This window comes from Actinomycetota bacterium (assembly GCA_018333515.1).
GTDB lineage: Bacteria > Actinomycetota > Aquicultoria > Aquicultorales > Aquicultoraceae > Aquicultor.
The window spans coordinates 1-43,073 of the sequence record JAGXSZ010000017.1 but is presented as its reverse complement, the minus strand read 5'-3'; the positions used below and the strand labels follow the sequence as shown (position 1 = coordinate 43,073).

At 55.7% G+C, this 43,073-nt stretch carries 40 protein-coding genes; 6 read left to right on the top strand and 34 right to left on the bottom strand.

Features of this window, described 5'->3' with window-relative positions; translation table 11 throughout:
• Nucleotides 1–182: hypothetical protein (locus KGZ93_04195; protein ID MBS3908808.1), on the bottom strand; the 182-nt coding region annotated here is incomplete at its 3' end.
• Between the two features lie 30 nt (nt 183–212).
• Between KGZ93_04195 and KGZ93_04190 the strand changes: the two genes are divergently transcribed.
• Nucleotides 213–425, top strand: coding sequence for a hypothetical protein (locus KGZ93_04190; protein ID MBS3908807.1), 213 nt, complete (start codon nt 213–215; stop codon nt 423–425).
• A gap of 98 nt (nt 426–523) precedes the next feature.
• Here the strand turns inward: KGZ93_04190 and KGZ93_04185 are convergent, their stop codons facing one another.
• From KGZ93_04185 to KGZ93_04095, 19 genes are all read right to left on the bottom strand, one after another.
• The gene (locus tag KGZ93_04185) at nt 524–1,477 is read right to left on the bottom strand and encodes a transposase (protein MBS3908806.1); all 954 of its coding nucleotides are present in this window, start codon (nt 1,475–1,477) and stop codon (nt 524–526) included.
• 195 nt (nt 1,478–1,672) lie between these two features.
• Nucleotides 1,673–3,676 (bottom strand): excinuclease ABC subunit UvrB, encoded by a 2,004-nt coding sequence (gene uvrB, locus KGZ93_04180; GenBank protein ID MBS3908805.1) that lies wholly within the window; start codon nt 3,674–3,676, stop codon nt 1,673–1,675.
• A 56-nt stretch (nt 3,677–3,732) separates the two neighbouring features.
• Nucleotides 3,733–4,299, bottom strand: a complete 567-nt coding sequence (locus KGZ93_04175) for a lytic transglycosylase domain-containing protein (GenBank protein ID MBS3908804.1) — start codon at nt 4,297–4,299, stop codon at nt 3,733–3,735.
• A gap of 31 nt (nt 4,300–4,330) precedes the next feature.
• Complete coding sequence (gene coaE, locus KGZ93_04170; GenBank protein MBS3908803.1) at nt 4,331–4,933, bottom strand: dephospho-CoA kinase; 603 nt, start codon at nt 4,931–4,933, stop codon at nt 4,331–4,333.
• A 207-nt stretch (nt 4,934–5,140) separates the two neighbouring features.
• The gene (gene rpsA / locus KGZ93_04165; protein ID MBS3908802.1) at nt 5,141–6,676 is read right to left on the bottom strand and encodes a 30S ribosomal protein S1; all 1,536 of its coding nucleotides are present in this window, start codon (nt 6,674–6,676) and stop codon (nt 5,141–5,143) included.
• A gap of 273 nt (nt 6,677–6,949) precedes the next feature.
• The gene (polA, locus tag KGZ93_04160; GenBank protein ID MBS3908801.1) at nt 6,950–9,643 is read right to left on the bottom strand and encodes a DNA polymerase I; all 2,694 of its coding nucleotides are present in this window, start codon (nt 9,641–9,643) and stop codon (nt 6,950–6,952) included.
• Nucleotides 9,644–9,815: 172 nt separating this feature from the next.
• Complete coding sequence (locus KGZ93_04155; protein ID MBS3908800.1) at nt 9,816–10,481, bottom strand: ATP-binding cassette domain-containing protein; 666 nt, start codon at nt 10,479–10,481, stop codon at nt 9,816–9,818.
• Between the two features lie 111 nt (nt 10,482–10,592).
• Nucleotides 10,593–11,249, bottom strand: coding sequence for a molybdate ABC transporter permease subunit (gene modB, locus KGZ93_04150; protein ID MBS3908799.1), 657 nt, complete (start codon nt 11,247–11,249; stop codon nt 10,593–10,595).
• A gap of 28 nt (nt 11,250–11,277) precedes the next feature.
• Nucleotides 11,278–12,165: a molybdate ABC transporter substrate-binding protein gene (gene modA / locus KGZ93_04145; GenBank protein ID MBS3908798.1), complete on the bottom strand. Its 888-nt coding sequence runs from the start codon at nt 12,163–12,165 to the stop codon at nt 11,278–11,280.
• A gap of 111 nt (nt 12,166–12,276) precedes the next feature.
• Nucleotides 12,277–13,212 carry a radical SAM protein gene (locus KGZ93_04140; protein MBS3908797.1) on the bottom strand — a complete coding sequence of 312 codons (936 nt, stop codon included), beginning with the start codon at nt 13,210–13,212 and terminating at the stop codon, nt 12,277–12,279.
• Between the two features lie 86 nt (nt 13,213–13,298).
• Nucleotides 13,299–13,589 (bottom strand): ferredoxin III, nif-specific, encoded by a 291-nt coding sequence (fdxB, locus tag KGZ93_04135; protein MBS3908796.1) that lies wholly within the window; start codon nt 13,587–13,589, stop codon nt 13,299–13,301.
• A gap of 67 nt (nt 13,590–13,656) precedes the next feature.
• Complete coding sequence (locus KGZ93_04130; protein MBS3908795.1) at nt 13,657–14,073, bottom strand: P-II family nitrogen regulator; 417 nt, start codon at nt 14,071–14,073, stop codon at nt 13,657–13,659.
• Entirely contained in the window at nt 14,070–14,387 is a 318-nt protein-coding gene (locus tag KGZ93_04125) for a P-II family nitrogen regulator (GenBank protein MBS3908794.1), read from the bottom strand. Before KGZ93_04125 ends, KGZ93_04130 begins: the two co-directional genes overlap by 4 nt.
• A 47-nt stretch (nt 14,388–14,434) precedes the next feature.
• On the bottom strand, nt 14,435–14,833 hold the full coding sequence (gene nifX / locus KGZ93_04120) for a nitrogen fixation protein NifX (GenBank protein MBS3908793.1): 399 nt from the start codon (nt 14,831–14,833) through the stop codon (nt 14,435–14,437).
• A 122-nt stretch (nt 14,834–14,955) separates the two neighbouring features.
• Complete coding sequence (gene nifN, locus KGZ93_04115) at nt 14,956–17,733, bottom strand: nitrogenase iron-molybdenum cofactor biosynthesis protein NifN (GenBank protein ID MBS3908792.1); 2,778 nt, start codon at nt 17,731–17,733, stop codon at nt 14,956–14,958.
• A 146-nt stretch (nt 17,734–17,879) separates the two neighbouring features.
• Complete coding sequence (nifK, locus tag KGZ93_04110; protein ID MBS3908791.1) at nt 17,880–19,385, bottom strand: nitrogenase molybdenum-iron protein subunit beta; 1,506 nt, start codon at nt 19,383–19,385, stop codon at nt 17,880–17,882.
• Nucleotides 19,386–19,471: 86 nt separating this feature from the next.
• Nucleotides 19,472–20,923 carry a nitrogenase molybdenum-iron protein alpha chain gene (gene nifD / locus KGZ93_04105; protein ID MBS3908790.1) on the bottom strand — a complete coding sequence of 484 codons (1,452 nt, stop codon included), beginning with the start codon at nt 20,921–20,923 and terminating at the stop codon, nt 19,472–19,474.
• A gap of 54 nt (nt 20,924–20,977) precedes the next feature.
• Nucleotides 20,978–21,826, bottom strand: a complete 849-nt coding sequence (nifH, locus tag KGZ93_04100) for a nitrogenase iron protein (protein MBS3908789.1) — start codon at nt 21,824–21,826, stop codon at nt 20,978–20,980.
• Between the two features lie 244 nt (nt 21,827–22,070).
• Nucleotides 22,071–22,322: a hypothetical protein gene (locus KGZ93_04095; protein MBS3908788.1), complete on the bottom strand. Its 252-nt coding sequence runs from the start codon at nt 22,320–22,322 to the stop codon at nt 22,071–22,073.
• 298 nt (nt 22,323–22,620) lie between these two features.
• Between KGZ93_04095 and KGZ93_04090 the strand changes: the two genes are divergently transcribed.
• Together KGZ93_04090 and KGZ93_04085 are read left to right on the top strand one after the other, a co-directional pair.
• Complete coding sequence (locus KGZ93_04090; GenBank protein ID MBS3908787.1) at nt 22,621–23,943, top strand: HlyC/CorC family transporter; 1,323 nt, start codon at nt 22,621–22,623, stop codon at nt 23,941–23,943.
• Nucleotides 23,936–25,249: an HlyC/CorC family transporter gene (locus tag KGZ93_04085; GenBank protein MBS3908786.1), complete on the top strand. Its 1,314-nt coding sequence runs from the start codon at nt 23,936–23,938 to the stop codon at nt 25,247–25,249. Before KGZ93_04090 ends, KGZ93_04085 begins: the two co-directional genes overlap by 8 nt.
• A gap of 68 nt (nt 25,250–25,317) precedes the next feature.
• Here the strand turns inward: KGZ93_04085 and KGZ93_04080 are convergent, their stop codons facing one another.
• Together KGZ93_04080 and KGZ93_04075 are read right to left on the bottom strand one after the other, a co-directional pair.
• Nucleotides 25,318–26,373: an acyltransferase gene (locus KGZ93_04080; protein MBS3908785.1), complete on the bottom strand. Its 1,056-nt coding sequence runs from the start codon at nt 26,371–26,373 to the stop codon at nt 25,318–25,320.
• An 84-nt stretch (nt 26,374–26,457) separates the two neighbouring features.
• The gene (locus KGZ93_04075; protein MBS3908784.1) at nt 26,458–28,167 is read right to left on the bottom strand and encodes a PucR family transcriptional regulator ligand-binding domain-containing protein; all 1,710 of its coding nucleotides are present in this window, start codon (nt 28,165–28,167) and stop codon (nt 26,458–26,460) included.
• Nucleotides 28,168–28,385: 218 nt separating this feature from the next.
• Here KGZ93_04075 and KGZ93_04070 point away from each other — a divergent pair, with 218 nt between their 5' ends.
• Entirely contained in the window at nt 28,386–29,366 is a 981-nt protein-coding gene (locus KGZ93_04070; GenBank protein ID MBS3908783.1) for a DUF128 domain-containing protein, read from the top strand.
• Nucleotides 29,367–29,487: 121 nt separating this feature from the next.
• Complete coding sequence (locus KGZ93_04065; GenBank protein ID MBS3908782.1) at nt 29,488–31,086, top strand: FMN-binding glutamate synthase family protein; 1,599 nt, start codon at nt 29,488–29,490, stop codon at nt 31,084–31,086.
• 118 nt (nt 31,087–31,204) lie between these two features.
• On the opposite strand, the gene nadE is transcribed toward KGZ93_04065, so the two are convergent.
• The 10 genes from nadE to KGZ93_04015 form a co-directional block, all read right to left on the bottom strand.
• Nucleotides 31,205–31,942 (bottom strand): NAD(+) synthase, encoded by a 738-nt coding sequence (nadE, locus tag KGZ93_04060; protein MBS3908781.1) that lies wholly within the window; start codon nt 31,940–31,942, stop codon nt 31,205–31,207.
• Between the two features lie 114 nt (nt 31,943–32,056).
• Nucleotides 32,057–33,397 (bottom strand): glutamine synthetase, encoded by a 1,341-nt coding sequence (locus KGZ93_04055; protein MBS3908780.1) that lies wholly within the window; start codon nt 33,395–33,397, stop codon nt 32,057–32,059.
• Nucleotides 33,398–33,582: 185 nt separating this feature from the next.
• Nucleotides 33,583–34,215 (bottom strand): response regulator transcription factor, encoded by a 633-nt coding sequence (locus KGZ93_04050; protein MBS3908779.1) that lies wholly within the window; start codon nt 34,213–34,215, stop codon nt 33,583–33,585.
• Between the two features lie 203 nt (nt 34,216–34,418).
• Entirely contained in the window at nt 34,419–35,159 is a 741-nt protein-coding gene (locus KGZ93_04045; GenBank protein ID MBS3908778.1) for a hypothetical protein, read from the bottom strand.
• Nucleotides 35,156–36,415: an NAD(P)/FAD-dependent oxidoreductase gene (locus KGZ93_04040; protein ID MBS3908777.1), complete on the bottom strand. Its 1,260-nt coding sequence runs from the start codon at nt 36,413–36,415 to the stop codon at nt 35,156–35,158. Before KGZ93_04040 ends, KGZ93_04045 begins: the two co-directional genes overlap by 4 nt.
• A gap of 6 nt (nt 36,416–36,421) precedes the next feature.
• Nucleotides 36,422–36,856 carry a 4Fe-4S dicluster domain-containing protein gene (locus tag KGZ93_04035; GenBank protein ID MBS3908776.1) on the bottom strand — a complete coding sequence of 145 codons (435 nt, stop codon included), beginning with the start codon at nt 36,854–36,856 and terminating at the stop codon, nt 36,422–36,424.
• Between the two features lie 118 nt (nt 36,857–36,974).
• Nucleotides 36,975–38,492, bottom strand: a complete 1,518-nt coding sequence (locus KGZ93_04030) for an IMP dehydrogenase (protein MBS3908775.1) — start codon at nt 38,490–38,492, stop codon at nt 36,975–36,977.
• On the bottom strand, nt 38,493–39,578 hold the full coding sequence (locus KGZ93_04025; GenBank protein ID MBS3908774.1) for a glutamine amidotransferase family protein: 1,086 nt from the start codon (nt 39,576–39,578) through the stop codon (nt 38,493–38,495). It abuts the gene before it with no gap.
• Nucleotides 39,579–39,958: 380 nt separating this feature from the next.
• The gene (locus KGZ93_04020) at nt 39,959–40,186 is read right to left on the bottom strand and encodes a CopG family transcriptional regulator (GenBank protein MBS3908773.1); all 228 of its coding nucleotides are present in this window, start codon (nt 40,184–40,186) and stop codon (nt 39,959–39,961) included.
• On the bottom strand, nt 40,173–40,439 hold the full coding sequence (locus KGZ93_04015) for a BrnT family toxin (protein ID MBS3908772.1): 267 nt from the start codon (nt 40,437–40,439) through the stop codon (nt 40,173–40,175). Before KGZ93_04015 ends, KGZ93_04020 begins: the two co-directional genes overlap by 14 nt.
• Nucleotides 40,440–40,499: 60 nt before the next feature.
• On the opposite strand from KGZ93_04015, the gene KGZ93_04010 reads away from it, so the two are divergent.
• Nucleotides 40,500–40,859: a tetratricopeptide repeat protein gene (locus tag KGZ93_04010; protein ID MBS3908771.1), complete on the top strand. Its 360-nt coding sequence runs from the start codon at nt 40,500–40,502 to the stop codon at nt 40,857–40,859.
• A 174-nt stretch (nt 40,860–41,033) separates the two neighbouring features.
• Here the strand turns inward: KGZ93_04010 and KGZ93_04005 are convergent, their stop codons facing one another.
• Nucleotides 41,034–41,252, bottom strand: a complete 219-nt coding sequence (locus KGZ93_04005; protein MBS3908770.1) for a type II toxin-antitoxin system HicB family antitoxin — start codon at nt 41,250–41,252, stop codon at nt 41,034–41,036.
• Between the two features lie 115 nt (nt 41,253–41,367).
• Nucleotides 41,368–42,723 (bottom strand): SEC-C domain-containing protein, encoded by a 1,356-nt coding sequence (locus tag KGZ93_04000; GenBank protein ID MBS3908769.1) that lies wholly within the window; start codon nt 42,721–42,723, stop codon nt 41,368–41,370.
• Nucleotides 42,724–43,073 lie beyond the last annotated feature (350 nt).

Sequence of the window (43,073 nt, the reverse complement as noted above, 5' to 3'; positions counted from 1 at the left end):
GCGGGGTAGGTGTCGTCCGGCGCTTTCCACTTGCCGGTGCTTATGCCGAAGCCCATGGTGTGGCCGACGTTGTACTCGGTGGTAAAGGCGTCGTCGTTGTCCATCTGGATGTTGTATCCGCTTCCCGCGCCGGTGCCGTGGCACCAATCGCACGCCTCGAACCTGGTGTCCGAGCGGAGCAACTTGAACTTGCCCGCCGCGCGGTGGACCGCGTGGCACTCACGACACCGGTGGGTGGACGTGAGGTAGCCGCCGTGCGGGCCGGACTGGAACCGGTATGCGTTCGCTTGATTCTGATCGCCGGCCGCAACATAATCTTGCGGGTCGTTGTAGTTGTAGCCATCGATACCGGCTGTATACGGGCTGTTCCATGTGCCCTGGACGTGCGTGCTGGTATTAAACGCATCGCCGTATACTGTCGCTAGCGCCTCACCTTGAATAATCAGGGGTCAGGTCTTTATTTTTTAATTTCCCAGCCAAGCAACGTACATCCCAAGCACACAATAGCTGCCTTGCTACCTTGCTACCTTGAGCCATCCGCCTCCAGCGACCTCAACAGCTCCTTAATATCCGTGTCCGATTCTGCGCCCGCATTAACCTTACCGACAATCTGGCTTACTCGCGGGTAGCTCATTTTAAATCGCCCTGCGATTGTCTTAAGGTCATACCCACCAAGCTGCCGGCACAGGTAGATGGCTGTATCTCTGGCCGCTCCCTTAGCGCGAGGCGTTTTTGTGTCCACCGGATCTACTCCATAGAATTTAGCCACCAGCTCTAAGATTTTATCCATTGTCGGTCGCACCGGATATCTCTGTGAAACAGGTACCTCTTCGCAGATATCTTTCTCTCTAAGGCTCTTTTCAAGCTCGCTTAAAAAATTCTCGCTTCCCATGTATATTTGACCGACCAGAGACGACCAGGGAGAAGGCTTGCCAATCCCTTCGGCCACAAAATCCCGGTAGGCTAATTGAGCTTTCTTTTTCGTGCGACCAAATCGGCTTAAAGTATAGTCGGTATGGAGAAAAGAGCTTGAATTAAGGCCCGCGTATGTGCAGTAGCTGCCATAAGGCCACTTTTCAGGTTTATCGACAATCTTTGCCCTAACCGGATTAAGCGCGACATACCGGCAAAGCTTGAGAAGATATGCCTCTTTTTCTACGAGAATCGCTCTGTAGCGACCCTGGAAAAGGTGCCCGCTTCGTTTATATTTACGGTTAAAGCGCTGGGTGTAGATTCCATTTAGTTGCCGCATGCCCTTCGATAGATTTGCCTCTCGCGTCTCCAGCAGCAAGTGATAATGGTTGGGCATAAGACAATAAGCATGCAGAAGCCATCCCGTCTCTCCTACCACCTGAGATAGCGTTTTCAAAAAAAGAATATAGTCTTCTTGCTCGCGATAAATTTCCTTTCGCTCGTTACCGCGTGCCGTTATGTGGTAAAGAGCGCCTGGAAATTCCAGTCGTAGCGGTCGGGCCATAATAGCTAATGATAGTAGAGACTAAGCTGATAGTAAAGACCGGTTTTGTACTTGTGTCGCTATATACCTTTGGTCTGTTGGTTCTTTGTCCCTTTGTTGTCCGCTAAATTAACAATTAAAGACCTGACCCCAGGCTCTTTGTTGTCCGCTAAATTAAAAATTAAAGACCTGACCCCAGGCTTTGAAGGCTAAAAATTAAAGACCTGACCCCCTTTTTTGCTCTTTTGCTTTGCGGAGTTCGAACATCTCGTCGCGGAGGAGGGCGGCTTTTTCGAAGTCGAGGCTCTCGGCGGCGGTTCGCATCTCTTCTTCGAGGGCGCGGATGATATTCTCCAGCTCCTGGCGGGGTATCTTCTCTATCTCGTCGCTGTCTTTGCGGGCCTTGTAGAGCTTGCCCGATTCGGCGACAACGCTTTGGATGATATCGGTTACGGCCTTGCGGATGCTCTCGGGCTCGATACCGTGCGCCTCATTGTAATCTTTCTGGAGCTTACGGCGGCGGTTCGTCTCGTTTATCGCGCGGCTCATCGAATCGGTCACCGAGTCGGCGTACATCACGACCTGCCCGCTGACGTTCCGGGCGGCACGCCCTATAGTCTGGATTAGCGAGCGCTCGGAACGGAGGAAGCCCTCTTTGTCGGCGTCGAGGATGGCGACGAGCGAGACTTCGGGCAGGTCGAGTCCTTCGCGGAGCAGATTTATGCCGACGAGGACGTCGAAATCGCCGCGCCGCAGGTCGGTCAATATCTTCACACGTTCAAGCGTGTCGATGTCGGAGTGGAGGTAGCGTACCCTGACCCCCAACTCGAAATAATAGTCGGTTAGGTCTTCGGCCATCTTCTTGGTTAGCGTGGTCACCAGTACGCGCTCGTTCTTGTCGATGCGCGTCTTAATCAAGTCGAAGAGGTCGTCGACTTGACCTCCGGTCGGTTTTACTATGACTTCGGGGTCGACCAGCCCGGTCGGGCGGATGATTTGCTCGGCGACTTGCTCGGAGACCCGCGCCTCAAAAGGCCCCGGCGTGGCGCTTACAAAGACGATTTGCGGCACTTTCTCTATGAACTCCTCGAAGCGCAAGGGGCGGTTGTCGACCGCCGAGGGCAGCCGGAAGCCGTGCTCGACGAGGGTTAGTTTGCGCGAGCGGTCGCCGTTGTACATCCCGTTTAGCTGCGGGACGGTGATATGCGACTCGTCGATAAGGACGAGCAAATCCTTCGGGAAGTAGTCGATGAGCGTATCGGGCGGCTCGCCCGGCGCTTTGCCGCTAAAGTGCCGCGAATAATTCTCGACGCCGTTACAATAGCCGACTTCACGCAACATCTCCAGGTCGAAGTTGGTGCGCTGCTCGAGCCTCTGCGCCTCCAAAAGCTTCCCCTGCTCCTTTAGCTCTATTACGCGGTCTACCATCTCGTTCTGGATGGAGCTGAGCGCCCGCTCTATCTTATCTTCGACGGTGACGAAGTGCGTCGCCGGATAGATGGCCGTCCGCCCGTGCTCGCGCATTATCTCGCCGGTGAGCGGGTCGATGCCGGCGATTCGCTCAACCGTATCGCCGAAGAACTCGACGCGGATACCTATCTCATCGTAAGCCGGAAATATCTCGAGCACATCTCCGCGTACCCTGAAGGTGCCCCGAGTAAAACTGTAATCGTTCCGCTGGTACTTTATTTTGACCAGTTTCTTTAAGATGTGGTCGAGGTTGTAGTCTTCGCCCTTATTCAAAAACACGACGGTCGCCCGGTAGTCCTCGGGCGAGCCGAGGCCGTAGATGCAGGAGACCGAAGCGACTATGATGACGTCGCGTCGGGTAAAGAGCGCGCTGGTCGCGGCGTGCCGCAGCTTGTCTATCTCGTCGTTTATCGATGAGTCCTTCTCGATGTAGGTGTCGGTATGCGGGATATAGGCCTCGGGTTGGTAATAGTCGTAGTAGCTCACGAAATATTCTACCGCGCTCGTCGGGAAGAAGTACTTGAACTCGTTGCAGAGCTGCGCCGCCAAGGTCTTATTGGGCGCGATTATGAGGGTGGGTCGCCCGATATTATCGATGACCTTAGCCATGGTATAGGTCTTACCCGAGCCGGTCACGCCGAGGAGCGTCTGGTAGTTGCATCCGCCCCTGACGCCCGCGATCAATTTCTCTATAGCTTGCGGTTGGTCCCCTTTCGGCTCGTAAGGGGCCTCGATTCTAAAGTCGTTCATATCACTCATAGTACTTCTATTCTACGGAATTCGAGAGGTTTTGACACTCATCGCGCCTATCGGAACTCACCCGCATAGATGTCGGCGTAACGCTGTCTCGTGTTCATTACCTTCTCAACATATTCTCGGGTTTCTTTGAAAGGAATCGTCTTTATCAGGTCGTCGACATTATTATGAAGGCCCTTGTTAAGCCAATGGTCGACGTTTTTGTGGCCGGAGTTGTACGCGGCCAGCGCCAGGCGCTCGTCATCGTATCTATCGCGCAGGTAGTCGAAGTACCAGCAACCCATATCGATGTTGACCCTGTAGTCCAGTAAGTCGCCGACATGAAAGTTGCGCTTCTGCTTGCCCGCGACCCACCGTCCGGTATCGGGCATGATTTGCATCAAGCCGACGGCACCCGCCCGGGATTCGGAAGACGGATTGAACTTGCTCTCCTCGTAGATCATCGCCGCTATCAAGTAGGGGTCTATCGAATATTTCTCGCTCGCTTGACCTATTTCCTCTTTGTATTCAAGGGGGTAAAATACCTGGTCGAACCTGTCGGTAAAAGACCATTGATACCACATGATGACAAAAAAGGGCAGTATTACTACGATTATTGCGATTTTGGATAATCTCATTGCTTCGTCCTAATACGTTAACCGACAGTGATTAATCATCGAGACTGTCGGCTTGAATTACCTTCCATAGTGCTTCCGTTTGTTCTTTGAGTTCGTCTAAGGTTCCGTTATTTGCAACGACCACATCCGCGAACTTCTCAAGGGCGTCTTTCCCTCGCTGTGCGCCGACGCGACTTTCGGCCTCTTCTCTGGAAAGGCCTTTTTTGAGAAGGCGCTCCAGCCGGATATCTTCATCCGCCGTCACGACAACCGTGTGTGCGCAACGCTTGTCCATGCCGACCTCAATCAAGAGCGGCGCGTCGATAACTACGACGGCGTCGGGTCTATTTATCGCCTCCAACTCGCGAAGGCGGCTATCTACCTCATCGATAACGCGGGGGTGAACGATCTCGTTCAAGGCCTCGCGTTGTTCGGCATCCCCGAAGACGATTCTGCCCAACTCGGGCCGGTCTATGCTTTGGTCGGGCCGGAGCACGCTCTCGCCGAAATGCTCGACTATATCCGTCCACGCCGGCCTGCCCGGTTCGACGACCTCGCGCGCGATTTCATCCGCGTCGATAACGTCCGCCCCTTTTTCCTTAAGAAGCGCGGTCACTGCCGACTTGCCCGACGCTATTGGCCCGGTTACACCGATAATCTTCATGACAATCCCCGGCCCGGAACGGGCCTAAACCCGCTCTTCCATCTGTTCATATTGAACACTATACCAGATACCCATACCGGAGACACCGGCGAACCACCGTCCCACCGTCGTCGCGAACCGATTAACGCCCTGATGTCCGTGGAAAGTCCAACTTAAAAAGGGCCCCGCAACGCAAGGCCCTTAAGATATTGCGTCTTACTACGCGCCCGACCCTTTCTTGGGGTGCTCTTTCTTCATTTGGCTGAGCACGTCCTCGAGCGAACCCGGCGTGACCGGAACCGTCGCTTCTTCTTCGGCGGCTGCTTCGATTACCTCTTCAACAGCTTCGGTTGCGCCTTCTTCGACAGCGACTTCTTCGACAACCGTTTCTTCTACGGTTTCCTCGGCTGTCTCGTCTGCTGTCTCCTCGGCTTCCGCGGGCGCCGCGGCTTCTTCGGGGGCTGCCCCGGCTATAACTTCCTCGGCTACAGCTTCCCCTACTATAACTTCTTCAGCTACAACCTCGACGACTACTGCCTCTTCTTCGGCGGTCTCGATTACGGGAATCTTTACCTCTTCGACGACTACCGCGTCAGCGGCTGCTTGGACATCTTCTGTCTCCGCCGCGGCCTCTACTTTAGTCTCGTCCGGTGCGGGCAGCGTCTGTTTGACGCTCAGGCTTACCCTTCTTTTGTCGACATCGATACCGACGATTTTAACATCGACGTTCTCGCCCACCTTGACGATTTCTTCCGGCATCTCGACATGCTTATGCGCAAGTTCCGAGATGTGGATGAGACCTTCGAGGCCCTCTTCTACTTCGACGAACGCGCCGAACGGCACGAGCTTTGTTACCTTGCCTGTTATGAGCTGGTCCACCTTGTAGCCGCTTACCTTTTGTCTCCAGGGGTCTTCCTGTGTCTGACGAAGCCCGAGAGAGATTCTCTCGCGGTCGAAGTCGACATCCAAGACCTGGACTTTGACATCGTCACCGACCGCCACGACTTCTGACGGGTGGTCGATATGGTTCCAGCAGAGTTCCGAGATGTGGATAAGTCCGTCTATTCCGCCAAGGTCGACGAATGCTCCAAAGTCGACGATACTCGAGATTTTGCCTTCGAGCACCGCTCCCTTGACTATCTTCTCGAGGAGTTTGCCCTTCTCGTGTTTCTTCTCCTCCTCAAGAACCGCGCGTCTCGAAAGAACCACGTTGTTTCTGTTGCGATCCATTTCGATAATCCGGCATTCCATGGTCTGACCGATGAATTGATGGAGGTCTTTTGTTCGTCTCAAGTCGACTAGCGACGCCGGCAAGAAACCTCTTAAACCGATGTTGACTATCAGCCCACCTTTTACGACTTCGATGACGCTTCCCTCGATAGTCTCGCTGGTATTGGCGAGCGCCTGGATTCTAATCCATGCTTGCTCATACTCGGCGCGCTTCTTCGAGAGAATGAGTCTTCCTTCTTTATCCTCTTTTTGGAGAACGAGCGCTTCGATGCGATCGCCCACCTTGACGATTTCGAAGGGATCGGCATCGGGTTTAATCGACAGTTCCCTGGCGGGAATCGCGCCTTCCGACTTGTAGCCGATGTCTACGAGGACCTCATCGCGGTCGACTTTTACAACTTCGCCGACGACAATGTCGCCGTCATCGAAGACCTTAATGGTTTGATCGTAGTCGGGGACGAGCACTCCGTCCTCGCCCATGATCATGTAGCTTTCCGGGTTATCAACTGGTTCTTTTTCGGACATTAATCTAAAACCTCCCAAATTTTTAGCAATAGGCGATTAAAAACAAAAATGCCACCAGGGGTGGCTGCGGGCTATCCGTCCTAACGGTAATTAAAGTGCGACATGGACCCTGTGTTATCTCGGGAAAAGACGAACTTGATCAGTCTGCCCTCAACTCCACTTTTCCTTTCTATCCACGCGGCATCGCCGCTTACCCGCAAGAATCCCTCTAGTTGAACTGCTTTTTCACCTTGCTGGTATATAGCTTAAGCTAAATAAAGCGGTTTGGCAATTCTATTTCGCTTCTTTCCAATTAAAACCTGAAGAAACATCGACTTTTAGGCGTACTCTGAGCGGAAACGCGTGCTCCATGATATCCCTGACCATCGAGGTCAACGCATCCAACTCGTCCTCGGATGTCTCGAAAATCAACTCATCGTGGACCTGCAGGACCATTCTCGCCTGAAATGCTTGGCTCTTAAGCTCTTTGTCGACCCGCACCATCGCCAGCTTTATGATGTCGGCGGCACTACCCTGTAGCGGCGCGTTGACCGCAAACCGCTCGCCGAGGCTTCGAATCCTGCCGTTGCCGCTTTTGAGTTCGGGGATATAGCGCCTTCGGCCCAGGAGCGTTTCGACGTAGCCCTTCTCTTTCGCTTCGGCTATCGTTTTGTCGATGAATTCCTCGACTTTGGGGAGACTCTTGAAGTATTTGTCGATGAAGGCGCGGGCGTCGCCCACCGGGATACCGAGCCGGTCGGACAACCCGTACGCGCTCATGCCGTAGAGAACGCCGAAATTGACCATCTTAGCGATGCGCCGCATCTGCGATGTCACCTGCTCGGGCAAGACACCGAAGACCTCTATCGCCGTCACTTCATGAATATCTTCGTCGGCTTCGAACGCCCGCAATAGCACCGCTTCACCCGAGTAATGCGCGAGCAGCCGCAGCTCTATCTGGGAATAGTCGGCGGATAGAAAGAGTTCTCCGGGGCGCGACGGGATAAACGCGGCGCGCATGCGCCGGCCCAGCTCGGTGCGGATCGGGATATTTTGCAGGTTCGGGTTGCTGCTGCTAAGACGCCCCGTTGTCGTTACGGTCTGGTTGAACGAGGTGTGAATCTTACCGGTCTTGCCGTTGACAAGCCTCGGGAGCGCGTCTATATAGGTAGACTTCAATTTGGCCAACTCGCGGAAACTTACTATCTTCTCGACTATAGGGTGGACGGTGAGCAGCTTTGCCAGGACGTTCGCGTCGGTCGAATAGCCGGTCTTGGTCTTCTTCGATTTCGGCAAACCGAGCTTCTCGAAGAGGATGACGCCGAGCTGCCGCGGGGAGTTGATGTTAAACTCTTGTTCCGCCAGGGAGTAGATATCGTTTTCCAGCGATTCGAGGAGCAGCTCCGTCTCTTTAGAGAGGTCGCTCAGATAGTCGGCATCTATGCCGACCCCTTCGTGCTCCATCTTGGCGAGAACGGGTATGAGCGGCATCTCTATCTCGTCGAAGAGCTTGAACAGGTTTTGTTCTTCGAGGGTCTCCTCGAACTTCTGCTTGAGGCGCAGGTTCGCGACCGCCTCCAGCGCGAGGCGCTCGTCGCCGGTCGTGCCCGAGAGAGCCATGCCGAGATAGATAGCGGCCGACTCCTCTATCGGGTACGAGGATCGGTCGGGGTTGATGAGGTATGCGGCGATTTCGGTGTCGAAAGCTATGCCGCCGAGGTCGATATCCTCGTTCCAGAGTGCGAGCATGACCTGCTTGAGGTCGTGGCCGATTTTGGCGATACTGGCGTTCTCGAGTTGCGTTTTGAGCAGCCGCGGCAGCTCTTGCGCGCCGATTATCCGCTCGGTCTCATCGAAGAGTGTCGTCGCCTCTTTGGCTATATAGACCTTGTCCTCACCGTATGCGATGGCCAGCGCTTCGATAGCTCGGTCGATGCTGTTCTCGCCGCCCGCGCGAACCACGATGGCGAACCGCCCCGCTTCGTCGAGTTCGGCGGCGAGTCGCTCCGCGTCTTCTTCGGTTGTGAGATATACGATGTCGGGTCCGGCTGTCGCGGTTGTAGGCGCGCCGGCGTCGGACGGCTCGGCGGGCTGGGTTGGCCGGGACGGCCGCTCTTTGCTCCGCGCGAAAAACCGGTCGAGGAGCGTAAAAAACTCTAAGTCGGCGAAGACGCGGCGGACCTCTTGCTCGTCGAAGCCGCCGACGCGGCACTCGCTGAAATCGACCTCAATCGGCACATTGCGGTCGAGAATAGCCAGCTTTTTAGAGAGTTCGGCCTCGGCGGCGTTTTCCTCAAGCATCGCCCGCCAGCGCTTGTTCTCGATTTTATCGAGGCCGGCAAGAATTTCCTCGACGCTTCCGTATTGCCTGATAAGCTTGGCCGCTGTCTTCTCGCCGATGCCGGGCACGCCGGGTATGTTGTCTGAGGCGTCGCCTTTGAGCGCGAGGTAATCCGGCACCCGCTCGGGCGTGACCCCGTAGCGCTCGATGACCTTGGCGCGGTCGTATATGACGATATCCGAGATTCCCTTGCGGGTGGTCATGATTTTTATGTGGTCATCGACGAGCTGGAACGCGTCGCGGTCGCCGGTGACTACCAGCACATCGTCGTCTTCGGCCTCGGCTCGGGACGCGAGCGTCGCCAGTATGTCGTCGGCCTCGAAACCGTCGAGTTCATATATCGGGATATTTAGCGCGCCTAACACATCTTTGACAAGCGGGAACTGGCTGATAAGGTCGTCCGGCGTCGGCTCGCGATGCGCTTTGTAGTCTTCGAACTGCTCGTGGCGAAAGGTCGGCGCGGCGCGGTCGAAGGCGACGATGACCACATCGGGCTTCTCGTCTTTGAGCAGCTTCATGAGCATGCTTGTAAAGCCGTAGACCGCGTTTGTCACCTGCCCTTTCGAGTTCGCAAGCGTCGTCGGCAGCGCGAAAAACGCCCTATACACCAAGCTGTTGCCGTCGATTAGGATGATTTTATTCTTCAAACGAGATTCTGTCCTTTTCTTGGAGATTTTGTTCGTGTCGCGCGTGGTTCTAACGACAATTGTACCGTTAGCGCTGGGGAATAACAAACTCTAGACCGTTCTTGTCCCGGTGATTTTACAACCCGAAATAGCAACTTTGCAGCCGGGGCTTTTGTCGCAAAGCCCCCTGTGTCTAGATGGTTTTGATGTGTTTGAACTCGTGCAGCCGACGATCAACGCGCACTTCGGCGCTCGAATCACCCAATCGCTCGGCCTCTTCGCGATCGTGTGTCACCAGGATAAACGGGATATCCCAGTGTCGTTGCAGCTCCTTGAGTTCGGATTGTAACTCTACGCGGGTGTCGGTATCGAGCGCGGAGAGCGGTTCGTCGAGCAGAAGCAATTCCGGGCGCATAATTAGCGTTCTAGCGAGTGCTACACGCTGTTTTTCGCCTCCAGAAAGCTGTTTTGGGTAACGACGCTTGAGCTGAGATATTTTCAGCATCTCGAAGATTTCCCCGGTTTCCACAGCTCGCCCGGCTTGCGATGGACAATTTGCCGGCCCGTACCTCACATTTTGCTCAACAGTCATATGCGGAAACAGAGCGTAGTCTTGAAAGACAAGCCCTATGTTTCTCGCCCTCGGTTTCAGGTCTGTTGAATCGAGTGACGAATATAGCGTGCGCTCGTTGAGCCTAATGAATCCTTCGTCCGGCCTCATTAGGCCTGCTATGCTCCGCAGAATCGAAGTCTTGCCGCAACCGGAAGGACCCAGCAACACAATGATCTCGTTACCGACGGAAATATCCGCCGCGAGCGTAAAGTATTCGAGTTTAAGGGTAAACTTCATTGCCAACACCGGCCGTCACCTACTCTGTTTTCATTCTCAGACACTTGTATTACATGCATTCGCTGACGTCTTTTTCAGATATAACTCAGCTCACGATCGATGGTTACGCTTTGGCCTGCATCACAGCCACAACACCGAGCGTCTTTTCCAGAGATTTAAACTGAACACCATCGAGAAACTAGCTACCAGCAAGACGGCTACCAGAATTCCCGAGTACTTGAGGTCGCCGCTTTGCGATGCCGTATAGATAGCCAGGGGGATGGTCTGCGTTTCTCCCGGGATGTTGCCGCTTATCATCAGAGTAGCGCCGAACTCACCGAGCGACCTCGCGAACGCGAGTACGGTTCCCGAGACGAAGCCGGGCCACGCAAGCGGCAGCGTTACCGTCCGCAACACGGTCGGCTCGCTCGCGCCTAGTGTCCGAGCCGCCTGTTCGAGTTCGGGTTGAACCTGCTCTAACGCCGCTTTGACCGATTGATAGATAAGCGGCAACGCGACCACGGCCGACGCGATGACCGCCGCGTGCCACGAAAAGATAACCTCTATGCCCATCATGTCGAGGACCTTGCCGACCGGGCCGTACTTGCCGAGAAGGATCAGGAGTAAAAAACCCGCGACCGACGGCGGCAGCACCAACGGCACCAGGATGAGCGAATCCACGACGCTCTTGCCGCGAAAATCGAGGCGCGCCATGAGCACGGCAAGGAGCGTTCCGATTACAAATACGATACTCACCGCGACCGACGATACTTTTATCGACAACCAGATAGGGCTCATGTCCACCGTGTTACCCCCGTTCAACTAATCATTCGGAAAGGACCGTAAAACCGGACTTCTCGAACTCACTCGCCGCCCGCGCGGCCCTCAAATATTCGATGAATTTCGCGGCGAGCACCGGCTCGCTCGTCTCCGCGAGCACCGCGACCGGATAGACGATCGGCGAATGAAGCTCGCCCGAGACGACGTGGACGACACGCGATGCCTTGGAATTTTTCACGTCTGAGCGGTAGACGAAACCGGCGTCGACATTGCCCGTTTCGACGTAGGTCACCACTTGGCGCACGTCTTTCGCCATGACGAGCTTGGGCCGCGGCCCGTCCCGGATACCCGCTTTCATCAGCGCTTCCTGCGCGTACTTTCCGGCGGGGACGCTCTCCGGAATACCTATCGCGAGTCTTTTGATATCCCGGCTCCGTAGGACGTCGTCGATGCCGGCGATAGTAGTGCCCGCTTGCTCCGGCACGATGAGGACGAGTTCGTTGCCGAGTATGTTTAAACGTGTCTCCGGCAGTATCAAGTTTTTCGCCCCGAGCGCATCCATCTGCTCTTTGCCGGCCGAGATGAAGAGGTCGGCGGGAGCGCCCTGCTCGATTTGGACCCGCAAGTCACCGGATGAGGCGAAGTTGAAGATGATTTTCGCGTTCTCTTTCGACTCGAATTCAGGCGCGAGCGTCCGCAACACGTCTTTCAGGCTTGTCGCGGCCATAACGCGGAGTGTGGCCCGCTCTTCTCCGGCTAACGGTTGTCCTGTTCCGGCTTCGGTCGCCGGTCTTGGGCTAGAGCAACCGGAAAGCGCCGAGGCGGCGATAGATAGTAGCGCTATGATAGGCAACACGACGAGGATGCGACGGTCGCGCCGGTGCGCTTCGTCGACGCGACCGTCGCCGACCGCGTGCGCAATCTCTCTTTTCATGCTATTTCCGCCTTTCGTTTTAGGGCGCCTGTTTTCAGAGATATATTTTGCGAACAAGCGGCACCCGTCGTCGCTCGTCTCTTGCGTCTCCCGTTGTCTTCACGCGACCGCCTAATGATACAGCGGAACGCCGGTGAAGATGTCGGTTAGCGTCCGCCTCTCACCCGCCCCTTTCGCCCCTTTGGCTCCATTGTCGCGGCTCGTACGCGTACCCGCGGCGTGGTCGTGGCCGGGATGGGTCGCCGACCCCGGGATACCGACCGCGTCCGCGCGGCATTGTTTGCATGCCCTGAACTGCTCTACGTGCTTCTCGGCATAATATCTCGCCTCTTCGAGTTCGAGACAGGTCGGCGCCCGGTAGCCGCTCATATCGCCGAGGGGCTTAAGCGGCATGATATTCATTAGCGACACGCCGAGCGCCTTCAGGGTGCGGGCGATATCCTCGATGTGAGCCCCGTTGACTTCGGGAACGAGCACCGTGTTGACCTTGACGACAAGCCCCTCACTTACCGCGGCTTCGATGCCTGCGAGTTGGCGGACGCCGAGGACATCGAAGGCGTTCTCGAAGTAATTGCGGCCGTCAAGCCTGACCTTGCGGTAGAATTCCCTGCCGACGGACGGCTTGACCGCGTTGACCGTCACCGATATCGTCGACACGCCCGCGCGCGCCAGGTCGTCGACGCACTCGGCCAGGCGAAGGCCGTTAGTGCTGATACATTTCTTGAGGTGGGGAAACTCCTTATGTATACGCGCGAGCGAATCGAATGTCGCGTCGTTCGCGAGAGCGTCACCCGGTCCGGCCACACCAATGACCTTAATGGTCTCATCCGTGGCGACGACGGAGCGAACCGCCTCAAGCGCTTCGGCCGGCTTGAGTATCTTATAAGCGACGCCGGGGCGGTTGTCGCCGCCGCCGATCTCGCGATAGCAGTAGCGGCATTTGATATTACACGCCGGCGCTACCGGAATATGCATCCTTCCGACCCGGTGGTGCGCCGACTCGTCGAAACACGGATGGCCTTGTGCTTTTGTCGGAATCATCGTCATAACCTCCTCGGTTAGAAGCCGAGCCTTAAGAACGGTGCGAACCGCGCCGACCCGCTTTTACTTGTATATAAAGAGCGCCGCCCCACTTACGATTCGACATGTAGATGGGCGCGCTTTGTGCATGTGCGACTGCACGCTTCGCAACCGGTGCAGTCATCCGAATTAGCGACCGACATGACCTTATTGCCCATGTCGTCGCCGTACTCGTCATCACCCTCGAACGGTTTTTCGATGAGTTCGAGAACATCTCTGCCGCAGACTTTATAACAGCGCCCGCAGCCGATACACCTATCGGGGTCTATAGAATCGAGAAAGCGCGGTGTCCACTCGGCGCCGCCCCGCGTATAGCCTACCGCCTTCGTTAAAGTCATCTTCATGCCTCCCACCATCAGCCCAATATCTTTTCGTTCAATTTAAACGCCTTAACGATGCCTGTGTCGTGCGCTAAGAAATAGATTCGCCACCTGTCTCTCCGGTTCGTATCCGCACCGCCGAATCGATGGGTAGAACGAATATCTTGCCGTCGCCGTGCCTGCCGGTCTGGTTGACCTTAATAATGGACTTAACGACCTTGGTCACCACATCGTCCGGGACGATCATGGTGAGCATCCGCTTCGGCACGAACAGGGCGATTTTGGGGAGCGTGTGCTCGATGGCGTACTCCGAGGATGTCGGAACCAGCTTCACCGCCGTGCAATAACTCTCCGGCATCTCCGAGTCCATCTCGGCGCACATATCACCCTTCTGCCGCCCCCTACCGTCGACGCTCTGAATCGTAACGGACGGATATCCCAGCTCCTCGATGACGGTCTTCGTCTCGGGGACCTTGTCTCGCCTGATAATCGCCGTAATCTCTTTCATAGCACGTCCTCCCCGGTCCTTACCGTGTAGACCGATTCCACCGGGCTAACGAAAATCTTGCCGTCGCCGATGAAACCCGTGCGCGCCTTGTTCTGGATGATGCCGATAACGGCATCGAGGTCCTTGTCTTCGACAACGGTCATGAGCAGGGTTTTTGGTAACTCATCGTAATGGATCGGTCCCACCCGCAATCCTTTTTGTTTGCCCCTTCCGAACACCGGCATCTTCGTAAGTGACGGATACCCGGAGCCTTCCAGTGCGAGTACGACTTCTTGCTCTTTTTCGGGCCTGATAAACGCTCTGATCATCTTCATGCCTATCTCCTCCTAACTTCTCTGATGTGCGAATATATGGCGGCGCGTTAGCGCCCGTTGGCGATGGCCCGCTTCAACCACGGAGGCGGAGCATTGTTTATCGTCTTAAGCAACCTTTGAAGCTCTTGCCTTATCGGGACGACCTCTTTGACTTTGAGCGGCATCAAACCTTTGTTGACTAGGCGCGCGGCCGCCGGCGCGCCGATCTTTGTGAAGTAGACGATTTTGCAATCGGCCAGGTTTTCGACCTTGCTTCGCATGACGTTGTCGTGCTCTACCTCGTTGCCCTTGGTCTCTTCTACGGTTTTGTCGCGGCCGTCGGCGAAGACTCGCTCTTCGATGAAGATAAACCCGTCGACCGTCACCTCGTATACCGAGAACTTCCCCGACCTGCCGAAGTGCTCATCGACATTGATTCCATCTGTCGTCGCAAACGCTACTTTCATGGTCTCACCTCCTGTATTTTTGCTGTCGGCTGTCGGCTGTCGGCATCCGGGCCCAGAATGCCGGTTCGTCTCCCCGGGCCCCTCCCATTAGACAACGGGGCAACCAAGGCCAAAGCCCTGAGCTACGAGTGCCTGCTTCCCGTTAACAAATTAGCCAAGTCGTTGATGCTTGCGAGCGTTCCCCGGTAGCCGATGGTCACACGCTGGGTTGCGCCGAGTTGTTTGTAGACCGGAAAGCCCGTCTGAGAGAGCGGGACCCCCAATCGTTTCGCGGCGTCCTCGCCGTGCGAGTTGGCTATCAGTACATCGAAATCGCCATCGAGTGAGAACAGGTCGCCAACGACCGTCTCTTTCGCGAGCACGCCGCCCATGGACGGCGCGGGTGCCGGAATCACCGCGAGTTCGACATCGACGCCGGTCTCATAGAGCCACCTCGATGTTTGAACGGCGAGGTCGGGTTCGAGCGCGAGACACGCCTTCTTGCCGCTGAGGTAGGAGTGGGCGTCTCTTAGGCCGTCCGTCAGGATTCCGCGCTGCCGCTCGTACTTTGCCGGTATTGGCTTGCCGCTGAGCGCCGAGAGCGTCTCCAAAAGTTCATCGACGTCTTTGAGACCGGAGATGCCCTCGAAGACCTTAAAGTCGATGCCGAATCTGTCATGTAGAAGTTCCGCGGCGGGTCGCATACTCGCCCCGATAGCCAGCGTAAACCCCGAGAGACGCATCGACCGTATCTCAAGGAGCGTCGTCCCGCCGGTCGCGAGCGCCGAGAAATCTTGCCTGCTCCCGTCGAGCGCCGCGAGGTCGGGGAGGATGATGGGCGAGAGGCCGAACGATTCGACGATATCGCGGATTTCGGTAAAATCGGCCGGCGTCAGATGCGACCCGGCGACGATGTTGACCTGTTTTTCGATGAGGGCGGCGGTGTCTAGCGTAAAGAGCGCCTCCGCGGCTGCCTCGATGACGGCCTCGACGGCTTTCGCATACCCTCTCTCCAGGCCACCTTCATAGTCGGGCGTCGAAACATGCGCGAGCGCGGTTTTCGCGCCATTGCGAGAGCGCATCCGCCGAATCAGACCATCGACATCATCACCTTTGACCGCGCTGAGCCCGGATGAAAGTACGGCAACGACCTCGGGGTGGTTCTTTTCGACAAAACTCTCGACGACTTTGACAAGCGCGTCGTCGCTCCCCATAACGACATCCTCGGTGAAGAGCTTGGTGCTCGCGAGCGCGACCGGCTCGCGAAAGTGCTTAGTAAGAAGGACTTTACCCAAGAAGCCGCAGCCCTGCGCCCCGTGAATAACGGGGAGCGCGCTATGTATGCCCTGCATCGCGATGGCCGCGCCGAGCGCGGGGGAGTGCTTTAACGGATTTATCAGTACATCTGGAGCCGGTTGAGCGCGGGTTTTGCCGGCCTGCGCGTCGTCGGTAGCGCGCATGATGTTCGAGTGCTGAAGACCGGTCGATCGCTGTTTGCCGCGCGGGCGCCCATGGCCGGCTAAGTGCTTGTGCCTTGCCGACGTGAGAAGCTCCTCGCTCGCGGTGCGGGCGAAAAACTCGACGCTGTTGCTGATTTGCTCCGCCAAATTGACGAGCCCCCGGTAGCCGGCGTAGGCGATATGGCGCTCCTGGTTGACGTCGACAAAGGGAAAACCCTTCTTCATCGCGAGGTACTGGTTGCGTCCCCCGGCGATGAGCATGTCGGCGTTGCCCTCACGCATCACCTTAAGCAGGTTGCTCGCGGCGACGTCTTCGACGAGCGGCGCGTCCGCGCCTAGTAGCCCCTTCATCTTCTCTTCATCCTCGAAGGTGCTCTTCTTAGTGCCGACCGCGACGATATCGATGCCGAGGTCGCGCAAGGCCGAGATAATAGACCAGCTCTTGACGCCGCCGGTATAAAGAACCGCGCGCTTCCCCTTAAGGTGGGCGTATTGCGTGAGCGCAACGTCGAGCGCCGCCTCTTCGTCGCGGATGACGGATTCGACTCTCGCCCGAAGACCGCTACCGAGTTTCGCCGCGATAGCCCTGAGCGCCCGCGTCATCTCGGTCTTACCGAAGAACGATACCTCCACATAGGGAATGCCGTAGCGCTCCTCCATCTCCTTCGCGACGTTGATTAGGGCGCGGCCGCAGACGACGACGTTTAGCTTCGCCCGGTGGGCGTAGGTTATCTCTTCGAAGGTCGAATCACCGGTGACGCGCGAGAGCACCCGGATGCCCGCAGCCTGTAATGTGGGCTCGATGAGCCACTGGTCGCCGGCGATGTTGTACTCGCCGATGAGGTTGATATCGATGTCGGTGGTGTACGCAGGCTCGCCGCTACCTATGACATGCTCAAGCAAAACCTCGCCCGCGATCCGGTTGCCGAGGTTTTTCGGGCCGACAAAACCGGGCGCGTTGACCGGGATGACCCGGACGCGCGCCGCATCAATCCGGGATTTCGCGTTTTGAATGGTCTCGCCCACCGCATCCGTTTGGCCTCGGAGGTCGTCAATGGTCTCCTCAGCCCTTTTGCATATAGACTCGATATCTTCGCCTATGAGGCCGCTGACACAGGTCGCGTAGACGAAAATCGCCTTCGGCGCGACCGACTTGTACGTTTGGATGATAGCGTTGTAGAGCTTGTCTTCGGAGCCGTATATGATATCCAGTTCGCTCATATCGGTCGTAAAACCCATCCGGTGCAGGTCGCCGCGGTTCGATAACGTCCCCCGTCCTTCCCAGGAGTTGCCCGCGCAGGCGATAGGGCCGTGGACGATATGAGCGGCGTCGGCGATGGGCTGCAAGACTATCATCGCCCCGTCGAAAGCGCACGACTCCCCGCCGCGCGAGCGGCACACCTTATTCTTCTTCTCGATAGCACAGCCTTTTTCGGTTAGCTTTTCTATGTTCGTCATCATCAATTTCACCCCCCGTTTTCAGTTCATTCTTCACGAAATTATTGGTCACCCTGACGGGCGCCTAAAAATGACGGTCTTGGCGCACCCCAGACTCCGCGCTCGACTCCCCCCACGTCGACTCCCCCACGTCGACTCCCCCACGTCGGCTACCGTATTACGTCGAAGCTCGCCGTATGCATAGTATCCCTATCGAGTTCGTCGAGGACGGTGTTGACTATAGAGGTGACGATGTTTATCGCGCCCTGGTAGCCTATGATAGGTACCCGGTGTAAATGATGCCGGTCGAAGAGCGGGAAGCCGAGCCTCACCAGCGGCGTACCGACATCGCGCCATAAGAACTTCGCGTAGGAATTACCGATGAGCATATCGACCGGCTCGGTGAACATGAGCGAGCGCAGGTGCCACAGATCTTTATTGGTGTAGACGCGGCCTTGCGCCCCGAACGGACTCCGGCTCAGCAGCTCTTCGGCCTGTGCCTTGAACTTCTTGTCGCCGTTGGTGCAGACGATATGCGCCGGGTACCCGCCCAACTCCATAATTATGCTTATCAGGCCCAGCAACTGGTCGGGGTCGCCGGTTATCGCGAAACGCTTGCCGTGAACATACGGGTGCGAGTCGACCATCACATCGACGGCGCGGCCGCGCTCGGCCTCGACCTCCCGCGGGATGAGTTTGCCGGTCATCTTAGCGACCGCTTCGAAGAAAGCATCGGTGTTCTTTATGCCGATCGGGGTCACCGTCTCGGTCTTGTGCACCCACTCGGTCTTGATATACTCCATCGTCTTCGCGGTCGAGAACCGCTGGAGCGCGATGGTCCCGACACCATTTACCGAGTCGGCGGCGTCCGCCAGCGGCGTGCCGCCCGGGTATATCGTGTATTCCCCCGTCGTCGGCGAGTCGTAAGTCTCGCTAATATCTCCGAGTATCGTGTGTTCGACACCCATGATGTCGAGGAGCCGCTTGAGTTCACGATAGTTGCCGGTATAGGTGTCGAAGCCCGGGATGATATTGACTTTGCCGTTGGTCTCGCCTTTTTTGCCCTGAGTTACGGTGTCCAAGATGCCCTTCATCATATTGTCGTAGCCGGTAATGTGCGAGCCGACAAAACTCGGCGTATGCGCGAAGGGGACCGGCATATCCTCGGGGATGGTACCTTTGCCCTTTGCCGAGCGGATGTAGGCGTTGAGGTCGTCGCCGATGACCTCGGCCATACAGGTAGTAAAGACCGCCATCATCTTCGGCTCGTAGATGGTATACGCGTTGTCGAGGCCCTCCAGCATATTGTTCATGCCGCCGAAGACCGCGGCGTCTTCCGTCATCGACGACGAAACCGCGGCGCTCGGCTCCTTGAAATGCCGGGCCAGATGGCTTCTGAAATACGCCGCGCACCCCTGCGCCCCTTGAATGAAGGGGAGCGTGTCCTTGAAACCGCCCGCGCAGAGGAGCGCCCCGAGCGGCTGGCACGCTTTTACCGGGTTTATCTTGATATTCTTGCGGGCGAAGTTTAATTCCTTGTACTCATCGGTCTTCGTCCATTCGGCGACCTCCCGCACCTTTTCGGCCGGGGCCATGCCCTCGAATTGTCTCTTCTTCTCGAACTGCGCCAGATACTCCGGGCGCTGGAAGAGTTCGTTATGGTCGAGTATCTTCACCTGTCTCACCTACCTTAATAATAGCCATCGACCTTCAGCTAGAAGCTGTCAGCGATGTGGTTATCGGTTGCGTGCGATCCGTCTAGCTACTTCTTCCTACGAATCAAATCCCAAGTGGGGCTGTTTACCGTCATGTCCATATCGCGGGCGAAGACCGCGAACCCGTCGAAGCCGTGGTAGGGCCCCGAGTAATCCCAGGAGTGCATCTGCCTGAAGGGAACCCCCATCTTGTGATAGTTGTACTTCTCCTTGATGCCGGCGCCGATCATATCGGGCCGCAGGCGATACGTAAACTCCTCGAGTTCATACGAGGTGGCGTCATCCATGATGACCGCGCCCTCCGGCATGACCGGGTAGGTCCGCTTGTAGTCGTCACTGTGGCCGAACTCGTAGCCGGTCCCGACTATCTCCATGCCGAGGTCCTCGTAGGCGCCGACCGTGTGGCGCGGGCGAAGGCCGCCGACATAGAGCATGACCGTCTTGCCCTCGACTTTCGGCTTGTACTCGGCGATAACCGCGTCCATCACCGGCGTGTATTTCTCGATGACCTTCTCGGCGTTCGCCTGGATCGTCTCATCGAACAGGGCCGCTATCTTGCGGATACTCTCGTAGGTCTTGGTCGGGCCGAAGAAGTTGAACTCCAGCCACGGTACCCCGTATTCTTCCTCCATGTGCCTGCAGATATAGTTCATCGAACGATAGCAGTGGATAAGGTTATACTTCGCCCTCGAGGCGATTTTCATCTCGTTGACGCTCGCGTCGCCGGTCCACTGGGTAATGACCCGCAGGCCCATCTCTTCGAGAATCTTTCGAGAGGACCATCCGTCGCCGCCGATGTTGTAGTCGCCGATAAGATTGACATCGTAGGCCGTTTCTTCTTCGAGGACGCCGCCCTTACCTAATATGTGGTCGCGGATAGTGTCGTTTGCGATGTGATGCCCGAGCGACTGGCTCACCCCGCGAAAACCCTCGCACCGTACCGGCACGACCGGTATTTCGAGGTCTTTCTCCACCTGCTTAGCAACCGCTTCGATGTCGTCGCCGATGAGGCCGACCGGGCACTCGGAGAGAACGCCGATGCCGTTTGCGAGCGGAAACAATCCCTTTAACTCGCGCATGGCGGCATCCAGACCCTTATCCCCGCCGTAGACGATGTCTTTCTCTTGAAAATCCGTGGTCACATGCATCGTGCCGAACGTATCGATTCCCGTCTGTCCGTTATAATAGTTTCTCCTAGCCCACCAGCTATACTGTCCACACCCGACCGGGCCGTGGGAAATGGTGATCTGGTCCTTCACGGGACCCCAGACCACACCTTTCGCTCCCGCGAAGGCTCAGCCGCGTACGGTCATGACCCCAGGCCGCGACTTTACGTTCGCCTTGACCCGGCAGCTGGAGCACGAACCCGACGGGTCGTTGGGTTTTACGTGCTCCTCCCTGAACTTGCGCGCCTTTTCGGGATACGCGCTTAATACCTCGTCTATCATCTTCTTGGCCCGCTCTATCTTCGGGCTCAACCGCTCTTCTGTCGCGCTCATATCAGCAAGACCTCCTCTCTAAATTAAAAACGCCCCTTATTCCGTCACCTACTCTCATACGACCGCGGCCTCCTCCTCGGTTTCCATGATGCCGAATTCCATCAACAAGGATTCGAGTTCGTCCATGGTAAGCGGTGTCGGGATGGTCATGTTCGTGTTCTCGGCCATCTTCCCGGCCAAAGTCCGGTATTCATTCGCCTGCGCATGCTCGGGTGAGTATTCGATGACGGTCATCCGGCGAAGCTCGGCCCTCTGGACTTCGTTGTCCCTCGGCACGAAGTGAATCATCTGGGTGTTGAGCCTGCGTGCCAGCTCGGAGATGAGTTCGTACTCCTTGTCGGTCTTGCGGCTGTTGCAGATGAGGCCGCCGAGACGGACGCCGCCGCTCTGCGCGTACTTGAGAACACCGCGCGAGATATTGTTCGCCGCGTACATCGCCATCATCTCGCCGGAGGTGACGATATATATCTCCTTCGCCTTGCCCTCGCGAATCGGCATCGCAAACCCGCCGCAGACGACGTCGCCGAGGACGTCGTAGAATACGAAATCCTGGTCGTCGGCGTAAGCGCCGTTCTCCTCCAGAAAGTTGATGGCGGTGATGACGCCGCGACCGGCACAGCCGACGCCCGGCTCGGGGCCGCCCGACTCGGCGCACTTGATTCCCTTGTAACCTTCGAGCAACACCTCATCGATTTCGAGGTCTTCGACCGTGCCGCGCTCGCGGGCGAGGTCCATGACGGTCGTCTGCGCTTTGGCGTGGAGAATCAGCCGGGTCGCGTCGGCTTTCGGGTCGCAGCCGATTATCATACACTTGTAGCCCGCCTCCGCCAGGCCGACGACGGTGTTCTGTGTTGTCGTCGACTTCCCTATCCCACCCTTTCCGTAAATCGCTATCTGCCTCATAGACAAAAACCTCCTCGTAGTGTGGAGTCCGGAGTCCGGGGGCCAAGGGCCGGTGACACCAGGCTCTTAATGTTCTGTATGGTCTTTAATCTTAGGCTCAACGACGATAGGAAGCATTGGACGGAGGGATAAAGTATCTTACCGGCGAGTTGTACGGAGGGACGTTGTTACGGCTGTTACGGATACCTTAGATGCATTTAATCTTAATCTTTAAATAGCCCGCCCTCACCTTTTTCCAGCCTGATTATGTCATAGAGACGACTTTCCTTCTGGAGCCGGAATAAAGCTCAGGCAAGCTCAGCTTGTGGTAAATAGCCACTTTATCGAGGAGTTCTTCAAGCGGGCCGTCTCCGTGCCGGTGCGCCCCTTTTTCCTTCTGATCGATATCTTGTAGAACAGCCTCGCCTCTGAATACTGTTTTTGCTCTATCCCCCGGAATATTACGTGATAGATCAACCCGGGGATATCTAGCCTTGGTAGCCTTGGCATAAGACAAGTCTACCCTTGGGATAAATAAGTGTCAACCATATGTGCTTATGTGTACCTGCATATTTTAGCTAACGTAACCACCGTAACAACGTCCCCCCTTATTTGACGCGTCTGTCGTGCTCGGGTATAGTGTTGTTTTGTAATGGCTAAACCGGCTTATCGATTGGGTCAGTGTCAACAAATACTATGACGATTGCGACGTGCAAAACACAAATAACACGAACCCGTTCACAAGATAACGGCACTGAATATTCGACTAGCGACGACCCTCCTCATGAACGCCTGACCGTTCAAGGGTTGTCGCGATGAGCTTGGTACCCTGGCTGATCGTTATCATTCTCGTCGCTGTAAACGCTCTCTACGTCGCCGCGGAGTTTGCCGCAGTCAGTGTGCGCCGGAGCCGCATCCGCAAATTAGCCGACGAGGGAAACTCTTTGGCCCGGCGCCTCTTGCCCTCGCTGGAAGACGCGCGCAAACTCGACCGCTATGTCGCGACATGTCAAATCGGCATCACCTTTTCCAGCCTGGTGCTCGGCGCGTACGGCCAGGCTACCCTCGCCGCTGAGCTTACGCCGTTGTTCGAGCGTTGGGGCGACATGCAAACGATTGCCGCACAATCGACATCGGCGATAACGGTCTTAGTAGGACTCACCGTATTCCAGGTGATTCTCGGTGAACTCGTCCCCAAATCGCTGGCGCTGCAATACCCTACACAAACAGCGCTCTACACCATTGAACCTATGCGCTGGTCGCAAATCGTCCTATCCTGGTTCATCGCAATCCTTAACGGCAGCGGCATTGCGATTCTCAAACTGCTCCGCGTGCCGCTTGGCAGTCATCGACATATTCACTCGCCGGAAGAGATCGACATGCTCATCGTGGAGAGTCGGGATGGCGGCTTGTTGGCGCCGGATGAACAACGCCGTCTCCATGAGGCGATTCAGCTGAGCACGCGCCCCGCCCGCCAACTGATGGTCCCGCGCCGGTATGTGGCGACCATCGATATCGAGACGCCCGTTGCGGAAGTGCTCGACCAGGTCGCAAGCGGCCCGTATACGCGTCTGCCGGTCTATCGCGAATCGGTAGATAATATCGTCGGCATGCTTCACACAAAGGACCTGGTCTTACACTATCTGACGCACGGCACGGTAACCTCCATCGAACAGGTCGTGCGTCCGGTGCTATACGTCCCTGAGAATGTTACCGCATACCAGTTGCTCACCCTGTTGCGTGACGGGCGCAGCCACCAAGCAATGGTAATCGATGAGTATGGCGGAGTCGAAGGCCTTGTGACGTTAGAGGATGTCCTCACCGAGGTGTTCGGTGAGGTCGGTGATGAATTCAAAGGGGAGCAACCCCAACCTGAGCGTCTGGCGGATGGACGCGTGCGCTTGCCTGGCCTAATGCACCTCGATGATGTCGAACCCTGGGTCGGTATCCAATGGGAGGGAGAGGCCGATACGGTCGGCGGCCATATCACGGAGTTACTGGGGCGGGTCCCGGCCGCGGGCGAGCGTGTTACGATTGACGGTGTGGCGGTCGAAGTGGAACGCATGGCGCACCACGCGGTGGCGTCGTTGATCGCGACACCGATTATTGCCGTTGAAGAGGAGGATTTCCGTGGATAGCCTGCTCCCCATTTTGATCATCCTCATCCTTATCCTGCTCAACGGAGTGTTTGTGGCGGCGGAATTCGCCATAGTGGGCGTACCGCGGGCAAGAATCGAGCGTCTGGCGACCCAAGGGCACAGAGTGGCCCGTCTCGTGCGGCAGATTATCAATGATCCGCGTCGTCAGGACCGCTTTATCGCCACCGCACAACTCGGTATTACGGTCGCCAGCCTCGGACTCGGTATGTATGGGGAGCACGTTCTCGCGCAATGGTTGGCGAACGCGCTGGAATCGCTCGGGGTATCGCGTTGGATTGCGGCCCACGCGCTCGCCAGTGTCCTGTCCATTACTATCCTCACCTACTTTCATATCGTCTTAGGTGAGATGGTGCCGAAATCACTCGCGCTCCTCTCGGCCGAGCGCACAGCGTTGTGGATTACGCCGCCCATCCGCTGGATTCAATTCCTGCTCTACCCGCTCGTCGTCGGCTTGAACGCCGTCGGCAACGGCATCTTGCGGCTGATGGGTATTCGGCGGGAGTTCTCCGCCGGTCACTACCATACCCCCGAAGAACTGGAATACCTGGTGCGCGAAAGCGAGGCGGGAGGTTTACTCCGGGCCGAAGCCGGTAAAGTCCTCCGTGAACTCTTCGAGTTCGGCGAGTTGACAGCCGGCGAGATTATGGTTCCGCGCGTCCGTGTGAAAGGGCTTGCCCTTGACGCCTCGACCGAGCGGATCGCCGCTATCATCCGCGATTCCCGTCACACGCGGTATCCGGTCTATCGGGACGACCTCGACCATATCGTCGGCGTAATCCATATCAAGGACATCCTGGGTTTAGCGCTCGCCGGCAAGACGCTCAAAGAAAACGGCCTCCGTCAGGCACCCTATGTGCCGGAGACGGCCGAACTGGACACGGTACTAAAGACCATGCGCCGGGAGCACGTACAGATGGCAATCGTAATGGATGAGCATGGCGGAACCGCCGGCATCATCACCCTCGAGGACCTCTTCGAGGAAGTGGTGGGCGATATCGAAGAGGGCGTCACGCACCCACCTGCCATCAGCCGCGATACGCAAGGACGACTGCGCGTCACCGGCACGGTCCGTCTCGACGAGGCGGGTGAAGCGCTTGGCGTGACGTTAGAGCACGAAGAGGTCGATACGGTCAGCGGCCTCGTACTGATGCTTCTCGATCGTCCCCCGACGGTGGGCGACGTAGTCGCCTACGACCATGTGCGCTTCGAAGTCGTCGCGGTGGAAGGCCATGGAGTCGGCGCGTGTCTAATCACACCCGAGACGCCGCCGGCGGACGCGGGCTAGTCTATGCGAGCGGAAAGACCTCGCGGGTCTGATATATCATCACGCGGGGGAAGTCCCCGAAAGAGTCGTTACTGCGCGGAAACGATTCTATCGTAGAGATGTTGAATCGAGTACGAAAACGCAACAATCGCGGGTATGCCGATAGTTGCAAGAATAATCGCCACCATAACTTCGTTGTCTATCCGCATTTTTCCCAGAGTGTCGTGCATCCACGACCATACGGGACGGTGGAACAAAAACATGCAAAATGAAGAATACGAGACTATTTCGACTATTCTCTTGAGTTCAGTCTTGTCTGGAATGAAAAGACAGCCTTTATAGGTGACCCCTATGAAAAGAACCATGAGCGCGTTGACGGTCAGGAACGAGCTTAGCGACGAAAACGGGGCGAGCGCAAACGTATAGTCATCGCGAATCACTATGAACGCCGTAAAACTCAACACCGCGACAACCAACTGAGGCCAACTTACCGTTTTTAATATATCGTGGTTCCCGCTGTATAGGCCCAACAGGAATACCCCGTAATAAAGGACTATTCTTAAATCCATCACACCGAACATCTCGTGAACAGCGACTACGATAAGGGGAAATAACGCCAGTGCGAGCACCTTAGTAAGGTCGCCGATTTTATCTGCCTTGATAAATACGTATATCGCATAATAGATTACGATTAAGCCGATAAACCATAACGTAGGAGTAGGCTTGACGAATTGCGACGCAAAAATAAGTTGGAGCCCCAGGATATGCGTGGTTATCCTTATGGGCTCTTTGACATCATAAAAGTAATAAAATAGGACGAGCGCGAGATAATACAATGGAAATATCTTAACGGCCTTCCGCAATATATACTCTTTAACCGCGTCCGTATCGGCAAAACCCCTTCCCTTGAGGTTGGACAAATACCCCGAAATAAAGATGAAAAGACCGAGCCCGAAATACTTGCTAAATTCCCTGAAGACAGAGAGGTCGATACCGATGCCGATTGTGTTTAAATCATAGAAATTAAGGCTGTATCCGGGTAGGTGGTATATAAGTATTATAAGTATGGCGATAGACCGCATCGAATCGAAATGTAGGACTCTGTGCTCTACTGCTTCCTCCGGCATTGACTTGCTCTGCGACACTCTATACCTCTATAGTCCTGAGAAAAGACCCGGCCTTAAAAATCGGCGACATTCTCAAGAATGGAAAGTCACTAAGTCACCATTCTAACCAAAATGACGGTTTAAGAAAAGCCGTCGCATTTTGACCGCCACGCGCAGGATTTCGCGGCTGTCGGGGTCGAACGGGTCGTGGCCGGACAACTCGGCAATCCTCTGCAGCCGGTAACGTATCGTGTGGCGATGGGTAAAGAGCTGCGCGGCTGTCTCGTTGATGTTTTCGCGCGCGTCGAAGAAGGCCTCGAGCGTGCCGAGGAGACCGCCCTCGCGCTTACGGTCATACTCCTCGACCGGCCCGAGCGTATCGAGATAAAACTTGCGCGCCTCCTCCGGGTGCGAGCTGCTGAGGTGAAGAAGTAGTTTATAGAGGCCGAGTTCGCTGAAATTGCCGATGCCGTCGGCCCGCGCCGTTGCCGAGGCGATAAGCGCGGCGGTGACGGCCTCGGCGTGCGCGACATGGATTTCGGCGGCGTTATCGTGATAGGCGCTCGCTCCGATTTTAAATGTCACCATCGGCAGAGAGTCCCGCAACGCCTGCGCCGCTTTACCGACCGTCGCGCCGACCAACTTCGCGCGAGCGCGGGCCTCCTGCCCGCTCACCGGTATCAGCAAGAGATGGACCCTCTTGCTGTCGAGCGCGACGAGCGAACCCGGGAAATCGACGTCGACGATTCGTTTTACGATACTGACGGCGCGCTCGCTTATCCGCTCGATGCTGCGCTGAGTCCCTTCGTCGGCCGAATCGTGCGCAGCGTGGACCAAGTCGACCACACAGACGATAAAGCCATGCGTTAGGTCTATCCGCAAAAACGAAGCCCTGCTCACCGCCTGCTCATGCGTGAGATTACCGCTCGTCAGCATCGAGAAGAGGTTACCCATCAAGCGCATCTCGGCGTCGAGCGAAGCCCTCATCCTCGAGAGTTCGATGTTGGCGGCCTCGACCGCCTTGTCGATGGCGAGCAAGCGCATCTCGACGGCGGCCGGCGCCCCGTCGTCTTCGTCTATGATGACGACGAGATAGCCGCAGCGGTCGTGCCCGTCGTCGAGTTCGAATACGAGTTTGCGAACACCCCCCGCTTTGCGCCCGGCTATCTCATAATAAAGAAACGAGCCGGCCGAGATGTTCTGCTCGATATGGAAGCGACCCGAGTCTTTGCCGAGCTGCAAAAATACCGGCGTATTTGTGTGTCCCGCGGGCAATTCCCCAGAGACCGGACTCTCTGCGAAAACACCGCCAAACAGGTCTTCGATAACGACGGCATGCCCGGTCAAGCCGGCGAGCGTCTTCGCGACCGAGAGCAACCCGCCGTCGCCCGCGTTTATCCGCCCAAACTGCCGACGTATCGTCTCGAGCCAGGTCAGCTTCGCAAGTTCCTCCTGGCCCAATAGGCGTGAGACATCTTTGATAACGTTAGTCCAGCGAACCTCCGACGACAATGAGATGATGGGGAACTTCCGCTCGTTGGCCAGCTCGATTATCTCCGGCGGCAACGCATCGACGAACCTGCCGAGCTTGACGACGAGCGCCCCGGCAGGACCCTCGATGATGCTCTCGACGATATCGAATTTATCGATACCGGCCTCCCGCGCCGAAAAAAGCGTGGTCAACACCATCTCGCCGCCGGTCAACCAGTTGGCGATATCGGGCACCTCCCCCACCGTAACCGAATCGACGGCGGGCGCATCGGGGTCGAAGCGGGTCAGAAGCTCCGCGTTTTGAAAGGATGCGGCTTTTAGAACTTGTTCGATGGTAAGCATCGGCGCGCCTCGCATAGTCGAAAAGATGAAAGGCGTCAGGCCTTCCGCACTTATTACGCTTAGTCTATAGACCCGATGTTTCTCCTATATTACCCGCGTGTGAAATATGCGTTAATTTTATTTGCATAAAAACACCTACCTGTCTTAATATATAAGCTATGATAATTTAGACGGCAAACGGTTGCCGTATGCCGACGGCTTACTGAAAGTTCGCTTATATGCACGAAATCGAAAGAAAATCGGTGACGATTCTAGATATCTTATCAAAGGAAAAAGAACCGCTTGGGGCAGGCATTATTTCTAAGCGGCTCAAGTCGTTCGGTATCGACCTTAGCGAGCGAGCAGTCCGGTATCATCTCCAATTGATGGATGAACGGGGACTGACCGAAGTCCGTGGGAAAGAGGGGCGACTCCTGACGGCGAGAGGTAAAGAAGAGCTGTCCAACGCCCTCGTCGCCGACAAACTCGGCTTGGTAATCACCAAAATCGACACCCTCTCTTTCATGGCGGATTTAAATCTTGCGGAGAAGACCGGTCGAGTAATCTTAAATGTGACGTTGATGCCGCAAGAGGTCTTAGACGAAGCGCTCGCCATCATGAAGGACACCTTCGCCGCGAAGCTCGGCATCAGCGACCTCGTCGCCATCGCGACCGAAGGCGAGTTTATAGGCTCTATCGAGGTCCCGCCCGGCACGGTAGCTTTCGGCACGATTTGCAGCATAACGCTTAACAGCATATTTCTTCAGGCGGGTATTCCCGTCGATTCAAAGTTCGGCGGCATCCTCCAGTTCGACAAGGGGGAGCCGTTACGTTTTACCGAGTTGATAACCTATGCGGGTACGACCATCGACCCGCTGGAGATATTTATCGCCAGCAAGATGACCTCGGTCCGGGAGGTCGCCCTCACGGGCAGCGGCAAGATACTGGCGAGTTTCCGCGAAATACCGGCGGTCGCCGCCGACAAATCGAGGGCACTCCTCGGGATGCTGGAGGAGTCCGGCTTCTATGGTATTTTGCGCTTCGGACGTCCCGGACAAGCCATACTCGAGACCGGGGTCAACCCCGGCCGGATGGGCTTGGTCGTCATGGGCGGTCTTAATCCCCTGGCCGCCCTAGAAGAGTCGGGGATTAAAACCGACAGCAAGGCTATGAGCACGCTTATCGACTTCGATAAGCTGGTCAATTTTTGGAATCTCTAATTTGGAAGGAGGTGTCGACTAAATTTTCGAGCGCACTGTCGCTCACAAGTCTCATGAGCATTTTTAAGAGAATTAAAAACGAATAACGGTAAGTCCAACTCTATTGCAAGAGGAGAGTAAGATGAATTTACAACGTCCAAACGCCAACGACGCGACGGGCACCACTAACCGCTCGCGCAGCGTCGTTCCCGGCTCGGGCCTTTGCACGCGCTGCGAAGACGGCTGCCGGGGCAACTGCGAGGTATTTAAAGCCTCGTTCCGCGGAAGAGAAGTAATCTATCCGGGCCCCTATGGTACAGTCACCGCCGGAGCCGACAAGGATTATCCAATCGACTACTCCCACCTCAATATCATGGGATATGCCTTCGGGGCGAAAGGCTTGCCCGCGGGTGTGGCAGGCGACCCGGACAACAGCCTCTTCCCCATGGTCGGCACCGAGACCGAGTTTGGTGTCGACAATAAGGTCAAGATGCGCGTGCCGGTCTTTACCGGAGCGCTCGGCTCGACCGATATCGCCCGCCGCAATTGGGAACATTTCGCGGCCGGAGCCGCAATCGCGGGTATCAGCCTCGTATGCGGTGAGAACGTCTGCGGTATCGACCCGCAAGCCGAATTCAAGAACGGCAAAGTAACCGAGTCTCCCGAGATGCGCCGCCGCGTCGAAACCTACAAGAAATGGCATGAGGGCTACGGCGACATGATAGTCCAGCTCAACGTAGAGGATACGCGTTTCGGCGTGGCCGAGTACGTTCTGGACAAGCTCGGCGTCGAGACTATCGAGCTTAAGTGGGGCCAGGGCGCCAAGTGTATCGGCGGCGAGATTAAAATCGACTCGCTGGAGCGCGCGCTCGACCTGCAGGGGCGCGGCTACCTCATAACGCCGGACCCGTCGGTCGAAGCGAACCAAGCCGCTTTTAAAGACGGCGCCCTCAAGCAATTCGAGAGGCATTCCCGTCTCGGCTTTATCGATGAGGAAGACTTTATAAAAGAGGTCGAAAGGATAAGGGGCCTCGGCGCAAAACGCGTTACACTCAAGACCGGCGCGTATCCGATGCGCGAGCTTGCTATGGCGCTGAAGTGGGCGTCTGCCGCGAAACTCGACCTCGTTACCATCGACGGCGCGCCGGGCGGCACCGGCATGAGCCCGTGGCGCATGATGGAAGAGTGGGGCGTGCCTACCTTCTATCTCCAGTGCATGACCTACGAGCTGGCCGAGAGACTTCGCCAAAACGGTGCTTTCGTGCCCGACCTCGCCATGGCCGGCGGCTTCTCGACCGAAGACCACATCTTTAAAGTCATCTCCATGGGCGCGCCGTACTTCAAGGCGGTCTGCATGGGCAGGGCGCTGATGATTCCGGGTATGGTCGGCAAAAACATCGGCCTCTGGTTACAGGAGGGCGCGGCGAGCCTACCGAAAGCAGTCGCGAAGTTCGGTAGCACCCGTGAAGAGATCTTCGTCAACTACGAAGAGCTTATCGCAAAATACGGGCGCGCCGCCGTCGACAACATGCCGGCGGGCGCTATCGCCATCTATACCTTTGCGGACAAGCTCAAAGTCGGCCTCCAACAACTCATGGCCGGCAGCAGGAACTACACGGTTCCGAGCATAACCAGGGACGACCTTATGGCTTTGACCGAAGATGCGGCTCAAATCTCCGGTATCCCGTTTGTAATGGACGCCTACCGCGAAGAAGCGATGAGAATCATCGACGGAAAATAGTCGATTATTGTTGCTTGTAAACGTAAGACAAGCCCGCTCTTTTATTGGGAGCGGGCTTTTTGTTATTGCGGTAGTTGTCGGTCTAGAATGTCGGCATTACCCTCACCTCGCCCTGTCTTTAAGCTTCAAGGGTCGGCGGCACGCGGCGTTTATGCTCGCTCGCGCTTTTCATCTTTTCTATACGCTCTTTTACTTCATTTATAGCGTCTCCAGTTAATATATAGCGGTCTAGTTGCTCATAGGTGATACCCATCTCCGCCTCGTCGGTCTGACCGCCCCATAAACCTGCCGATGGGGGCTTATCGATTACTTCCCTCGGTACTCCCAGGTGTTCCGCAAGCGCTCTCACCCGCTCTTTAACCAGATGGGCGATTGGCAATATATCGACACCGCCATCGCCGTGCTTCGTATAGTAACCAACCGTTATCTCGCTCCTATTCCCGGTGCCCACCACAAAATAATTGAGGCGATTTGCCTGAAAATACAGTGATATCATGCGTAGACGAGGTTTGAGATTGCTGACGGCAAGGTCGCGCCCGCCTTGCGACGCGGCATCCGGGTCGAGAAGGTCCAGGAGCGAGTCGTAGACGCCATCCAGCTTTATCAGTTTTACCGGTGTGCCGAAAGCCTCGGCTACGAGCATCGCGTGCTCGACGTCGGTCGGCTCGCTGTGACATGGCAGGATGACGCCGAGAACAGCGGGGCCAAACGCTTTTCTACAGATAGCCGCGACTACCGCGGAGTCGATGCCCCCGCTTAAACCGAAGACCGCGCCCTCGACGCCCGCCGCAACGGCCTGTTCTTTTAACCACCCGACAATCCGTTCTTCTTCGAGCCGTGGATTGAAATCACTCAACCTAATACACCACCATAGTCGACTTGTGGAAAAAATAAATTTGGGTAAAGGGAGTTTGCAAGAGGAGAGGGTGTTAATCCCTGGTTCCACATCCCTTTACCCAAAATGTTTATCTTAGAGTATCGACAGATACCTGTTCAATTCATACTCGGTAACCTGCATCTTGTAGGCATCCCACTCCGCCCTCTTGTTCCTCAAGAAGTACTCGTAGACATGGTCGCCGAGTGCGCCGCGCAGGAATTCACTGCTCTCCGCGAGTTTGATCGCTTCGTGCAAGTCCGCCGGGAGCGAGCCGATACCGGCATCCGAGCGCTCGGTTTCGGTCATCTCGTAGATGTTATTATTGGCCTCGGGCGCGAGTTTGTAGCCTTTTTCGATGCCCTCCAGGCCGGCTGCGAGCATAACCGCGAAGGCAAGATACGGGTTGCAGGCCGGGTCCGGGCTTCTCAGCTCGATGCGGGTAGCGGCTTCTTTGCCCGGTTTGTACATCGGGACGCGTACCAGGGCGCTTCTGTTCCGGCGGCTCCAGCAGACATAGACCGGCGCCTCATAACCCGGAACAAGGCGCTTGTAGCTGTTTACCCATTGGTTCAATACTATGGTCATCTCGGGCGCGTGCTTCAAGATACCCGCGATATAGCCCTTGGCGACATCCGAAAGATGATATTCATCGTTCGCGTCGAAGAACGCGTTCGAGTCTCCCTTAAAGAGCGACTGGTGGACGTGCATGCCGCTCCCGTTCTGTCCGAAAATGGGTTTCGGCATAAAGGTCGCATAGACGCCGTGCTCATGTGCGATTTCTTTTACCGCCAGGCGATACGCCATGACATTGTCCGACATCGAGAGCGCATCGGCGTAGCGCAAATCTATCTCATGCTGGCTCGGGGCCACCTCGTGATGCGAGTACTCGACGGTAATACCCATGCTCTCCAGCGCGAATATCGTGTCCCTGCGGTAAGGAGTAGCCAGGTCGAGCGGGGTTAAATCGAAGTAGCCGCCCCTATCCAATACTTCGGTCCCGTTCGAGTCCTTGAAATAGAAGAACTCGAGTTCCGGGCCGACATACATGGTATAGCCCATGTCGGCGGCCCTTTTAAGCTGGGTCTTGAGCACGTTTCTCGGGTCGCCCTCGAAAGGCGTGCCGTCGGGTTTCTCGATATCGCACATGACTTTAGCGACATTTACCTCTTTCGACCACGGCAAGAGCGTAAAGGTGCTCGGGTCCGGCTTGGCTATCATGTCCGACTCTTCGATGCGCGTAAAGCCCTCGATTGACGAGCCGTCAAAGCCCATGCCCTCCTCGAACGCCAGCTCCAGCTCGGCCGGGGTCACCGAGAAGCTCTTCAAAAAGCCCAACACATCGGTAAACCAGAACCGGATGAACCTGACATTTTTGTCCTTTACTTGCTTCAGGACATACTCTTGATCTTTCTTCACAAAACAACACCCTCTCACAATATATGCGAATTTACCTTTTAATTTTAGCTTTCACATGTTACAGCCATGTTACATCTTAGTTAACACGCCGTTAAAATCACGCGGCTCGGAGGTGTCCGGGGATGTTTGAGGTTGCCTGCGCGATACAGAGTTCCGCCGTAAGAACGGAGTCTTCCCGAATGGTTATTCGGACGGCGTTCCACCTATCGCTTGAACCGGTAGCCGACGTTGCGAACCGTCTCGACTAGGGACTCGTACCGGCCAAGCTTCGACCTCAATCGCCTGATATGCACGTCGACCGTTCTCGCTCCCCCATAGTAGTCGTAGCCCCAGACATCGTTTAAGAGCTGGTTTCTCGAGTAGACTCGCCCTTTGTGCGTCATCAAACATTTAAGAAGCTCGTATTCTTTGAAGGTAAGATCGATGGTTCTTCCATCGAGCCAGACCTCGTAGGTTTCGAAGTTGATCGCGATACCGTTCTCTTGGAGAACGTTATCGTCGATTTCGACATCGGCTTCGACCGCGCCATGCCTCGACTGCGCCAGCCGCAACCTAAGCGCTAACTCGTCCAGGTCATAATCGATCACGATTATGTCGTCGGCTTCGAGAAGGATTTTGAGCGAACTGTCGAGGTGGTTGCGCGCGCTCGCCGTGACGAGCGCGATGATGACGGAGCGCGGGTCTTTGGGTAAGCGTTCCAGGTTTTCTTCATCGACAATGCATACGTCGGCGACTTCGGTCGTCGGTGTACCGATCGAGTAGCCCAAGGCCGTAAGGTCGACCTGAAGCCTCTCTTTAACTGCCATGTTCTTCGTGGTAATCGATACGGTCGTCATAGTCTACACCCGGCCATTTTAACTGTCATTGTATCAAATAATAAACCGCAAATATAATATCGGCAGGCACGCTCTAGTCAAAAGCATAGGCTGGGCGAACGCAAGGAATAAACTTGATAAAATGAGAACGCGTTAGGTCAACACTAAGGTAGCCGCTGCACGACTCAGGTGACGCGCCTACCGGCGCAAACCTCCAGCCAATCCTAATATGCGTACAAATTCCCGTAAGGCCGGTGCGAGACCGCTTTTATCTTGACGAAATCACCCTTGAGTATCTCTTCGGCGTCCATCCCGAAATCCGCCGCGAACTCGGTTATGTGCCCGTGGAGTACCGCGCGGTCTTCGTCGTCCAGCTCCAACTGCTTGACCTCTTTGCCGAGCTGGTAGTCGTCGAGCCGGCCGCGAACATAGATTACCCCGCCGTGCATGCCGGTGCCGAAATAGTCGCCGGCTATCTCATCCTGGCCGTTGCCGCCGGTATCGAGACCGAGCAGAATCAGCGTCCCGCCCGCCATATACTCGCCGAAGAAATCGCGCGCCTTGCCGCCAATGACCATCACCGGAACCTTGTCCTCGTACTCCTTCATATGGATACCGACGCGGTATCCGACGTCGCCTTTTACAAAGACCTTACCCCCGCGCATCCCGTATCCCAACACGTCTCCGGCGTCGCCGTGGACTATTATTTTGCCGTCGTTCATCGTGTTCGCGATGTGGTCTTGACCGTTCGCGTGGACGACCAGGCTCGGACCGTTCATAAACACGCCGAGGTCGTTGCCGGGCACGCCTTCTATGGTGATGCTGATAGCGGTGTCGATAGCGTCGGCGATATAGCGCTGACCGTTTACGTTCAATAATGTCAAATCGGTCTCTCCATCAGCTACGGCGGCTCTCACCTGCTCGTTAAGCTCGCGGTAGTGCAATCCTTTTGCGTCTATTATCATAGAGCCACACCCAGCCTTTCTTTCCTTAATTCGACGGGGAAGTCGATGTACCCGAAATCGTCCGCAAGCAAGCGCTCGCGCATCTCGCTTATGTCTACCCGCTCGCGGATAAGACCCGTTACCAGGCCGGCGCGGTCGATATTGCCGACCAGTACCGCCCCGACAATTTCATTATCCCGCAAGACGATTTTACGGTATGTGTAACCCTCGCTCTTCTTCAACACTTCGAGGTCGTCCGAGTCCGCATTCGACATGCCCGCCGTGACGACCGGTACGCCGAAAAGCTCTATCGAGTTGACGGCTAAGCCGCCGGTGAACTCGCGGTCCTCGCCGGCCATATTGAAACCGGCTATCTTACCCTGGATGTACGCGTTCGGCCAGATGGGCATAACGCGGTTGTCGCCGCTCAAATAATCCAATCCCTCGGTTACGTCACCGGCCGCGTAGACATCGGGGAGGTTGGTCCTCATGTGATCGTCGGTGATGATGCCCCTGTTGACGTTGACGCCGCTCTCTTTGGCGAACGCCGCATTGGGTACAACACCAATCGCCACGATGACCGCGTCGCAGTCGAGAGCCTCGCCGCTCTTCATCTTGACGCCGTTTACCAGGCCGGCGTTATCGCCGAGAATCTCATCGACGGTGTCTCCCGTGATGATGTCGACGCCCGCGTTTTCGAGCGCGTCCTGGACGACCTTGCCGGCCTCGACATCGAGTACCGTCGCCATAACGCGATCGGCAAGCTCAACTACGGTGACTTTGACGCCGCGATGATGGAGGCTCTCCGCCGCTTTGAGGCCGATAAGCCCCGCGCCGATGACGACGACGTGCTTCAACTCGGGCAACATCTCTTCAATTCTTTTCGCGTCGTCCATCTTAATAAAGGTCATGACCCGACCGAGTTCGAGGCCCTTCATCGGCGGTACGAACGGGGTGCCGCCGGTGGCGATAAGGAGCTTGTTGTAGCCAATCTCCTCGCCCGCCTCGGTCTTGACCGTCTTTTTCTTGGAATCGATAGATACGACGCGCGTGCCGAGCTTCGCCTCGACACTGTGGCGCTCGTAAAAGTCGGGCGCCCGGTAGCCCATCATCTCTTCCTTGACCTGGCCCGCGAGCAACTCGGAGATGAGCGGGCGCGAGTAGACCGCGTACGGCTCGTCCGAGATGACCGTTATGGGCATTTCCTTGTCTATCCTGCGGATTGCCTCGATGGCGCCGACGGCGGCCACCGAGTTACCGATGATTACGTAACTCACCTCTATCTACCTCTCCTCGTACACTAAGGCCCTGTTCGGACACATCTCGACGCAGGCCGGGGTTTCTCTATCGGGACAGAGGTCGCATTTGGCGACCTTTCTTCTTTCGAGGTCGCGACGCGGGGCTCCGTGGGGGCAGACCAGCACGCACGTCCAGCAACCGACACATTTCTCTTCATCGTGGACGACTTTGCCGCTCTCGTCCTTCGTGATGGCGCCGGTTATGCATGCTTCGACACAGACCGGCTCGTCGCAGTGGCGGCACTGTACCGCGAATGATACCGGCCGCAGCTCCTCGACGAGCACGCGCGAGAGCGCCCGCGGAAATTCTTTTTTATGCGCTTTTATTATGTTCTTCGAACGGGAATGCTCGGTCAGGCAGTGGACTTCGCACAGCCTGCAGCCGATACACGCCTCTTCTTTCGTATAGACTCGTTTCATTTTCACACCATCCATCCGGTACCGTTTATATATTCTTAAAGGCCGCTTTCGTGCCTTCGGTTCCTCATTGCGGCTCTCTCGCCGAGCCAATCGCCCTTCGTCGGCATAGCCATCAAGGCTACGCCATCGGCGAGCCCGCGGCCTGCAGGCCGAGTATGTCCATCTCCTCGGTGGAGAGGCCTATCGAGCGCAAGTGCAGCCGGTTGCCGCGCAGCGACTCTATCGCGTTTAAGCCCATGCCGCCGAGCATCTCGGCTATCTCATGCGACCAGCCGCGCACCAGGTTAAAGAGGCGCTCAGCCGCGACATCCGGGTTGAGGCGCTTCTCGAGGTACGGGTCTTGCGTCGCGATACCCCAGTTACACTTGCCGGTGTAACACATCTGGCAGACATGGCAACCCATAGCCACCAGCGCCGCCGTGCCGAGATAGACCGCGTCCGCGCCGAGCGCGATGGCCTTGACGACATCGGCGCTGTTTCTAAAACCGCCCGCCGCGATGACCGAAACGCGGTTGCGGATTGCCTCATCGCGCAGTCGCGTGTCGACCGCCGCGATGGCGAGTTCAATCGGGATACCGACGTTGTCGCGGATCATCGTCGGCGTCGCGCCGGTCCCGCCGCGAAAACCGTCGATTGCGATGATGTCGGCGCCCGCGCGGGCGATGCCGCTCGCGATTGCGGCCACGTTGTGGACCGCCGATATCTTGACCGATATCGGCTTAGTGTATTCAGTCGCCTCTTTGAGGCTGTAAATTAGCTGGCTTAAATCCTCGATCGAGTAGATGTCGTGGTGGGGGGCGGGTGAAATCGCATCCGAGCCGACCGGTATCATCCTGGTGCGACTGACGACCGGGCCGACCTTCTCACCGGGAAGGTGTCCGCCGATACCGGGCTTCGCGCCCTGGCCGATTTTAATCTCGATAGCCGCCGCGGCGTCGAGGTACTCGCTGTGGACGCCGAAACGTCCCGACGCTACCTGCACTATCGTGTTCGGGCCATACTCGTAAAGGCCTTGCGGAAGGCCGCCCTCGCCGGTGTTCCAAAAGGTGCCGAGCGCTTTCGACGCGCGGGCCAGACCCTCGCAGACGCTATAGCTGACCGCGCCGAACGACATCGCCGAAAAGAGAATCGGCGTCTTTAGCATAAGCTGGGGGGCGAGCGCGGTCTTGAGAACCGGCTCGCCGTCGACCATCTCTATATCTATTTTATCCGGCTTGCTGCCGAGGTACGTCCTAAGCTCCATCGGCTCGCGGAGCGGGTCGATCGACGGGTTGGTGACCTGGCTCGCGTTGAGCAACATATGATCCCAGTAAATCGGGTACGGCTTGGGATTGCCCATACCGGTCAAGAGCACGCCGCCGGTCTCCGCCTGTTTCCAGATATACTTCTGGGTCTCGGCGGTCCAGTTGGCGTTGTCTTTTACAAATGGTTTGTTATCCTTTATCGTCAGGGCGTTGGTCGGACAGAGCGAAACGCACCGCTGACATGCGACGCACTTTTCGTCCTCGCTGTAGACTTCGCCGTCTTCGTCCACCTTGTGCGCCTCGAACGCGCACTGGCGTACGCATACCTGACAGTCTATGCATCTATCTTTGTCCCGTTCAATTTTGAGTTCGGGTAGCTGGTAGGTCTTCATCTATGCCACCGTCTCCTCTAATTCACGTACCGCGTCCGTATCGCTAACCGGGATTTTCAACTCGCCGATGACCGGCTCGCCGGCTTTAGGGTTCCAGACTTTATCGAGGACCGACGCGACCTCGCGTATCGCCGACTCTTCGCTTGCGATGTAGAGCATATCGTCTTTGCGCGCCGCGACGAGCGGGCGCAATTTGACTCGGTCGCTCAAGCCCACCATGCCGTTGGCGTGGCCGAGGATTATAGCGAAGGGTCCGTTTAGGAGACCGCCGCCATAGACTATCCTAAGCGCCTCGTACACATCGGCGACCTTCTTCCCCTGTGCTTTCATGCGGTCGATATCGGTCCAGAACGAGGCGGCCAACGCCTTGCAGGCCAGCTCTATCGGGAGGTTGTGTCGCCTCAGCAAGAGGTCGAACGAGTACGCGACGACCTCGGTGTCGGTGAGCATCGTGCATTTGTAGCCGAACATCTCGAGGTATCGCTTGTTGATGCCGTACGACGAAATCTCGCCGTTGTGGACTATCGCCCAGTCGAGGATGGTAAACGGGTGCGCCCCGCCCCACCAGCCGGGGGTGTTCGTCGGAAACCGGCCGTGTCCTATCCAGGTGTAGCCCGCATACTCGTCGAGGCGGTAGAATTTGCCCACGTCCTCCGGGAAGCCGACCGCTTTAAACGCGCCCATATTCTTCCCCGAGGAGAAGATAAAAGCGCCCTCGACCGTCGAGTTGACGAGCATGACCGCGTCGATGACATAATCTTCCTCGCAGACGCCGCACTCGTTAAAGTCGGCGCTCGGCTTGACGAAATACCTCCAGAGAAGCGGCGCTTTGCCGACCCCCGGCACCTTCCTGGTCGGGATGACCTCTTCGGCGTCGACCTCGAACCACTCGTCGATGAGGAGATCGGTCATCTCTTTGGCTTTGATGTCGTCGTACATAATGTGTAGAGCGTAATGCTCTTTCTTATCGGGGTAGATGCCGTATCCGGCGAATCCGCCGCCAAGCCCGTTTGAGCGGTCGTGCAATACCTCCATCGAGCGGATAATGCCCTCGCCGCTCATCAGCCGTCCGTCTTCACTCATCATCCCCGCCAAACCGCATCCGGATATGTTCCTGCGGTGTATTCGACCTTTCAAAACGCACCTCCTGTATAAATCCCGTATAAATCAACGTTCTCTATAAGCTGTTTTGGTAAGCTTTCTCTTAAATTGTTTTGGTCGTGCCGCGGAAAAGCTCTTAGTGCAACAAAAAAAGCCAACAAACCTTGTGGTTTGTCGGCACCATTGCCAAAATATTTAATTGTTAATCCATTATATTAAATTTGTGTTACGTTGTCAAACGCTGCAACCCCACGCGACCGCATAGGTTGGCGACTGCGGCGGTCTTTCAGGCGAGTTCTTTAGTTTGATAGTTGACTATCAGACTTAAGTAGTGTTTTTTGTGAAATTAAGCGGCGTTAGAGACATCAGGATATCTTTTCAAGGCGTTCTGCTACCCAAACTTTGATGATGGATTGTCGGGGCACGCCCAGACGTCTTGCCTCTTTGTCCAACAGTTGAATCATCCACAATGGAAAATCGACATTTACTCTTTTCTGTGCTTGTTCGGGTCGCCTTGCTTTTGATATATCAAGGTATTTAGTAATATCCTCTTTGCCTTCATCAAATTTCTTGTCAAACTCACGAGCTTTCATATAGATCAACCTCCTCTTTTTTGGATCGTCGTACTGAAATAATTCTTGTCGTTTCAGTCCGATAAGTAATAACTCCCGACCAGTGCTTTTCTGATATTTTTCCTATTACCAAAAATCTTGGTTCATCACGGGTCTTTGCTGGAATCTCAATAAGGTCTGGGTCATCCCATAATTCTTGCGCCTCGTAAAAATCAATACCGTGTTTCTGCTTGTTACTATCACTTTTCTTGGGGTCTAACTCAAACTCCATAATATAATTATTATACCTTAGATATACCCATAGTCAATAAAAGGGTTGGTTGAGCTACGCAAGGTGAAAACGTCACTCCAACCCCATCTTGCCATAGAGCCTTTTACTAGGGTTTATAGTGCGGAGAAAGGTGACGCGCTTGATGAACTGTCCAACAGTATTGTAGACCTTGTTGAGGACGGAAAACTTGACAAAGCAGAGGAAGTCAGTCGTCAGCTTTTGGACCGGTACCCGGACCAGGTCGATGGACTCTTCAGCCTGGGAATGGTCTATGAAGCAAGAGGACAGAATGAGAAAGCCGCCGAGTATTACCGAAAAGCAGTGGACTTCATGCGGTCAATGCCTGAATTTGAAGAGGAAGCAATCGATTGGGTTCTAGAAAAGGCGTTCCGGATGGAGTCTGCATCGTTTTCCAAAACATAGGCAAGATGCGGTGCCTGACACCTGACCTTTTAGTTTGATTTTTAAAGCGCTATCCTACCTGACGCTTTTTGCCTTCCGCATTATCATACTCTTCCAGTGCCTCAATACGCATTAGTATCTCATCAAGCTTTGCGATCAGTGCATCAGCGGGAAGGTTCTTTGCGAGAAGTGAACCTAGCAGCTGATTAAGACTAGTCCCATCTCAAGCGTCGCCTCAATCCATGCTTCTTTAGCGCCCACAATCATCTCATAGGTCTCAGCCCACGTATCGGCCTCGGTCATACAACCGGGAAACTCGGCAATCATCGCAAAATAACCGCCATCCTCATAGGGCTTTATAATGATTGTGTGAGGCATCTTGCTATAGTCCTCAACGCTTATTTGCTTCTCCATTTTACCCTCCTTGCTGTAAGCCTAGTATCTCGAATAAAATGACACTATATATAGTGTCTGCTGGATATAATGTATTTCTCATAAAACCCTCTGCATAAATACCACGAGGTGGGTGCTACCACCTCGTAAGTCCCAGCCTCTCCCACATCCAGGAAATATCGAAATAGGCTCTGCCGCTCTTTTTGTTACGCTCTTCCGCGTTCTCGATATCTTTCAGAATTTCAGCGACTCGTCTTCTGCCGGCTTCTGTTTTAACAGCTTCAAGTGGCGTCTTGCCGTCGAGCATCGGGATTTTATCGACCAGCCAGTTTTCGTAATGCTGCCGCATAAATTGGTTGCAGACCTGCTGCTGTATCTCAAGCGGTATCTCGGCTTCAGCGTCCCTGGGCGATGTTTCATGTTGTTCCATGGCCTTATGAATATCCTGGAACTCATCCGCCCTATGGGTGACATAGTCAGCGGCGTGCTTGAGAATTAGGTCTTTTCCCTTTTCTAGCCGCTCCTTGGAGTTTGTTTCAAGGATTAGTTTTTTCCCTTCTGTTTTAACCTGGCCGAAGACGACCGGGCCGCGCATTCTTTCGCTCTCGCCGAGCCAGGTGTAGAAGTCTCCTTCCTGCCTGAAATCCTCCACTTCGCTTAGAGCGGCAGCAAGCTTATCCTTGTCTTTAATTTCAAATAGTGCTTTTGATAAGATGACCGGCTCGCCGCTTGTCGTTGCAATCAGCATATCCTCTGGATACAAAATGGGCTCGTACCAGTAGTAGTTAAACATGTCGCCTTCTTCTTTCAGGTAAGCCCGCATGGTCGCATACGGGTGCTCGCTTTTGAAAACCTCGAGATCGTCTCGGAAAGCTTTTATCAAGCCCTCTTTGCGATTGCGCGCGTAAGAGAAGATGCCGCCCGTCAAAATATACTCGCCGTCGAGTTCAAGAATTCTCGCCGCCATGATGTCCCACCGGCTTAAATACCTCGTTGCGCTTCGCTCGCGCACTTTGAATTCACCACCGAGAAGCAGGTCTTTAAGCAGAAGCCCTTCTTCGGGATAGACCTCTTCAACCTCATACAAGCTCAAGTAAGTATCCTTCATTTTGTTTAGGACTTTTAGCTCGTCGTCCGCCAATTTCTTGCCGTTCTCTTCCATGTAGAGTTCAAGCAACGTTTTGCCGGTTTCTTCATCGAAGTAATCGGCCTTCGCGTCATATATGACCCAGTCCCAGAAATTGACGTGAGCCGAATCGAGAAGCCCGCCTTCTAAATGCTCATCGGGGTCGAACTCGTCCCAATAAACTCCAGCCGCCTCATCAATAGCATACAGGTGGTGCTTGCGGAAGTATTTTAATATCTCATCGATCTGACGCCTCTCAATCGATGCCTCGGGTTTTATTTCGGCATACGCTTTTAAAGCGCAGCATTTTTTAAATTTCTTGCCGCTGCCACACGGGCAGGGCTCGTTTCTACCTGTGTTCGCCACACTTTTGCCCCTTTGCTTTAAACTTATTACTCATAGCTTCGAGAAAGAGGAATATCCGATGAACATCCCCTAGGTTCGTCCCCTAGGTTTCAGCCTTTATGGGCAGACTACGCCATACGGGTATGGCGCTTGATGTCGGATATGTCTGAGGTATGTTGAGCGATATCTTTGGTGTTTTGGTCGCATTGATTCTCGACGCGTTTAATCCAGCTAACGGTCGAAGCGCTCTGACCTGGCGTCGAGGCGGTGCAGGATTGTGAGTATCGCATCCTGACCTCGCATTATATCCTGGCGCAGCTCGGCGATTTCTTTTCGAACCAGAGCAAATTGATGGTCATGTTCGAGCAATT

Coding starts and splice junctions, on each gene's coding strand:
- KGZ93_04185 (MBS3908806.1), bottom strand. CDS start 1,477: ATGGCCCGACCGCTACGACTGGAATTTCCAGGCGCTCTTTACCACATA.
- uvrB (MBS3908805.1), bottom strand. CDS start 3,676: ATGAACGACTTTAGAATCGAGGCCCCTTACGAGCCGAAAGGGGACCAA.
- KGZ93_04175 (MBS3908804.1), bottom strand. CDS start 4,299: ATGAGATTATCCAAAATCGCAATAATCGTAGTAATACTGCCCTTTTTT.
- rpsA (MBS3908802.1), bottom strand. CDS start 6,676: ATGTCCGAAAAAGAACCAGTTGATAACCCGGAAAGCTACATGATCATG.
- modB (MBS3908799.1), bottom strand. CDS start 11,249: ATGAGCCCTATCTGGTTGTCGATAAAAGTATCGTCGGTCGCGGTGAGT.
- modA (MBS3908798.1), bottom strand. CDS start 12,165: ATGAAAAGAGAGATTGCGCACGCGGTCGGCGACGGTCGCGTCGACGAA.
- KGZ93_04140 (MBS3908797.1), bottom strand. CDS start 13,212: ATGACGATGATTCCGACAAAAGCACAAGGCCATCCGTGTTTCGACGAG.
- fdxB (MBS3908796.1), bottom strand. CDS start 13,589: ATGAAGATGACTTTAACGAAGGCGGTAGGCTATACGCGGGGCGGCGCC.
- KGZ93_04130 (MBS3908795.1), bottom strand. CDS start 14,073: ATGAAAGAGATTACGGCGATTATCAGGCGAGACAAGGTCCCCGAGACG.
- KGZ93_04125 (MBS3908794.1), bottom strand. CDS start 14,387: ATGAAGATGATCAGAGCGTTTATCAGGCCCGAAAAAGAGCAAGAAGTC.
- nifX (MBS3908793.1), bottom strand. CDS start 14,833: ATGAAAGTAGCGTTTGCGACGACAGATGGAATCAATGTCGATGAGCAC.
- nifN (MBS3908792.1), bottom strand. CDS start 17,733: ATGATGACGAACATAGAAAAGCTAACCGAAAAAGGCTGTGCTATCGAG.
- nifH (MBS3908789.1), bottom strand. CDS start 21,826: ATGAGGCAGATAGCGATTTACGGAAAGGGTGGGATAGGGAAGTCGACG.
- KGZ93_04090 (MBS3908787.1), top strand. CDS start 22,621: ATGAGCTTGGTACCCTGGCTGATCGTTATCATTCTCGTCGCTGTAAAC.
- KGZ93_04075 (MBS3908784.1), bottom strand. CDS start 28,167: ATGCTTACCATCGAACAAGTTCTAAAAGCCGCATCCTTTCAAAACGCG.
- KGZ93_04070 (MBS3908783.1), top strand. CDS start 28,386: ATGCACGAAATCGAAAGAAAATCGGTGACGATTCTAGATATCTTATCA.
- KGZ93_04065 (MBS3908782.1), top strand. CDS start 29,488: ATGAATTTACAACGTCCAAACGCCAACGACGCGACGGGCACCACTAAC.
- KGZ93_04050 (MBS3908779.1), bottom strand. CDS start 34,215: ATGACGACCGTATCGATTACCACGAAGAACATGGCAGTTAAAGAGAGG.
- KGZ93_04045 (MBS3908778.1), bottom strand. CDS start 35,159: ATGATAATAGACGCAAAAGGATTGCACTACCGCGAGCTTAACGAGCAG.
- KGZ93_04035 (MBS3908776.1), bottom strand. CDS start 36,856: ATGAAACGAGTCTATACGAAAGAAGAGGCGTGTATCGGCTGCAGGCTG.
- KGZ93_04030 (MBS3908775.1), bottom strand. CDS start 38,492: ATGAAGACCTACCAGCTACCCGAACTCAAAATTGAACGGGACAAAGAT.
- KGZ93_04025 (MBS3908774.1), bottom strand. CDS start 39,578: ATGATGAGTGAAGACGGACGGCTGATGAGCGGCGAGGGCATTATCCGC.
- KGZ93_04020 (MBS3908773.1), bottom strand. CDS start 40,186: ATGAAAGCTCGTGAGTTTGACAAGAAATTTGATGAAGGCAAAGAGGAT.
- KGZ93_04005 (MBS3908770.1), bottom strand. CDS start 41,252: ATGGAGAAGCAAATAAGCGTTGAGGACTATAGCAAGATGCCTCACACA.